We start from the raw sequence: 57,671 nt of genomic DNA on the forward strand, positions 1-57,671 counted from the left end.
AATCAATAAAAATGGGGGTCTATGAGGCAGAACTGCCATGATTTTATGAATGTCCATCAATGGTTCCTGATGTAAATCAAAAACAGGAACATAATTTCGTTGTTCAATTTTTATGATTTTAGCCATTTTCTTCGCAAATTGTGTATTGACAAAATGTCCTGGTTTGTTAGCTATTACCTTACCTTGTATTTTAGTTCCAATTAAAGCTAAATCACCTATTACATCAAGTAGTTTGTGTCTTGCCGCTTCATTCGGATAATGCAAAGTCAGATTGTCTAAAATACCATTTGGTTTAACCGTTATTTGCTCTTTTCCAAAAGCGAGTTTCAAACTTTCCATTGTAGTGGCTGATATTTCTTTATCAACATACACGATAGCATTATTTAAATCACCTCCTTTTATCAAACCGTTCTCTAAAAGAGATTCTAATTCATGCAAGAAACTGAAGGTTCTTGACTCAGATATCTCCGTTTTGAAATCAGAAATATTTTTCATAGTCGCATTTTGAGTTCCTAAAATTTTAGTCCCAAAATCAACCATTGCAGTAACGCAGTAATAATCACTTGGCATCACTAAAATTTCGCTGCCTGTGGCTTCATCAGTAAATGAAATAACTTCTTTTACTATATATACATTCCTTTTTGCACTTTGTTCTTCGATACCCGCTTTTTCAAGAGCTTCAACAAAGAATTTAGAGGAGCCATCCATTATTGGTAGTTCAGAAGCATTCAATTCTATGATGACATTATCTAAGTCACAACCCGTCAATGCCGCTAAAACATGTTCTGGTGTTTGAATTTTTACCCCTAACTTTTCTAAATTGGTTCCTCTTTGTGTATTTACTACATAATTTGCATCAGCTTCCACAATAGGTTGTCCCTCTAGATCTACTCGAACAAAAGTAAAACCATTATTGACTGGAGCAGGTTTAAAAGTCATTTTCACTTCTTTACCTGTGTGTAATCCAACTCCAGTTAGAGAGATTTCTGTTTTGATGGTCTTCTGTTTAACCATTTTTTCCATTTTTTTGGTTTAAAATTTGTTTTTTTAATTCTTCGATTTCTGCAACAATTTTGGGTAAATTCTTGAAATGAACGTACGATTTACTAAAATCATTGTACCCAAATGCGGGACTTCCTTGTAAGATTTCATTATCTTTAATATTCCTTCCTACACCACATTGCGCTTGAATTCGTACATTATTGCCAATGGTTAGGTGTCCAGAAATTCCAACTTGGCCACCAATCATTCCGTTTTTGCCAATTTTAGTTGAACCCGCAACACCGGTTTGCGCCGCTATTACCGTATTCTCCCCAATTTCAACATTGTGCGCAATTTGAATTTGATTGTCCAGCTTCACGCCTTTTCGTATAATAGTTGAACCCATTGTGGCTCTATCTATTGTAGTACAAGACCCAATATCAACATTGTCTTCAATAATAACATTTCCTATTTGTGGGATTTTAGTGTAAGTTCCGTCTGGATTAGGTGCAAAACCAAAACCATCTGAACCTATTATAGCTCCGGAATGTATCGTACAGTTATTCCCTATTATGGTCTCTGAATAAATTTTTGCACCAGCAAATAGAATAACATTATCCCCTACTACTACATTATCACCCAGAAAACAATTGGGATAAATTTTTACGTTTTCTCCTAAAACGACATTTTGACCTACATAACTAAAACTCCCTAAATATAAACTTTCTCCATATTTAACGCTGTCCGAAAGGAAAGAGGGTTGTTCTATCCCACTTTTATTTAATTTTACCTGATTGTAAAATTCTAATAATTTAGAAAATGCGGAATACGCATCAATCACTTTAATCAAAGTTGTAGTAATTGGTGCCTCTGCTATAAAAGTATCATTAACAATTGTTACAGATGCTTTAGTAGAATAAATATAATTCTGATACTTGGGGTTTGACAAGAAAGTTAGTGATCCTTCGATGCCTTCTTCGATTTTTGATAATCTAGAAACTTCTGCCATGGGATTTCCTACAACTTCACCTTCTAAAATCCCTGCTATTTGTTCTGCTGTAAATTTCATCCCGACAAAAATATAAAAAATAGGTTTTAAATACTGAATTTATAACAGTTGTTTTGGAAAACATATGTAATATTTAGTAACGGATTTAGATAATGATTTCAAATTCAATTGATCAGAGGCATCCACAACGTCTTCAATTGTTTTGTCTTTATTCAAAATCCGTATGGGTTCTGCCTGTTTACTGTAAGCCTGATTTTTTATTTTTCCTCTAAAAATAAAATAGTTTGTTTCTTGTAAAGAAATATGATGCTCTGCTGCAAAACGTTCTTTCAACGGCTGTAATTCTTCCAAAGTGACTTTTTCACTCGTCAATTTTATTTTTAATAAATCACGGTTGACAATCATTTTACTCAAAGACGACAGAATAAAATCATCCTCTTTTTGCCAAGCTTTTAAAGCCCCAATAATATCAAAATCATCTAATTGTGCAAATAAATCTAACCTCCGAGCATCAAATGTGTCCATCGTAACTTTATTTTCTATAAAAAAAGACAACGGCTTGCTGCAAGGCAATTGTACTCCTTTTAAGGTCAACTCTTTAGCTCTTTTTAGGACTTTCGTCAAAATTAACTCGGCCACTAAACTGGTTTTGTGTAAATAAACCTGCCAGTACATTAATCGTCTGGACATCAAGAATTTTTCAACAGAATAAATTCCTTTTTCTTCAATAACCAAAACATCATCCGCAACATTCATCATTTGGATCAATCGTTCTGAATTGACATTGCCTTCTGAAACACCCGAATAAAAACTATCGCGTTTCAAATAATCCATACGATCCATATCCAATTGGCTCGAAATAAGTTGCAGCATAAATTTCCGGTCATATTCCCCCTTGAAAACCTGAATGGCTAGACTCAACTGGCCCTTGAATTCCACATTTAACTGATTCATGAACAATAAGGAAATTTCCTCATGATGTACATCCTCAACGATACTTCTTTCCATAGCATGCGAAAAAGGGCCATGTCCTACATCGTGTAACAAAATGGCAATATAGAGTGCATTTTCTTCTTCTGGAGATATTGAAACTCCCTTAAAACGCAATACATCAACCGCTTTTTGCATTAAATGCATACAACCTAAAGCATGATGAAAACGGGTATGATTGGCACCAGGATATACTAAATACGACAAGCCCATCTGGGAAATACGGCGCAAACGCTGAAAATAAGGATGCTGTATTAAATCGTAAATTAAGGCATTGGGTATGGTAATAAACCCATAAATGGGATCATTGAATATTTTTAGCTTATTGATTTGACTCACTATAAGTTTTTTTTAGGTCAACAAATATAAGTAATTTAGATTTCAAAAACAGAACAGTACTAATTGTGTTGTAGCGCTAAAAAAAACGGAGCGTTTTAGCACTCCGTTGGTATTTAATTTTATAGTTTTCTGATCCAAATATTTCGGAATTGATTTTTAGAATCATGATCCTGAAGCGAAATAACATCCTCTCCATGAGCCGAGGGATAATTATGCAAACCGATGTAAAGTGTCAACCCGTTTATTGTAGTATTATTTTGGACTAAAACACCATTTAAAAACACGGTAATTCTTGCCGGAGCATCAATTTTACCATCTGCTTTGAAGCGAGGTGCCGTATATATTACATCATAAGCATTCCATTCTAATGGTGTTTTCACGGCGTTTACTAAAGGTGGATGATCTTTATAAATACTTCCGGCCTGGCCATTACTATAGGTTCTATTATTATAGGAATCTAATATTTGTAATTCATATCTGTTTTGGAAAAATACGCCACTGTTTCCTCTTGCCTGTCCCCCATCTAAAACAACATCCGGCGCGCTCCATTCCAGGTGCAGTTGACAATCCCCAAAAACCATTTTAGTTTGAATGGCTCCGGTACCCGGAACAACTTCCATGTAATCTTGATCAACAATTTTCCATCCTGCCGGTTTATTTATATCTTTCTGGCTCACCCATTGTGCTAAATTTTTACCGTCAAATAAAATAATCGCATCCGAAGGCGCATTTCCAAGGGTTTTAGCCGGGGTAATACCTTTTACTTCTGGTTCCCAAATTTCAGTCATTTCTGGTTTCATTGACATTGGGGAAACCTCTGGCGGAGTGTTCACATAGTTGTGTTGCGCCATAACTGCTGTTGCAGAGAATAAAGAAATCATTAATAAAGAGTTCTTGAAGTTTTTAGATTTCATAGTAAAATTCATTTGGTTTAATAAAATATGGATAAATGTTCACTTTTCAATATTAAGCATTTTTTTTTCACCAACTAACTTTTAATCTAATTATAACTAAATGAGGAATAAACTTTAGATTTTTATTGTAGAAGCAGTAACTTCATTAACTACAATTTGTTAAATAAATTAACATAGATTTAAGTTCGCTTAGTTCGGTAAATGCCGAACTAAATAGTACTTTTGCAAAAAAATTATGAACAATATTCCTAAAGAAAGAGAAGAACTTATAGAAATGTTCGGAATTCATTTTGAGTTACTGTATAATTTATCTCCGCTTGGCTCCAGAATTCTGGGACTATTAATAATTGATGGCTGCAAAAAAGGATTAACCTTTGAAGAAATAGTTGAAAAACTGGGCGCCAGTAAAAGTTCGATTTCTACAAACTTGAATCTGCTGCTAAAAATGGACAAAATAAATTATTATACGTTAACTGGTGATCGAAAAAAATATTTCAAATCCAGTCCATTTAGCGAAAGACTGACTAATTATCTAAAAATACTTGATTTTGAAAAACAAATAATCGAAAAATTGCAAGCGTACCGTGAAAAAAACATTTCATGTCCTGAAGAGCAGTGCAATCTGGAAAATACAAAAGCATACAAAAAACATGTAATAGAAGTCGAAGAATTATTGATTAAAACCATCCATAAATTCAAAGAAATAGAAAATAACAATAGTAAAATAATAATTAATCAATTTTAGTAAATAGTCCCAGATGAAAAAAAAATATTTTATAAGTGTAATTTTATTATCAATAAGCTTGCTCTCCTGCAAAAAAGAAACGGCTAAAACGGCTCCTTCTGTTATGTCCTACAAAGTGGTTGAGATAGCAACCTCTAATACAACTTTATTAGCTGAATATCCTGCGAGTTTAGAAGGCGTTACCGATATAGATATTCGTGCAAAAGTAGATGGATATATTCAAAAAATATATGTACAAGAAGGACAAGAAGTTAAAAAAGGGCAATTGCTTTTTAAATTAGAGACTCAAACAGCAACCCAGGAAGCTGGCGCTGCAAAAGCAAAAGTTGCGGCTGCTCAAGTGGAGGTAAATCGTTTAATCCCTTTGGTAGAGCGTGACATCATCAGTGATGTGCAATTAGAAACGGCTAAAGCAAATTTAGCTAGTGCTAAAAGTACATATCAAAGTATCGTTGCCAGAATTAATTATGCTACTATAAAAAGTCCTGTTAACGGAATTGTAGGAACTTTACCTTTAAGACTTGGAAGTTATGTAAGCAGCCAAACTGTTGAACCTTTAACCCGAATTTCGGATGTGAGCACGATTTATGCCTATTTTTCAGTAAATGAAAAAGAACAATTGGATATCATGATGAATACTCCAGGAAAGTCATTTCAAGAAAAAATAAACAAAATGGAAGCGGTAAATTTAATTTTAAGCAATGGGATGCAATATGAACAAAAGGGTAAAATTGAAACCTTTAGCGGACAAGCCAACACACAAACAGGATCGTTTAATGTACGAGCACGTTTTACAAACGGAAACAAATTGTTGCGTTCTGGAGAAAGTGGAACGATACAAATCCCTACACATTTAGAGGATGTTATTGTCATTCCTCAAAATGCAACATTAGAATTACAAGACAAACGCATTGCACTTGTTGTGGATAAAAACAACAAAGTGCAAGCAATCCCAATTGAAGTTCGCGCAATTCCTGGAGGTCAATTTTTTGTAGTGGATAGCGGATTAAATGTAAACGATAAAATACTTGTTGAAGGAGTGGGGATAGTAACTGAAGGAACCCTCATTAAGGCTGAAATTATTGATTTTAAAACTATCATCAATCCAACAAAAAAGTAATTCAGAAACTAATTATTGAATAAATAACAAAATATGTTTTCAAAATTCATTGACAGACCGGTATTGTCAACGGTGATCTCTATTATCATCGTAATTTTAGGAGTTTTAGGGTTAATCTCACTCCCTGTCTCACAATATCCAGAAATAGCGCCACCTACGGTAACCGTAGCAGCAAACTATCAAGGCGCCAGTGCCGAAGTTGTAATGAGCTCGGTAGTAATTCCATTAGAAGAACAAATCAACGGTGTTGAAGACATGACTTACATGACTTCTACATCAAATAATGACGGTTCAGCAGCTATTAATATTTACTTTAAATTAGGTACAAATCCAGATTTAGCAGCTGTGAATGTGCAAAATCGTGTTTCACGTGCTACACCTTTGTTGCCTCAAGAAGTTACAAGAGCCGGTGTAACAACTTCAAAGAGACAAAGCGACAATATTTTGATTTTATCTTTATACAGCGACAACCCGGATTATGATGATACTTTCCTTCAAAATTATGCTAACATCAATATTTTACCAAAAATAAAACGTGTAGCAGGAGTTGGAGAAGCAATGATTTTTGGACAAAAAGACTACTCGATGCGTATTTGGCTTAAGCCAGATGTAATGGGAGCTTATGGACTTGTTCCTTCGGATATTACAGCTTTATTGGCTGAGCAGAATATTGAAGCCGCTCCCGGTCAGTTAGGTGAAAGTAGTGACCAATCTTTTCAATATACATTAAAATACAAAGGGCGTCTGCAAGATGTAAAAGAGTTCGAAGAAATTATTATCCGTTCAACCCAAAACGGAGAAATCCTTAAATTAGGGGATGTCGCAAAAATTGAATTGGGGGCTGTAAATTACGCCAGTAATGCGTACACAAATGGAAACAAATCTATTGCAATTGCTATTGCACAAACTGCAGGATCTAATGCACAAGCAGTAATTGAAGGTTCTTTAAAAGTGTTAGATGAAGCGGAAGTAAATTTCCCGAAAGGGGTAAAATATGCCACCTTAATTAATGCAAATGACTTCTTAGAAGAATCTATCACTAAAGTGATCTACACTTTGATTGAAGCCTTTTTATTGGTTTTTATTGTGGTTTTTATCTTCTTACAAGACTGGAGATCTACCCTTATACCAGCAATATCTGTGCCTGTTGCAATTGTGGGTACTTTCTTTTTCCTAAGTTTATTTGGCTTTACCATTAATTTATTAACTCTTTTTGCCTTGGTATTGGCTGTGGGAATTGTGGTCGATGATGCCATTGTAGTAGTTGAAGCCGTCCATGCCAAAATGGAAGCTGGGGAACATGATCCCAAAAAAGCAGCTCATAGTGCCATGCAAGATATTAGTAGTGCAATTATTTCTATTACCCTTGTCATGTCGGCGGTATTTATTCCTGTTTCTTTTATTAGTGGTTCAGCGGGCGTTTTCTACAAGCAGTTTGGAATAACTTTGGCTGTTGCAATTGTATTATCAGCTATTAACGCCCTAACACTTTCTCCTGCTTTGTGTGCCATTTTCTTGAAAGAACACGATAAAAACTCAAAGAAAAAAGGTTTTGCAGAACGCTTTTATACGGCATTCAATGTTGGGTTTGAAACAACAACCGCTAAGTATAAAAGATCTGTTGAGTTTTTTATAAAACGTAAATGGTTGGCTTTTTTAGGAATTGCCATTTTTGCAGGGATTTTTATCTTATTATTAAATATTACGCCAAAGGCTTTTGTTCCGGGTGAGGATACAGGAGCAATTCTTTCTGACGTTTCTCTTCCGCCCGGCACTTCATTAGAAAGAACCGAGGAAGTATTATTGCAAATTGAAAATAAAGTAAAAGATATTCCTGAAATAAAAGAAGTACTTCGTATTTCAGGTCGTAGTTTAATAAGTGGTACAGGTAGTAATTACGGAATGGTAATTGTAAAATTAAAAACTTGGGCTGAACGTAAAGATGCGAATCAGGAAATAAATGCAGTAATAGCTGAATTGTTTAAGCGTACGGCTTCTGTTAAAGATGCAAAAGTCCTGTATTTTGCTCGTCCTACACTTGTTGGTTTTGGTTTTACCAATGGTTTTGAATTTCAATTACAAGATCAAAAAGGAGGAACAATTGAGGAGTTGGATGAAGTAAAAAGTAAATTTTTAGGAGCTTTAAATAGCCGTCCCGAAATCAAATATGCAACTACCTCTTTTTCTCCAAATTATCCGCAATACCGAATTGATTTGAATGTTGCTACCATAAAGAAATCAGGGTTAACTGTCACGGATGTTTTAGGCACTATGCAAGGATATTATGGTGGCGTTTATGCTTCTAATTTTAACAAATTTGGAAAACATTTTCGGGTGGTTTACCAATCTGAACCCGAATTTAGAAGTAATCCCGAATCGTTAAATCAAGTATTGGTAAGAAATAATACTGGTCAGATGGCTCCTATTTCACAATTTGTGACTTTAGTAAAAGTATTTGGCCCTCAGGCAATAGAACGTTTCAATTTATTCACTTCTATAAAAGTAACAGGGGCTCCAAATGAAGGTTTCAGCTCAGGTGATGCCATTAAAGCAGTTGAAGAAGTGGCAAGTCAAACCTTACCTATTGGTTATGGTTATGAGTTTTCAGGAATGACTCGTGAGGAAATAAGTGCTGGCGGTCAAACATTGTATATTTTCCTATTGTGTTTGGTTTTTGTATATTTCTTGTTAGCCGCTCAATATGAGAGTTATATGTTGCCTTTTGCGGTATTAATTTCATTACCAATTGGTTTAGCAGGAGCATACTTATTTGCTTATTTTTTCAATGTGAGTGATAATATTTACCTACAAATAACACTTATTATGCTTATTGGATTACTCGCTAAGAACGCCATTTTAATCGTCGAGTTTTCTGTAGATTCCAGAAAAAAAGGAATGAGTATCACCCAAGCGGCTATTCATGGTGCAGTTGCTCGTTTACGTCCTATATTGATGACATCATTTGCATTTATTTTCGGATTATTGCCTTTGATGTTAGCTAAAGGAGCTGGAGCTGTTGGGAATAATGCTATTGGAACTGGAGCAATTGGCGGTATGTTAATAGGAACCATTTTTGGTATTTTTGTAATACCGGTATTGTTTATCGTTTTCCAAACCTTACAAGAAAAAATTTCTACAAAACCACTTCCGATAACAAATCAGGAAACTGATGTCGCACTTTTAAATAAAGAAAATGAAGAATAAGTTAATTAAAATAGCAGTAGTTGTTATAACCGCTACTGTAATGCAGTCGTGCTTTGTTGCTAAAAAATACGATAGGCCAGAATTAAAAACCGAAAATCTTTACAGAACTGAAGTTGTTTCAAATGATACCACTTCACTTGCTAATGTTGCTTGGGATCTCGTTTTTACCGATCCTCTTTTGCAAGGGTATATCAAAAAAGGGTTAAACAATAACCTGGATATCAGAATTGCAATGCAAAATATCCAAGCTGCCGAGGCTACCATGCGACAGGGAAAAGCAGGGTATTTTCCAACACTTTCTGTAGGTGCCGACTGGACGCATCAAGAGCTTTCTAAAAACAGTCAATTAGGTAACTTAATAAGCCGTGGTGGTGGTGCAACTAATGTGGATCAATACCAGTTTACAGGGAATCTTTCTTGGGAAGCAGACATTTGGGGAAAAATACGAAGCAACAAGCGCGCAGCAAATGCGGCCTATCTTCAAACTACAGCAGCGAATCAAGTGGTCAAAACACAATTAATTGCTACCCTTGCCGCAACCTATTATCAATTGCTTTCTGTTGACGCACAAATAAAATTAACAGAACGAACCTTGATTAACAGAAATCAAAGTATTGAAACAATTGTAGCATTAAAGGCGGCAGGAAATGTTACCGAAGTTGGTGTGAAGCAAACCGAAGCGCAAAAATATGCTACCGAAATTATCCTTGCTGATTTAAAGAATAATAGTATCATTCTTGAAAACACGATGAGCATTCTTATGGGTGAAGCTTCTGCCAAAATTGAAAGAAGCACTTTTGAAACACAATCCTTACAACCAACCATTACACTTGGTGTACCTGCTACGTTACTAAGAAACAGACCTGACGTGATTGCAGCAGAATACAACTTTATTTCGAGTTTTGAGCAAACCAATGTAGCTAAAAGTAATTTTTATCCAACGTTAAAACTTACTGCAACAGGAGGACTTCAGAGTATTGATTTGAAAGAATGGTTTAGCGCTAATTCCCTTTTTGCTAATGTAATTACGGGGTTGACACAACCTATTTTTAATCAAAGACAGATTAAAACCAGATTTGAAATTGCAAAAGCAAATCAGGAAAAAGCCTATCTTCAGTTTGAGCAGTCTTTGTTGACCGCCGGAAAAGAAGTTTCGGATGCATTGGCACAATACAACAATGAAACCTACAAACTCACCGTGAGGGGAAAACAAGTAGCTGCATTGAATAAAGCCACTGATTATTCAGATGAATTATTGACGTACGGACTAGCGAATTATTTAGAAGTTTTAACTGTAAAAGACAATGCTTTGAATGCAGAATTAAGCTTGATAGACAATAAATTCCAACAATACAAAGCCATAATTCAATTGTACAGAGCCCTTGGTGGGGGCTGGCAATAAGACTTACTTGATTAATTAGAATTGATTTCTGTTAGTTCCAGAACCACTGTTTATTGTATAAGCAGTGGTTTTGTCTTTTAATTCGGATTCCAATATTTAAGTAGTGGACTTTCTCAGTGAAAGAGTAAAGTATAAAAAAATACAAACCCAAACGTAAGAAGCGTAATTAATACGAATCCAAAGAACATACTTCTTTGGGACTCAATTACTGGTTTGTTGTCTTTATATAAACTCATTACCACTCCGTTAGCACCATATCCCAAAATAAATTTGCACGCTACTTCTTGATCGTTTTCAATTATTTTAAAATGATGTGTTCCTCCTGCTATAGAACGTTTCTCCGAAACTATTTTTCCGTTTAATAGTATAGTTTCTTTTGCCATAAAAGAATTAAAAACTTCTATCTTATTGTCTCCAAGAGTGATTGTTGTAAACTTCATTATTCAATTTGCTTTAGTATTTAATTACGTCCTTTCAAAGTATTATAAATCTCTGTTGTTGGGTAAAAGTATATAATTATCGAAGTAATAACTAGGACTGCACATTTAAATCAGAATTTTAAGGAATAAAACCATAATATAAACCTCAAAAATGTACTTATTATCTCATTGTCAGATGCAACCCCTATTTTTACAATAGTAAAAGTGAGTTGAGAATCATAATACAGTATTTACTTTTCGTTAAATTTAGTGTTAATATTAGAAAACCTTTATTTTTTTTAGTAAGTTTAAACATTAGATATTTTTTTACCTATTTTCAGGAAACTGTCTATTGATCTTTAATCTAATTTCAAGTACTTATGATAACATTAAACGTAAATAATAAAACCTATCAAGTTGATGTAAGTCCGGACATGCCTCTACTATGGGTAGTAAGGGACACACTGGGCCTGACTGGAACAAAATTTGGTTGTGGTGTTGCACAGTGCGGAGCATGCGTGTTGCATCTTGATGGAGAAGCAGTTCGATCCTGCGTAACTAAAGTCAGCAGGGCCGAAGGAAAAAAAATAACCACAATTGAAGGCTTGTCTTTACATAATGACCATCCAGCGCAACTGGCATGGAATGAAATGGATGTACCCCAATGCGGATACTGCCATTCCGGCCAAATCATGTCAGCTGCAGTGTTATTGAGAGAAAATCCAAAACCGACTGATAAGGATATTGATGACGCGATGTCAGGAAATATTTGTCGATGCGGAACCTATCCTCGTGTAAGAAAAGCCATTCATTTAGCCACACAATTACAAGAAAAAGATAAAAGATAAAAGATAAAAGATACTTCAATATACTAAATCAACTTTTTATAGGATATTCCTCTCTTAAAATAATCAATTTACTATGGCTTCATTCCAAAAAAATAAAACGGCTGTTATTCTCTTTTTTTTGCTCGTTAGTGTAGTTGCATTGGGCTGGACACTAAAACCGGAGAATGAAAGTGAATATATAAATATTAATCCTACTGTAATCATCAAGGACAGCATTGCCTCTGTAAAAGCATTCCAAAAGGTTTATAAAGTTTTAATGAGTCCCCGTTGCGTGAACTGCCACCCTATTGGTGACGTTCCTTTACAAGGAGAAGACAGTCATTTACATGTCATGGCTCCTAAACGCGGTATTGACGGAAGAGGATTATATGCCATGAAATGTACAAATTGCCACCAAACTAAAAATACACCTGGATTACATACGCCACCAGGAAATTCAGACTGGCACTTGCCACCTGCTGATATGAAAATGGTTTTTGAAGGCAGAACAGCTCACCAGCTGGCAAAACAATTAATGGATCCATCTAAAAACGGACATATGGATATTAATAAACTCAAAAAACATGCTGATGATGCTTTTGTTCTTGCAGGATGGAATCCGGGCGAAGGGCGCAGCCTACCGCCACTGACCCATGCAGAGTTTAAAAAAGAATGGCTGACATGGCTAAATAACGGTGCATATGCTCCCGCCAAATAATTTCTAAACCAGAGTATTGTAAAATAAATAATTTCTAAAGTATGATGGATTCAAAAAACAATTTAGTAAATACAAGACGAAGCTTTCTCAAACTTACTGGTTTGGGTGGGGCTGCTCTTTGTATGGGGTTTTATTTACCCGGCGATACAGTTCCAACTTTAATAAAACCATCCGATTTAACAGCAGCTGATATTGAAATGTGCGCCTGGATACTCATCAATACCTCCGGAAAAGTAACCATAGTTAGTCACCGTGCCGAAATGGGTCAGGGTGCCTATCATTCCATTCCGCAAATTATAGCCGAAGAACTAGAAGTGAATTTAAAAGATATAGACGTAGTATTTGCCCAAGGAAATGAAAAAAAATACGGAAACCAGATTACTGGTGGTAGCTCAACCATAAGATCCGCGTACAAAAAATTACTAAAATTGAGCGCCACGGCACGTGAAATGCTGATTGCCGCAGCTGCGCTCCAATGGAATGTATCCGTTGACGATTGCTATGCCGAAGCAGGACATGTTATTCACAGGCCTTCTGGCAAAAAGAAACACTATGGTGAACTGGCAACCCAAGCTTCAAAATTAGAAGCTCCTAAAAATCCTAAACTCAAAAAAATATCCGAATATAAGCTTATCCGCCAGCCATTACACCGTTTGGATACGCCCATGAAAACAAATGGGACTGCTATTTTTGGCCTCGATAAAAAGATTCCAGGCATGCTCTATGCAGCCGTAGAACGAAATCCAAGACTTCGTGGAATAGTAAAAAGTTTTGATGATTCCGTGGCAAAAAAAATACCAGGGGTAAAACAGATTTTTGTGGTAAAAATGATGGTCCACAATACCATTCGGGAAGGAGTCGCCGTTGTGGCTGATTCGACTTGGGCAGCGATGCAGGGGAAAAAGGCTTTAATAGTTGAATGGGATGATACTGGATTTGAACATGTAAACAGTCCCGAAATATTCAAACGCCAGGAAGAATTTATAAAAACAAAGGAAGGATTGCCTCTTAAATCTCAAGGTGATCCTACTGCAATCATAGAAAAATCAAATAAGAAACTGGATGTAATCTACCAGACCCCATACCAATCCCATAGCTGTATGGAACCGCTGAATTGTATTGCCAATTTCCAAGGAGATACTGTAGAAATTTGGGGTCCGATTCAAGCACCTGGATGGGTTCAGGATTTTATAAGCACCCAAATGGGAATTGCAAAAGAAAAGGTAATTGTAAATATGACTTTCCTCGGTGGTGGTTTTGGAAGAAAAGCCTTTACCGATTATCCTCATGAAGCGGTATTGATTTCAAAAGAAATTGGAGCTCCGGTTCAGGTAGTTTGGACACGAGAGGATGACCTTAAGCAGGGCCCTTACCGACCAGGAATCTCTTATCGTTGTGAAGGTGTAGTAAAAGGCGGGAAAATTGAAGCGCTTAAATTTAGAATGGCAGGCCAAAATAACGACCACTGGAGTGGAGGAAAAAAAGACGTTCCTAATGATAGTACCAGCGAAGGATTCCTTGAACCCTATTATGCGAGTATCAAAAATTTAAGCATTTCAGATGTTCCCTTTGAAACACCACTACCAACAATGTGGTGGCGTTCAGTGTATGCTTCTACAAACGGATTTGCGTTTGAAAGTTTTATAGATGAAATGGCTGTAGAAGCTGGCGCGGATCCGCTGGATTTTAGAAGAGCTCATCTACAGGATGAAAGATGCCAAAAACTAATTGACAAAATGGAAGAAGTCTCCGGCTGGAAAAAAAGAAGTAAAAATGAAGGCTATGGTGTAGCCATCACTGAATGTTTCAAATCAACGGTAGGACACATTGTAAAAGTTTCAAAAAATGCCTCTGGAGGTGTAAAAATAGATAATGTTTGGGCCGTCATAGATTGTGGCTGGTATGTAAATCCGGATATTATTCGCGCGCAGGTTGAAGGTTCCATCGTCATGGGTCTGGGTGCGGCAACAATACATGAAATAACATTTAAGGATGGTATAGTAGAACAAAATAATTTTTATGATTACCCAATGCCTCGTATTACGGATATTCCACAAATAGAAGTGTATATTATAGACAATGAAGAAGATGCAGGCGGAGTTGGAGAACCCGGTCTTCCTCCTTTTGCACCAGCGTTGACAAATGCCATTTTTGACCTGACAGGCAAAAGAATACGAAAATTACCATTTAGTCTGGCAACGGTATAATGCCCTATTTTTTTAGCCAGAATCGTTAAAACTTCAAAATGATTCTGGCTAAATTTTCTACCTTTGAAGGTGATGGCAATTACAAGCTCTTTTTTAATTCCTATGCTCCGCAAAAGCAGATTCTTAAAAACTCACAAAAGAACTAAATAAGCATAAAACCTACTTTACAACACTAGTTTAAATGTCACTTATCCAAGAAAAAATCTATTTAGATAATAATGCAACAACGCGTATTGACGATCGGGTGCTTGATGCCATGCTTCCCTATTTCACTAATTTTTATGCCAATGCAAACAGTAGCCACCTGGCTGGATTAACGGTGAAAGAAGCAGTCGAACAGGCCAGATGGCAAACAGCGGAACTAATTCAAGCAAAACCAAACGACATTATTTTTACCTCAGGTGCAACAGAAGCAATAAATCTTGCAATCAAAGGACTTGCAAACGAAAAACGCAAACATATTGTTACTGTAATTACAGAGCACGAAGCCGTTTTGGATACTTGCCTTCACCTAGAAACCATCGGATACAAAATCAGCTATTTAGGCGTCAATAAGGATGGTATTTTAGACCTAGACCTTCTTACAGCATCCGTGACCGAAGAAACTGCACTAGTAATTGTCATGATGGCAAATAACGAAACGGGGACACTCCAGGATATTAAAAAAATCGGGGAAATTGCTAAATCTAAAGAAGCCTATTTCCTGTGCGATGCCACTCAGGCTATAGGAAAAATTCCAATTAATGTCGTTGATTTAGGCATTGACCTTCTGTCTCTTTCTGCACATAAATTTTATGGACCAAAAGGCATCGGTGCATTATTTGTTTCCAAAAAAATAAAAGCAAAATTAACGGGTCAAATCACTGGAGGTGGTCAGCAAAACAGCAAACGAAGCGGTACTTTAAATGTTCCGGGAATCATCGGACTTGGCAAAGCCTGCGAAATTGCAAGCTTAGAAATGGAAAAGGACAGAGATAGGATAACAATAATGCGAGACTTACTTGAAAGGGAACTATTGAAAATACCCGCATCTTTTGTCAATGGTTCGCAAACAAATCGTCTTTACAATACGACCAATATTTGCTTTCGAGGCGTGAATTCTGAAAATCTTATTCTTGCTTTGCAAAATATTTCCGTTTCTAATGGTTCGGCCTGTTCGGCTGTTACATCAGAACCTTCACATGTCTTGAAAGCATTGGGTCTTACAAATGAAAATGCCTTATCTTCGATCCGATTTAGCTTAGGAAAATTCACCACTTTAGCAGAAATTGAATTGACAATTGCTACCGTTTCCGAATTAACACGGCTATTAAAGTCATAAAATAGTATGTTCTAAATCGGATTTAATCCAAGTACGAAAATTAAATTCAGCTATTTATTTTCCACTGATGGGATTGGTCATTAAAAATTTCTTTTCCCCAAATCTGAAGTTCTGCTTTTACGCGTTCTACAATTTCATTACAGGCTTCCATGGCAATGTTTCTGTGCTTAGAAGAAGTGAAAACAAACAGGCATATTTCACCCGCATTGACCACTCCAATACTGTGATGCACATGCATACAGCTCAACTCATATTTAGAAAATAGCTCTTCCCTGATTTCCTGCATTTTTTCTAACGCCATCGCTTCATAAGCACTATATTCAATAGCTTTCACTGTTTTGCCATCAACAACATCTTCCCGAATCTGACCCAGGAAAATACTGTGCGCTCCAATATTTTTTTTAGTCGCATGTTTTGCAATGCTATCTGCTATAAATAATGGAGGAATAGCTCCTTCAATGAAAATATTTTTGATTTTTTTGATCATTATTTAAGTTCTTTTAATGCATTGATGCCGTCTTTTAAGTGGCTTATTTTTTTGGTAGTTCCAAATTTTTCTAATAAAAGTGCCCCTGCTATCAAGCTACGTTTTCCACTTTGGCAGAATAATAGAATCGTACGTTCACTAATTTCTGGAATTTTTTCACTCAGCCCGGATAAGGGAAGAGCACAATATTTGAAATCAGCTTTTGGAAGCTCGTCCTTTTCCCGGACATCAATTACAATAGTATCGTTATTGGAAACTTGGTCTAAAAAATCAATAACAGAAAGGGTTTCAATTTCGGTACTTGCGAGTCCGCAGAGCAAGTTATATTCTGTGGCTTCGAATGTTATTTCATCTTTTGGTATCAAATCAGAAACGGAAACTTCCATATTAATTTCAATGACATACAGTTCATAATTAAGCAAACTGAATGTAAGGAGTCTATTAACCAATACCTCCCCTATTCCTGTAAGTAATTTAATCACCTCCCCAGCCTGCATCAACCCGATGATCCCGGGTAAAACGCCTAAAACACCCGCTTCATTGCAATTTTGAACTTCATCCGGTTTTGGAGGTTTAGGAAACAAATGGCGGTAGTTCGTCTTGTTCTTATTTTCATCTTCAATATTAAAAACAGCCACTTGCCCTTCATATTGATAAATAGCACCAAAAACCAAAGGCTTCTCTAACAAGACACAGGCATCGTTTATCAAATAGCGGGATGCAAAATTATCAGTGCAATCCACTATAATATCATAGGCACGGATGAGTTTTATTGCATTTTTAGAACTAAGTGCAATGGCATAGCCCGTAATACTAATTTCAGGATTGAGGCTTAGTAGTCTTTTGCATGCAACTGTGGCTTTGTCTTTACCAATGTCATCCGTCGTGTATAAAACCTGTCGTTGCAGGTTGCTTAAGGATATGATATCATGATCTACAATGCCAATGGTACCAATCCCAGAGGCAACAAGATACTGCAAGACGGGACATCCTAAACCACCCGCTCCTATCACAAGCACCTTGGCTTTCTCCAGTTTTTGCTGTCCTTTAGTTCCAAAATCTTGAAGTGAATAATGGCGGGAATATCGGGCGTTATAATTTTCCATATTATCCTCCTGAATAAGGTGGCATAAGTGCTACCGTATCATTTTGACCAAATAAAACATTTGTTCCTGCTAATTTCATGTTGACTGCTACCGCATATTTACGATCCGACAATTCTGGAAAAAGTTGCTCTAAAGCTTCTTTCATAGACACGATGTCAGTAGCGTGCAGGCAAATTTCTTTTCCCATAATCGCTGCAATCGAACCAAATGCTATAATTTTAATTTTCATATGTAGATAATATTTGCAAAGCCTTATTTTTCATGATTTTTTCAAATACGGGCGTTTGGGGAAATTACAATAAATCTATCTTTATCCAAAACATCTTAATGCAAAATTCCGCTAAACGTTCTGAATATTTTTTTAATTACGCGTTGTGATTCTGAATTATCAAACATTTATGAGCCATAAATCATCATTAATACTAGTGTCTGAATTTAAGCAAAATTAATTTTAAAAATCCTATATCTATACTTAAACCTATTAAGAATATAATTACTCCTAATTTACATATAACTAAGCTTTTGAAAACACTAATTTATAGGAAGCCAACAGCAAAACTACAGCCAGTACATATTTCAGAATAGTAGCATTAAATTTCTTAGAACCTAAATAAGCACCCAAAAATCCTCCGACCAAAGCTACACCAACAAACAGAGCCATATCTCCCGTGAATGTAATACCTCGTGTGAGCATACCACCTAGCCCCGCTAGAGAATTCACAAATATGAATGCCGCACTTATGGCCGCAGTCTGTTTTTGATTGGTCCATTGCAACAGTAATAAAAGGGGTGAAAGCAAAATACCTCCTCCAATACCAATCATTCCCGACAGCAAGCCCACGATTCCTCCACTAATAATTGCTACGGAAACAGTATGGGGCCTCAATTGACAATCTTCTACATTTTTGAAAAAGAAAAAACGAAGAATAGGAAAAAGCAATAACACTCCCAAAATTCGCTTGTAAACCGTTTCTTCAACGGTAATCATTCCGCCAATAAAGGCCATGGGAATCGACATTGCTGCAATTGGAATAAATATTTTCTTTGAGAAAAACCCACCGCGATAATAGTGTGAAAAAGAAGTTATAGAAACGAAAAGATTGAGCACTAAAGCAGTCGGTTTCATTTCTTCAGGAGCAATACCATAAAGTGCCATTAGCGCCAGATAGCCACTGGCACCACCATGACCGACCGAAGCATATAAGAAAGCAACAAAAAAAAGAATTATGTAAAATACTTCTATAGACATTCATTTAATGAGTTAGGGATATATAGTAAAAATATTGTTTTTTTTGAAACAAGTATTATCCAGGCAGGAGATGAACGGCAACTTCTTCTCCGGCTAGGCAACCTTTTGATTCTTCCGGCAAAACAATAAAGCAATTCGCCTGAGCAAAAGAGTGCAAACGGAAAGATTCTTGTGCATGCAAGGGAGTTACTGTTCCATTGCTATACGAGGCCTTTAGAAAATGTGTTAATCCCCAAGCTTTAGGATAATCATGTGTAACCCTAGCGGTAATTTCCGTCAAGCTATTAGTCAAGCCCATACGATTTTCAAGTACTGGTAACACATACTCGTAAAAACAAGTCAGCGAAGACGAAGGATTTCCAGGAAGTCCAAAAATCAATTTGTCTTTTTTTGTTCCAAAAAACAAAGGCTTCCCGGGCTTCTGCTTGATTTTGTGAAATTGTTGCTCGACACCACACCGCTGCGCCACAAGAGGCACAAAATCATAATCGCCCACACTAACGCCACCGTTCAAAAGAACAATATCATGAGTGTCAAGCGCTTTTTGCAAAACGTCCTGTAATACTTTAATCTGATCTTCAGCAGTTTGTACTGTAATATCTCTGACGCCAATTTTATTTAAAACTGCTTTTAACTGAACGGAATTGGCTTCATAAACCTGACCAAATTCTAAGGGACGACCCGGTTCTTGCAATTCATTTCCGGTAAGGATAATAGCCACTTTTGGAGGTGAATATACCCAAACTTCCGCACAGCCTATTCCGGCTAGAAAGCCTACTGCTGCCGGGGAAAGATAAGTTTCAGCCGCCATGGCAATGACTCCGCTTTCAACCTCTGCTCCTTTTAGTCTTACATTTGCTCCTTTCAAAAGTGTCTGGTCTTCAACTAGTAGTTTTCCGTTTTCAAGGCATATCCGTTCTTGCATTACTACGGTATCAGCTCCCTCCGGCAAAGGAGCGCCGGTAAATATTCTCGTAGCCTCACCTTTATTAAGTACCAGTTGTCTACTCGTACCAGCCGCCATTTCTCCTATAATGGTAAGAAGACTGTCCTTATCTTCATATTTCATAGCATAACCATCCATGGAAGATTGATGAAAATTTGGAATGTCTATCATGGCTCGAATGTCTCTTGCGGTCACTTGTCCATGAGCATATTGGAGTGCGACGAGCTCACTTTTTTTTGTCAAAGCTGCTCCCATAATTAGTTGTTTTGCTTCTTTTACAGAAATCATTTGGGATGGATCAGTTGTTCGTAATCTTCTATAGTGTCGATATCAACAGCCCCTTTTTCAAAGGGAATGCTGGCCACATCTTTTTTGTATTTTTCAATCATTTTTCGGGCTCCGGCATTACCAGAAAGCTGCATTAGCTCAGTAAAGTATTTTCTGCTGAACAAAACGGGAGTTCCCATCGTATTGGCATAGCTAGAGGCGATAATACCTTTTCCGGTTTTTTTATGCTTTTCAATTAAGCTGCGGAAAACAACAGCATCAATATGAGGCTGGTCACAAACGGCCAAAATGCAGTGCTCAATGTCTAAATTAACAAGCAGCAACTCCTCCAAGCCTTTGCTTATCGAAGACCCCATGCCTTTTTGCCAATCAGGATTTCGGCAAATTAAAACCGAATTAACTTCTTTTTCAATAGCGGTGTTCTTTGAACCCATTACAACAATCGCTTTAGTGCTTACTTCGAGTATTTGTTCTACAGTATGAAAAAGTAAGGTTTTACCATTAAATTCAAGTAACTGTTTGGGCCGACCCAAGCGCGAGGAACTCCCCGCTGCCAATAGTACTATTCCTGTTTTATTTTCCATCAGCCGCCTATTGTAATCATACTTCTATTTTTAAGTTTACTGGCATCTATATCTTCAAAAACGCCACTAAATTGACCTCCTAAAGCTTTGGCCTTAGCCATAATAGTGTCTTCTATCAAAGGCAAAATTTCTTGACCGGCACGTAAAGCGCCAAGCAAATCGGTTTCCTCTTTAGAGAATAAGCAATTTTTTAATTTTCCATCAGCCGTCAGTCGCATGCGGTTGCAAGTTTCACAAAAAGGAGAACTCATTGTACTAATTACAGCAAAGGAACCCACATGACCCGGAATCATATATTTTTTTGAGGTATCGTTGGGTTCGGGCTGCACCGGAAGGACATCATATTTTGAAGCGACTTTCAACAAAATCTCTTGCAGGGTAAAAACCTGGTTACTCGTCCAGTTATTACCACTGAAAGGCATGAATTCGATAAACCGTACTTCGATTGTATTGTGTTGGGTCAGTGCTATAAAATCCAGAATTTCGTTCTCGTTGAGGCCTTTCATCACAACCACATTTATTTTCACACGAATCCCGTGCTGCAACAGCAATTCGATATTACTTCTGACACGATGATACAAATCTCTTCGGGTAATTTTCAAAAATTTATCGGCTTGCAAAGTATCTAAGCTGATATTTATCGCCTTAATATTTGCCGCTAAAAGCTCGTCTAGCATTTCATTTATCCGCACGCCATTGGTAGTAATAGCGAGTTCAACTCCTAATTTTCCCAAAGATTCTATAATCCGTGGAGCGTCTTTTCGTACCAAAGGTTCGCCTCCGGTCAGGCGAATTTTTTTTACGCCATTGGCCACGAATAATTTGGCGATGGTTTCGATCTCTTCAACCTGCATTAATTTAGAGGCTGGTGCAAAGGCATAATTTTCTTCTGGCATGCAATAAAAACAGCGTAGATTGCAATTATCAGTCAGTGAAATCCTGAGATAGTCGTGAACGCGTCCGAATGTGTCTTTTATCATAATCAAGTATTTTTAATCCCATTCGTAGCAGGATGTATTTTATTTTTTTTGTGTTTGAGCGAGTTCGCCGTTTTTCCTTCCATCACTGCTTTTATTTCTGCTACAACAGAAAGCGCTATTTCTTCTGATGTTTCCGCACCAATATCAAGGCCTATCGGACCATAGATTCGATCCAGCTGTGCTTTAGTTACCACAATTCCTTCGGCGCTCAAATCATCAAACATGCGGTTCAGTTTTGTCTTTGGACCTAATATTCCGATGTACATACAATCAGTTTCCAAAAGCAATTTTAAAACTTCCAGATCATATTTGTAGTTATGCGTCATCAGGACAAAGAAAGTCCGGGAGTCAATGCTGCTGTTTTCTACTAATTGCAGTGGCTTGGTTACAAGTATTTGCTTGGCTTCTGGAAAACGTTTTGCGGTTGAATGCGTTGCTCTTCCGTCACCTACAAGTACTTCCCAACCTAATAAATTAGCCATTTTTACTAATGGTTGCGCATCATTTCCTGCACCGGCAAGTACTAGCGAAACTGGGAGTGGGATGTATTCGATTAAAGCTTCATGTTCATGATCTTCTAGCTGTATTTTTTTTATAATCGATGATTTGCTATAAAGTACTTCCTTGAAAGCTACATGCAATGCCTTTAAATCAGTTCTTTGACTAATCACCAGATCTTCTCGGTACACTAATACAGTCCCTATTTGTACAGTATTCCGCTCCAAGGAAAACAAGGTCAAAACCACGGCTTCTTTGCGTTCTGCTACCGATTGTTCCAACAAGTAAATCGGATTACATACTGCACATTCATCGATGTATTCAAAAAGAATATGGACAATTCCGTTGCATCCTAATTGCACTCCAAAATCAGAATCGCTTTCATCACTGGTATCGTAGGTAATTAGCTTATTTTGTTTTTGGTGTATGGCCAGCAGTGCTTTTCGCAAGGCATCGCCTTCAAGGCATCCGCCGCTAATAGCACCGGTCAAAATACCGTCTTCTGTTACAAGCATGCGTGCGCCCGGCTGACGGTAAGAAGAGCCTTCTACTTTGACCACTGTTGCCAATGCTGTTTTTTTTCCACTCGCTTTGGCTGCTGAATAGGCTTTTAAAATATCTGTAACTTCTTTCATTAGTCTTTTTTTTAACGGCTTAGATTCTGTTTTTAAAATATTTTCTCTTAAAAACAGAGTAAGCGATACACAACATGAATGGAGTATCGTACAACAGAATATCACATTCAATTGTATAACCATCAGTTTCAATTTTTTAGCAATACGAGCCGAATGTACCGCTCCGATTGACTAATCAATTCCGAAATTTAATCAATTTATTATGGATATCAAACCTATTCACAACGAATCTAGGTTAAAAAAACCTGTCACGAAGGAGTTTTTAGATAACACGGTAAGTGGTGTGCTGGTTTTAAATGATAAATTTGCCATTAGATTAGGCGAAAACAATACCAAACACATGTATTATATAGCTCAAATTTCATCTAAAATATAGCGTACAGTCAGACCCGGACGGAGTTTACGAACGATGAGGCACCCCCAAAAATTAACTTAAAACAGAATTAAAGTGAATTGTAATTTTAAAAATTATAACGTAAATATGTTAAAAAATTATAATAACATTAGCAGATAGCAATTCCAAAAAAATGTAATTTGCCACTTTAATTTAGTTCTTTCGAACACCTGTTACTACAACTTATGGATAAAATAAAAATACTTTGGGTAGATGATGAAATCGACCTTTTGAAACCACATATATTATTTCTGGAAAAGAAAAATTACGAGGTTACGACCTGTAACAACGGACTTGATGCCATTGGAATTTTTGAAGAAAACAATTTTGATATTATTTTTCTGGATGAAAATATGCCTGGAATGAGTGGTTTGGAAACGCTGTCAGAAATGAAGGAGAAAAAATCTTCGGTTCCCATGATTATGATTACGAAAAGCGAGGAAGAATACATTATGGAGGAAGCCATAGGGTCAAAAATTGCCGATTATTTGATCAAACCCGTGAATCCAAATCAGATTTTGTTGAGTTTGAAGAAAAATCTGGATCATTCCCGATTGATTTCTCAAAAAACAACGCTGGATTATCAGAAAGAATTTAGAAAAATCACCATGGAAATGGCGATGGTGAATTCCTATGAAGACTGGGTTGAGTTATACAAAAAATTGATTTTTTGGGAACTGGAATTGGAAAATATCGATGATCAGAGTATGATTGAAATTTTGGAATCCCAGAAAACAGAAGCCAATTCCCAGTTTGGAAAATTCATAGAGCGCAATTATGAGGATTGGTTTGCTCCAAAGGCCGATAAACCGGTTCAATCGCACACCTTATTCAAAGAATTAGTGCTTCCTGAACTCCAGAAAAAAGACAAGCCTATTTTGTTTGTCGTAATTGATAACCTGCGCTATGACCAGTGGAAAACCTTTGAAAGTGTAGTAGGAAATTACTATAAACTAGAAAAAGAAGTGCCTTACTATTCTATTCTTCCTACGGCGACACAATATGCGCGAAACGCTATTTTCTCCGGTTTAACCCCGCTGGAAATGGAAAAACAGTTTCCGAAATACTGGAAAAACGACCCGGAAGAAGGCGGAAAGAACCTTTTTGAAGCCGAATTTTTGACGGCGCAACTAAAAAGATTGGGTTTGAATATCAAGGAAGATTATTTTAAAATAACAAGTCTTGCCAGCGGAAAAAAATTATCAGAGGGATTTAAAGCACTAAAAGATAATGATTTAGTAACTGTTGTATATAACTTTGTAGACATGCTTTCCCATGCCAAAACAGAGATGGATGTCGTAAAAGAATTGGCCTCTGATGATAAAGCGTATCGCTCGCTGACCTTGAGTTGGTTTAAGAATTCTCCACTTTTAGAAATCATTCAACAAGCTCAAAAAATGGGTTTCAAATTAATTTTGACCACGGATCACGGAACGATAAACGTAAAAAATCCATCGAAAGTGGTAGGTGACAAAAACACTAGTTTGAACTTGCGGTATAAAACCGGACGCAGTTTGACATACGAACACAAAGATGTTTATGCCGTGAAAGAACCAAAAAATATTGGTTTGCCTACCATAAATATGAGCAGTTCGTATATTTTTGCAAAAAATGATTTATTTTTGGCCTATGTCAACAACTACAATCATTATGTGAGTTATTACAAAAATACGTATCAGCACGGGGGTATTTCATTAGAAGAAATGATTATTCCATTTTTGGTTTTTAACCCAAAATAACTAGTCAGTATCCGATTTAAATGTATTGCATGAACCTTAATTTTTAAACAATTTTACAAGAATGAATATCATTTTTTCTATCGACGAACTCGAGGAAGTGGCGCAAAAAATCATTACAAAAAACCCTAAAAAAGTGATTCTTTTTCATGGGGAAATGGGAGTTGGTAAAACAACTTTGATCAAGAAATTGTGCAAAACGCTTGGCGTAACCGGAGCAACAAGCAGTCCAACCTTTTCTCTGGTTAATGAATATGAAGCATCTAACAATCAGTTAGTTTATCATTTTGATTTTTATAGATTAAATACTGAATTCGAAGCGCTGGATATGGGGATTGATGATTACTTGTATTCTGGTAATTGGTGCTTTATAGAATGGGCTGAAAAGATCCCAAATTTGATTCCGGAAGCACATTCCGTTATAACTATTTCACTGCTTCCTGACGGAAAACGTTCTTTAACCTTAAGTTAAAAATAAATATGAGTGTAGACAATACCGTCGAAATAATACCATTTTGCCCTGCTTTCAAAGACGCGATAAAAACATTAAATCTGGAATGGTTACAAAAATATTTTAGGGTTGAACCCAAAGATGAAAAAATACTTTCAGATCCGCAAGGTCAGATAATTGACAAAGGCGGAATGATTTTTTATGCAAAATACAAGAATACCATAGTAGGAACAGTTTCCTTAATAAAAATCGATAATGCCACTTTTGAACTGAGTAAAATGGCTGTTACTGATAACGCGCAAGGACTGGGAATTGGCAAAAAATTAATGTTGCATTGCTTTGCTGTTGCCGAATCAAAAGGAATAGAGAAACTAATTTTATATTCGAACAGGAAATTACTATCGGCTATTCATTTGTATGAAAAATTCGGTTTCGCCGAAGTACCGTTAGAAGATGGCGTTTATGAGCGAGCCGATATAAAAATGGAAAGAATCATTCACTGAGATTTAGTTGTCTTATAAACGAATTTATCAAGATTGAATTCGTATCGTTTATAAAACTTTTTACGTAAATTGTACCCTTAATTTAACAACATCAATGTCAATAACTATAACACCATTCACAAAACAACAGCTTTTACCTCAGGAGGAAAAACTGGAAATTGCAAGACAAAAAAGTGAACTTTTTATTGGTATTCCCAAGGAAACAAGTTATCAGGAACGCCGGATTTGTCTTACGCCGGATGCTGTTACTTCAATTACGTATCACGGACATCGCGTAATGATTGAAGCGGGTGCGGGATTGAGTTCGAGTTATACCGACAAAGAATATAGTGATGCAGGTGCCGAAATCACAAATGACACCAAAAAAGTATTCAGTTGTCCTATGATTTTGAAGGTGGAACCTGCCACACTTACCGAAATTGAAATGATGAATCCGCAAACCATTCTGTTGTCAGCCATCCAATTAAAAACGCGTAAAAAAAACTATTTTGAGGCTTTAACCAAAAAGAAAATTACCGCATTGGCTTTTGAATACATCAAAGACGAAGACGGAACCTATCCTGCAGTAAAATCCCTGAGCGAGATAGCAGGAACTGCTTCTATCCTAATTGCTGCCGAATTGATGATTACTAATGAATTTGGAAAAGGACTATTATTCGGTAATATTACCGGCGTCCCTCCTACTGATGTGGTCATTCTGGGTGCAGGAACGGTGGGGGAATTTGCTGCCAAAACCGCTATAGGATTAGGAGCCAATGTCAAAGTTTTTGATAATTCTATCACCAAACTACGTCGTTTGCAGAATAATCTGAACCAACGAATCTTTACTTCTACCATACAACCAAAAGCTTTGCTAAAAGCATTGAGAAGGTGTGATGTCGCCATTGGCGCCATGCGAGGTAAAGATCGTTGTCCCGTTATAGTGACAGAAACCATGGTAGAACACATGAAAATTGGAGCCGTAATCGTAGATGTAAGCATTGATACCGGAGGATGTTTTGAAACTTCAGAAGTGACATCCCATGAAAAACCAACGTTTATCAAAAACAATGTATTGCATTATTGCGTACCCAATATTCCGTCCCGCTATTCTAAAACCGCTTCGCTTTCCATAAGTAATATAATATCGCCTTACCTAATGAAAATTGCTGAGGATGGTGGTATTGAGAGTGCTATACGTTGTGATAAAGGGTTAAAAAATGGCGTCTATATGTACCACGGAATCCTCACAAACAATGCTATTAGTGACTGGTTTGACTTACCCAATAACGACATTAATTTAATTGTTTTTTAAGAAAACTTTCTGCTACCTTTGCCAAAAATATAATTCATGAAGTTTATACATCGTTTTGCCTATTATCTTGTAGGTTTAGTTATAGGACTGTTTTTTGTAGCGTTAGTTTTCAGCGGCAAAGACACCCGCTGCAATTATTTTCCAAACGCAAGAGTACTAAATGATTTAAGAAACAAACCCTTTTATTATTCCGATAAAGCTTCTCTTATTTTAGCTGAAAAATGGATTGATACTGCCGATATAAAAAATACATTGCAATTTGGAGATGTTGATTTTGACCAAAGTAATATTGATCTTAAGAAAGGAAAACTCTACCTTATAGAAGGTAAAACAATCAAAAACCAAGAAGTTACTTTGAAAGTAATTAATTATGCTGACAGAGCCGTTCTGGAAGATATAATAAAAAAATAATTACTCTTTTATACAAACAAAAACAAATTCTAAAACCAGTACTATTAAAATCTTTTAAACCATTAAAAAATTTAGAAAATTAAGTTTTAAATCCTTAATTTCTTACTGGTTCAGAAAAATATAATTTAAGAATAGTTTAAAAGACTACTACCATTCTATTGGCTCTAAACCATTTCTTTTCAAATAAGAATTTGTTTTACTAAAATGTTTATTCCCGAACCATTTTCCCTGATTTGCACTCATAGGCGAAGGATGTCCGGATTCAAAAACCAAATGTTTATTTCGGTCGATTTTAAGTCCTTTTTTATGGGCGAAATTTCCCCAAAGTAAGAAAACAACATGCTCTTTTTCTTCCGAAATTTTTTGGATAACTGCATCCGTAAAAACATTCCATTTCAAGTGTTTATGGCTATTTGGGCTGTCTTCTCTCACGGTCAGCGAGGCATTCAACAATAAAACACCTTGCTTTGCCCAAGCTTCTAAATTACCGGCAGCAGGCATAAAAATAGTCCCTAAATCATCACTCATTTCGCGAAAAATATTGCGTAACGACGGCGGAATTCGGATGCCGTCATTCACAGAGAAACACAAACCATTCGCTTCGCCTTTACCATGATACGGATCTTGACCAATGATAACAATCTTTACATCTTTGAAACTGCAATAATTAAACGCTGCAAAAATCAATTCTTTGGGAGGATAACAAGTATGATTTTTATATTCCTCATCAACAGTTCCCATTAATTCCTGAAAATAGGGTTTCTTGATTTCGTCTGATAAAATGGTTTTCCAAGAGGGATTGAGGTTAATTTGCATGTAATTTATTTTGCCGTAAAGTTCGCAAAGTTTTTCGCAAAGTACGCTAAAAAAATTAATGCATTTCACTTTGAATCTTTGTAACTTTGAACCTTTACAACTTAGATTATAAAATGATATCCATCACCGAAAAAACATTACAAGATTTACAATTTCCAACTGTTCTCGAAACCATTTCGACCATTTGTAATACTGACATTGGAAAACAAAAAGCATTAGAAATCACTCCATTTAAAGACAAGGAAACGTTGGTACAGGCATTAATGCAAACATCGGAATATGTTTCGTCTTTCCAAAATAACAATGCCATTCCAAATCATGGTTTTGATGCCATCACGTATGAGATAAAATTTCTGGCCATTGAAGACAGTTTCTTGGAAGTGGGCAGTTTTAGAAAAATCGCTACCATTTCATCAACGGTAAATTTCCTATTGAGTTTTTTGAGAAAATTCGAAGATTATTATCCAAATTTAAACGCAAGAGCAAACCAAGTTGAACTGACTAAAGAAATTATCACGATGGTCGATGAAGTAGTTGACAAATATGGTGAAATAAAAGACAATGCATCCCCGGATTTATTGAATATCCGTAGGAACATGAATGCGGTTCGCGGGAAAGTGAATCAAAGTTTTGGCACAGCACTGACACAATACAACTCATTAGGATATTTAGACGATATAAAAGAAAGTTTTGTACAAAACAGACGTGTTTTGGCCGTTTTAGCCATGTACCGTCGCAAAGTAAAAGGATCCATTCTGGGCAGTTCCAAGACTGGAAGTATTGCTTATATTGAACCGGAAGCTACCTTACAATATTCTCGTGAATTGAGTAATTTAGAATATGAAGAAAAAGAAGAAATCACCCGAATTTTAAAACAGTTATCTAATTATATTCGTCCTTTTTTACAGTTATTGATTGAATATCAGGATTTCTTGAGTGATATTGATGTAATTGCCGCAAAGGCAAATTATGCTAATAAAATCAACGGAATTTTGCCAACAATTACTGAGGAACGTCGTGTTTATTTTAGAGATGCGTACCATCCTATTTTATATTTGAATAATAAACAGAAAAACGAAATTACACACCCGCAAACTATTGAACTCAGTCAGGAAAGTAGAATTATTGTAATTTCCGGACCCAACGCAGGAGGAAAAACTATCTCCTTGAAAACCGTTGGATTATTGCAACTGATGCTACAATCCGGTATGTTAATTCCCGTTCATGAACGCAGTGAAACATTTTTATTTGATAGAATTTTAACAGATATCGGAGACAATCAATCTATTGAAAATCACTTAAGTACATACAGTTACCGATTAAAGAACATGAACTATTTCCTGAAGAAGTGTAATAGAAAAACTATGTTTCTTATTGATGAATTTGGTACGGGTTCAGATCCTGAATTGGGAGGTGCTTTAGCCGAAATTTTCTTAGAAGAGTTCTACCATCGGGAAGCTTTTGGGATTATTACCACTCATTATTCAAATCTAAAAATTCTGGCTAACGAATTGCCTTTTGCTACCAATGCCAACATGCTTTTTGATGAAAAATCATTAGAGCCTATGTATAAATTGGCATTAGGTCAAGCCGGAAGTTCATTTACCTTTGAAGTCGCTCTGAAAAACGGAATTCCTTTCAGCTTAATCAATCGGGCCAAAAAGAAAATTGAAGTTGGAAAAGTACGCTTTGATAAAACGATTGCCACACTTCAAAAAGAGCGTTCAAAGATGGAAAAAACATCGCAAACCCTCAAAGAAGAAGAAACAAAAGCGCGTGAAGAAGGCAAGAAAATGGAGACTATCAATGTAAAAATCAAACAAAAACTAGAAAGCTATCAGGAATTATACGACAGCAATCAGAAAACGATTTACATTGGACAAAAAATTGAAGACATTTCAGAGAAATATTTCAATAATAAAAATAAGAAAGAATTGCTTGGTGAATTTCTTAAAATTATTGAAATAGAAAATTCAAAACGCAAAAAAGTAACTGTTAAAGAAACTAAAGCACTGATAGAAAAGAAAAAAGAAGTCATTCAAGAAGTTACGGTTCAAGTGGAGGAAATAAGAAAAGAAAAGAAAGAAAAGAAATTAAAAATCGTGGTTGAAAAACCAAAACCAATCTTAAAAGTAGGCGATCGCGTGCGAATGCTTGATGGAAAAGCAGTAGGAACCATCGATTCTATTGAAAAAAACAAAGTAACAGTGAACTACGGCGTATTTACTTCAAAAGTAAGTTTGGAAGCGCTGGAGTTTGTTGAAGCGGGGAAGAAGTAACCAGTATTCAGTTTGCAGTCTCATCACGTATTTCATCATTTTGATTAAGCAGAAATTTCAATCTAGTTGAATTATAAAATTTAAATTATGCTCAATATTCCTAAAGACAAAAAAATAATTCTCTTTGACGGCGTTTGTAATCTGTGTGATTCGGCGGTGCAAGTGATTATTAAGCATGATACTAAAGATATTTTCCGATTTGTCGCCTTACAATCTGATTTGGGTCAAAAAATCATCAAACATTTGGGAGTTAATACACAAAAAACAGATAGTATTATTCTGTATCAGCCTGGTTTTTCTTATTATTATAAATCAGAAGCTGCTTTAGCAATAGCTAAAAACTTAGGTGGGCTATTTTATTTAACCACTATATTTTCGATATTCCCCACATCGTTCAACAATTTCTTTTATGATTATATCGCTGTAAATCGATACAAATGGTTTGGAAAAAAGGAAAGTTGTATGATTCCCACAAAAGAGTTAGAGGCTAAGTTTTTAGACTAAAAGACCAATTATAATAATTATCATGCCTTTTATTTTATGAGAAGCCTGAATTTGAACCAACTTAAAATAAATGGATCAAGAAAGACACTACACTTTTTTCTTGGGATAACGGAACTTTTATAATGGTTGTCAAATTTGGTTTAGTCAACGTAGAAATTTTTTAGCAGTTTTCATTATGATGAGTTCCGACAGAACAAAAATTACAGAATAAAAAAAGAGGATGTCTATTAGTCATCCTCTTGCTGTTATTAACAAATTTCAGAAAGACTAACTTCTAATTAACTTTCTGTATTTCAATCGTTTTGGTGTTAAATCACCACCCAAACGTTTCTTTTTATTTTCTTCATATTCAGAGAAGCCACCTTCAAAACAATACACTTCAGAGTTTCCTTCAAAAGCTAGAATGTGTGTACAAATCCTATCTAAGAACCATCTGTCGTGAGAAATAACAACCGCACAACCGGCAAAACTCTCCAAACCTTCTTCTAATGCACGAAGTGTATTGATGTCCAAATCATTCGTAGGCTCATCCAGCAAAAGTACGTTTCCTTCTTCTTTCAAAGTCATTGCTAGATGCAAACGGTTACGTTCTCCACCGGAAAGCATAGAAACTTTCTTATTTTGTTCTCCACCACCAAAATTAAATCGTGACAAATATGCTCTTGAATTTACTTGTTTTCCGCCCATCATTATCAATTCCTGACCGTCAGCAAAGTTTTCCCAAATCGATTTATTAGGATCTATATTGGAGTGCGCTTGATCTACGTAAGCAATTTTTACGGTATCCCCAATTAAAAATTCCCCTGCATCTGGCTTCTCTTCGCCCATTATCATTTTGAAGATAGTTGATTTACCAGCCCCATTGGGTCCGATAATCCCAACAATTCCTGCTTGTGGCAACGTAAAATTTAAATTATCATACAATAATTTATCTCCATAAGCTTTAGCAACATTTTTGGCTTCAATTACATTCGTCCCTAAACGTGGTCCATTTGGAATATAAATTTCCAGATTTTCATCTAATTGTTTTTGGTCTTCATTCAGTAATTTATCGTAGTTCTGCAAACGCGCTTTTTGTTTTGTTTGACGCCCTTTGGCACCTTGACGAACCCAATCCAACTCGCGTTCTAAGTTTTTTCTGCGTTTTGAAGCTACTTTTTCTTCTAATGCCATACGGCTTGATTTTTGGTCTAACCAAGAAGAATAGTTCCCTTTCCAAGGAATTCCTTCCCCTCTGTCCAATTCCAGAATCCAACCGGCCACATTATCCAAGAAGTATCTATCGTGCGTTACTGCAATTACAGTTCCGGCATATTGTGCTAAATGTTGTTCTAACCAAAGTACACTTTCGGCATCCAAGTGATTCGTAGGCTCATCCAAAAGCAATACATCAGGTTGTTGCAACAACAAGCGACATAAAGCTACACGACGACGCTCACCACCAGATAAATTCTTAATTGGCGTATCGCCTTCCGGAGTACGCAAAGCATCCATGGCAATTTCCAGTTTAGTATCGATTTCCCACGCTCCCAATGCATCAATTTTGTCTTGTAAAAGTGCTTGACGATCCATCAATTGCTCCATTTTATCGGCATTTTCATAGACTTCTGGCAAACCAAAACTATCATTGATTTTATTGAATTCTTCTAAAACTGCCATTGTTTCAGCAACTCCTTCTCTTACAATTTCAATAACCGTTTTAGTATCATCTAAAATAGGTTCTTGTTCTAAATACCCTACCGTATAACCCGGTGCAAACACTACATCTCCTTGGTAGTTTTTATCAACACCGGCAATAATTTTTAATAAAGAAGATTTTCCGGAACCATTTAAACCCAAAATACCAATCTTAGCTCCATAAAAGAAACTCAAATAGATGTTTTTAAGTACTGGTTTATCTGCTCCTTGATAGGTTTTACTCAATTTTGACATTGAGAATATCACTTTTTTATCGTCTGCCATCTCTATTTTTTTAATTTAAAATTATATTATCTATTTGCTCTTAAGTCTCATATCTACATTAAGAATAACTACTAAAGTCTGCCTTTAAGTGAACTAAACACCCAAGCATTAGCCAAAAAGCCAACACCTACAGCTGCAAATCCCCAGCCTGCTACGTCATCATATTTAAAAGCGCCTAATGCGATAAGCAATAAACCCATTACAATCATTATCAAAGTAGCCCAACCTAAAATAGTATTTTTATTCATTCCCATAATTGTGGTATTTATTTTTAATAACCCGAAGTTTCGGGAGTGCAAATATCGGAAATTTTTGTCCTTTAATTAAATATTTTATAAAGCATTTCTCGTAACAAATCAGAATGCGACATTGCATTGGCGCCAACACCCTTGCTTTTGACATCAATATCTCTTAAAGCACCAACAATCTGACTCACTTTTTTCATGGGATAGTTTTTCAAAGCCACATCATATTCTTTCAAAAAAAACGGATTCACGCTTAATACGGCAGCTACATTTTTAGGATTTCTGTCTTTCAAACCATGGTATTTTAGTAATTGGATAAAAAATCCAAAAACCAAACTGGTAGTCACCACCATTGGATTATCTTTTGGATTCTGGGCAAAATTTTCAGCAATCGTATACGCCTTTAATTGGTTGCGTTCGCCAATTGCTTTTCGCAATTCAAACACATTAAAATCTTTGCTAAACCCTATATTTTCCTCAATATGTTTAGGAGTTATGGTACTTCCAGCTGGTAAAATAATTTGTAATTTTTCGAGTTCATTGTTTATTTTACTTAGATCCGTTCCTAGAAATTCCACTAGCATGGCACTGGCTTTAGGCTCTATAGCATACTTTTTACCTGCTAAAACACGTTTAATCCAGTCCCCAACTTGGTTTTCATACAGTTTTTTACTTTCATAAACCACTCCGTTTTTAGTCAATAACTTGGTTAGTTTTTTACGTTTGTCTAGCGTTTTGTATTTGTAACAAAAAACTAAAACGGTTGTTGCCATTGGATTCTCAGCGTAGCTCTCCAGTTTGTCTATCGTGCGAATCAAATCCTGTGCTTCTTTGACAATTACCACCTGTCGTTCCGCCATCATTGGATAGCGTTTTGCGGTCGAGATAATATCTTCTATCGTAACATCCCTTCCGTATAAAACGGTCTGATTGAATCCTTTTTCTTCTTCTGTTAATATTTTATCCTCAATATAAGTCGCTAATTTATCAATATAATATGGCTCTTCTCCCATCAAAAAATAGAGGGGCCTGATGGTTCCGTTTTTTATATCATTTACAATTTTTAATACTTCATCCATTTTCTTTTTTGTTTGAAGTTTAAAGTTTAAAGTTTGTTGAATCGTATGAAACTTTACACCTTAAATTTTAAACAAAATAACTATTTTTGCTTCATGCAGCAATTAAATTTTTCTTCCTATACTTTTCGGTTCAAAAATAGCGAAAATAAAGTTTCTATTTTTGATGCAATCAGGAAAAAATTCATCATTCTTACTCCCGAAGAATGGGTTCGCCAGCATGTAGTTCAATTTTTATTGGAAGAAAAAAAATACCCAAAATCATTGATTAATGTCGAAAAAGTACTTAAAGTCAATGGCTTGCGCAAAAGATACGATGTTGTGGTTTTTAATCCGGATGGTTCTATTTTTATTTTAATCGAATGCAAAGCGCCTGAAGTAAAAATTACCCAAGCGACTTTCGACCAAATTGCAAGATATAATATGACACTAAAGTCTGAATTTTTAATGGTGACCAATGGATTGAATCATTACTTTTGCCAAATGGATTTTGAAAACGAGAGATATGCTTTTCTAGAGAATCTACCAAATTATAATAGTTAGAATATTAAACTTCTTAGATTGTAATGGTCTAAAATGTCGAAAAATCTGAAAATCTAAAAATCTGAATGAAAGTAGCTGTTGTCATCCTGAATTGGAATGGAATTTTATTATTAGAAAAATTTTTGCCGTCTGTGGTTAAATATTCACCGGAAGCTACCATTTATGTGGCTGACAATGCCTCTACAGATGATTCGATTTCTTATATAAAAGCTTTTTTTCCTTTGGTTAAAATTGTTAAAAACGAAAGCAATCTGGGTTTTGCCAGTGGCTACAATGAAGCCTTAAAACACATAGATGCTACACTATTTGCCTTGGTGAATTCTGACATTGAAGTGACTGAAAATTGGTTGCAACCGATACTTAAAACTTTTAGAAAAGAACCTGAAACTGCCATTATTCAGCCTAAAATATTAGATTTCAAACGCAAAGAATATTTTGAATACGCTGGTGCTGCCGGTGGATTCATTGATAAATTTGGATATCCGTATTGTCGAGGACGAATTTTTGACACCGTAGAAAAAGACTGTGGTCAGTATGATGACAACCGAGAAATATTTTGGGCTTCCGGAGCTTGTTTTTTTATCCGAAGTTCTGTTTATAAGGAATTAAATGGCTTTGACGGCGATTTTTTCGCACATCAAGAAGAGATTGATTTATGTTGGCGTGCTTTCAACAAAGGGTATAAAATAAAATACAATTATGAGTCCGTTGTTTACCATGTTGGCGGGGCTACTTTGCAACAAGGGAATTCCAAAAAAACTTTTTTGAACTTTAGAAATTCATTGTTAATGCTAACCAAAAATATCCCAAAAAATCAATTATTTTGGATACTTTTAATCCGAATGGTGTTAGACGGAATTGCAGGTTTACAATTTATTTTCAAAGGAAAGTTCAAACATTTTTTCGCAATACTAAAAGCCCACGGGTCCTTTTACAGCCTATTTTCATCACAATGCAAAAAAAGAGCAAAATTTCAAAAACAAAAATACTATACTACAAAAAGTATCGTTTACATTTATTTTATCAGGAATATCGTTGTTTTTAACGATTTATTTGGAATAAAATAAATATAAAAAAGTTAAATTTGTAATTAACATTAAAACTAAAACTAAACAATTTATGAAAAAAATAGTAATTGCCTTATCTGTTTTAGCTGTACTATCCTCATGTGTATCAAAAAAGAAATACACTGATTTAGAAGCTAGAAACAAAGAAACTCAGGATTTATTAAATACAGCAACTGTAAAATTAAATTCTTGCTTAGAAGAAAAAGCGGGTCTTATTGCTACCGTGAGTGGTTTGAAAGACCAAAATCAAGGTTTAATCAGTACTTCTAGAGACATGACTATTCTGTCTACTAAAGGAGCTGAAAATATTGAAAAAGCGTTAGAATCTATCAAAGAGAAAGATTTGAAAATTAGTAGAATGCAAGATGCTTTAACTAAAAAAGACAGTGTAACACTTGCGTTAGTTACTAGTTTAAAAAGTTCAGTAGGAATCTCTGATCCGGATATCGAAATAAATGTAGAAAAAGGAGTTGTATTTATCTCTATAGCTGACAAACTATTGTTTAAAAGCGGAAGTTATGAAGTGACTGATAGAGCCAAAATGGTTTTGGCTAAAGTTGCCAAAGTGGTCAATGATAAACCCGATTTTGAATGTATGGTTGAAGGACATACTGATAATGTTCCTTACAATGGTTCCGGTGTGATACTTGACAACTGGGATTTAAGTGTGAAACGTTCTACTTCTATTATTCGTGTTTTAACGAATCAATTGGGTGTTAAACCAGAGCAATTAATAGCGGCAGGAAGAAGTTCATATATTCCTTTAGTTGCAAATGATTCGGCTGAAAACAGATCTCGTAACAGAAGAACTCGTATTGTTGTTTTACCAAAAATTGATCAATTCTACGAAATGATTGAAAAAGAAATGAAAAAACAAAGACCATAATTTCATATTTAAATTGAAATTATAGAGGCTGTCTCAAAAAGACAGCCTCTTTTTTTATATAAAAAAATGACAAATGGACTTTTTTTATTTAATTGATTTACCTATTTTTAGGTTGTATTAATATAATTGCATGGCGGTTCAAAAAAACCACTTTTAAGGCATCTCATCAAACTACTATCAAACCATAGAATACGAAGAACAAAATTTATTCCGGGAGAAATAAACTCCTATTCCATACCCAATTACCTATGCTGATTTTATGCATAAGAAGGAAAATCACATGCTAAATGACCAACTCAAAGCGACTTATAATGCATGCTTTTCTTATTTCCAATCAAATACTTTATTCACGACACCATCCCCTTCCAACACGACAGACACAACCATTATATCCATACATTTTGTCCTGTATGCAAGCCGTTTTGGTTGTTTATGCAAAAAAGCAACTCCATGAGCTGCTTTTTACTTTTTTTACAACTTCATCTTCTCGAGAGTGAAATCGATTTTAGGAACTAGTAGGTTTTCTCTTTTAGAAATACAATCAAAAGAGACTGGCTCATTTTTATATTGAGACAGTCTATTTGTTATTGGAAAATAATCCAACTTATTTCTTATAATATTTCTTGTATTTTGGATAGGAAACAGCACCAAATAATGTTATTACTGCCAGTGAATACCAAATCCAGTTTAAGGAATGGGCTTCTCCACTCGCATAGGAATGCAATCCTACCAGATGAAAATTCACACCGTAATAGGTGAATAATATAGATATAAAAGCAAACATACTCATTAAATTGAATACCCATTTCCCGCGTAGTGATGGAACAAATCGGGCATGAATTACAAAAGCATAGACCATAATACTGATTAATGCCCAAGTTTCTTTTGGATCCCAGCCCCAGTATCGTCCCCAGCTTTCATTGGCCCATTGTCCTCCAAGGAAGTTTCCAATAGTCAACATTATCAAACCTATCGTTAAGGCTAATTCATTAATGTAAGTGATCTCTTGAATATTCAAATCCATTTTGGCTTTGTTTTTTTCATTGGTAAACAAAATCAGCAATAATGAAACCGTCCCCAAAATCATTCCTAACGCAAACGGTCCATAACTGGCCACAATTACCGCCACATGAATCATTAACCAATAGGAGTTCAGCACCGGTTGTAAATTTGCAATTTCCGGGTCAATCCAGTTCATGTAAGCTGCCGCTAAAATCATAGCGGTTACAAAGGCAGATGATGCCACAGTAAGCTTTGATTTTCTATCGAAAGCCAAACCAAAAAACATAGTTGCCCAGGCTACATAAATAATAGATTCATACGCATTACTCCATGGTGCATGACCAGAAATATACCATCTGGCGATTAAACCAAAGGTGTGTAATGCAAATAATCCAATCACGACAATGTGCATGAAATTGACTAAATAATTTAATGCTTTTCTTTCTTTGAAGATTTGTAAAATCGTGAAGAACAACATCAAAACAGAGGAGAAAATATACAAATACGGCAGTTTTTTGAATACATCATATTTGTTATACAATACTTCCGAAGTTATTTTTTCTTCGCTTGGCATCACTTTGCTGCCAAAACGTTTTTGGAAACCATTGATACTCCCCAGTAATTCATCGGATGCTGCATAATTATTGGATGCTGCAGCGCTTGCCAAAGAACCAAAATACAAAGGCAATACATTTTTAGTATACGTCGCTTCCATTCCTTTGAAACCGGCTTCATTGAGCTCTAAATAAGAAACCCATTTGTTGTTTTTATCCTCCGGTATTGGGAAAATTTTTAAAATTCGTCCGCTCAAAGCTGATTCCATCAGATTTACTTTCTTATCCGTTTCGATAAAATCTTTTTCGAACTGGTTAGGATTTGCAACTTTAAAAGCTTCTTCTAAATATTTTGAAAGCTTGTAATTTCCTTTTGCATCAAAGAAAGATACGAAAGGAGCAAATTTAGCTTCCTTATCAATTCCTATAATTTTACGAATACTATCATTCCCACTTTTGATATAAATAATAGGAATTTCAATCCAGTAACTCGCATATTGTGTCATAGACAAAAATACCTGATCTGAATTCATTCCTTTATAAGTATCATCATGACTTACTTTTCGCAACAATTCTGAAGAAAAAGTATTGATAGGTTTCATTCGTCCACCAGCATCCTGAATGACCAATCGTCCAAATTTTGAGGCATGTTCAGCAGGAACTTTAAATTTTGTAATTAGCTCCTGTAATTCATTCTGACTGAACACCTTTTTAGTATGATTGGAATGGGTCTCTGGTGCGGTTTGGGTTTGTTCATGGTCATGTCCCTCGTGATCCGCATGGTCGTGTTCTTGTGCAAAACTGTTGAAACTAAATAGCAGGATTAAAATAGTCAGCAATTTGGCTTTCTTAATTTTTACCACTTCTAATTTTCTCTTAATCTCTGCAAAACGAGAATACTTAGTAAACATAATGGACATCATGGCAAAATATAGCATGAAATAACCACCATAAGTGATTGCTGTTCCCCAAAAATCGTGATTTACAGACAATATGGTTCCTTTTTCATCAGGATCAAACCCGGATTGAAAAAAGCGATATCCTTTATAATCCAAAACATTGTTCATATATATTCTGGCATCAAAAGGTTCTTTATCCTCAACAGTAACCTGACTTTCAAATGAAGAATAACTTTTCTCTGTTCCTGGATATTTTTGTGCAATAAAGTCATTCAATTTAATTTTAAAAGGCAAAACATACGCCTTACTTCCATAAAAAACCGAGTACTCTATATTCCCAATTTTCACTGAATTTACATCTCCTAATTTACCTTTGGAGCCTAAAACGGTTACTGTTTTTTCTTGTCCCTCAGCCGTTATTTTTACTGTTAGTGCATCTTCATGATTTTTAGCTTTAAAATCATTATTAGATTCATAATCGATAACCCCTTTTACAGCAGGATCCGGAAGCACAAATCGCATTTCACCTATTGTGTATAACGAACGCATCATCAATGTTTGCGCGCTATCCTTAGTCACTTTTCCTTTTAGTTTATCTGCCATTCGCATAAAATCTCCTTCAAAAGGTGTTTGAATTGTATACGCGTTTCCTGTAGTATTGATATTTATGGCACCATCCGTAAATTTATTTAGCGAAAATAAAACATTATGAATATTTTGTACTTCGCCCTCTTTCAAGAAATGTTCATGACGACTACCATCTCCTGCTTCGACTAATTTCAAATACAAAATTCCTTTTGGATCAGGTTTGACATATTCTTTAGCTCCCATTATAAAATTTTCATATTCCACTTCAAATGGGGTATCAGCAAAAGTACCGGAAATGCTAAAATTATTACTAGTGGCAGGAGAAAGCAGTACCTGTTTTTCAAAAACCCGGCGTTTCATTTCCCCTTTAAATTCGCCGTCTACAAAAAGTGTCAGGTAGGTTTTGTCAGAAAAAATCTGATTTTCAGCGGCCCCTTCACGAATTGGCATCATTCCTTCATAACTGATGTATCGCGTTACAAAAGCACCAAGAATGATAAGAATAAAAGACAAATGCAACAATAAAGTAGCCCATTTTTCTTTCTTCAAGAGTTGATACCGCTTAATATTCCCGATGAAATTAATCACAAAAAATACGTGAATAGCCTCAAACCACCACGCATTATAAATTAAAATTTTTGCCGTATCCGTATTGTACTTACTTTCGATAAAAGTTCCTGTGGCCATGGCAACGGCATATGAAATAAACAGAAAGGCCATTAATCGTGTAGAAAACAAAAAAGAAAATATTTTTTTATCCATTTTTATGGGATTATGTTTTATAAAAGTGGTACAAAAGTACTTAAAAATGTTGACTTCTATATTCCTACATTTGTTAATTTAAACTAAAATTAAGTCTTTTTCAAGAAGGCTAAAGAACTTTTTTTTAGGCTGGTTTTTATTTGTAACCTTCCTGAAAATTGAATAATACACTTCATATTTTTTTTGCTAATTTTACCCCATGATCAAAGTAGTTATTATTGGCTCCGGAAATGTGGCACAGCATTTAATTGCGGCATTTCAAAATCCTCATAGACCAGGGACAGAAATAGAATTGGTTCAGGTATATTCGAGACAAATAAAAAGTGTTTCCCACCTAATAGACTTGGAAAAAGTCACTAATAATTTCAATACTTTAGTTGAAGCCGACATGTATATCATTTCAGTTTCTGATGATGCTATTGCTGAAGTTTCCTCTAATCTAGCTTTCAAGAATCGCTTAGTGGTGCATACTTCCGGGAGTGTTTCTTTGCATGCATTAGACGAAAATAATCGAAGAGGCGTTTTTTATCCTTTGCAAACGTTTACCAAAAACAAAGCGGTCGATTTCAATATCATTCCTATTTGTTTAGAAAGCGAAAATGGGATTGATTATGAATTATTGGATAAAGTGGCCAAATCAATTTCAGGAACCGTTTATGCAATCAACTCTGAGCAACGAAAAGCCTTGCATGTGGTGGCCGTATTTGTGAACAATTTTACCAATCATTTGTACCAAATAGGTCAGGAAATCTGCCAGGAACATCAGGTTCCATTTGAAATCTTAAGACCTTTAATTGCAGAAACAGTTCGAAAAATAATGGTACTTTCGCCGCAAGAGGCACAAACGGGTCCTGCAAAACGCAATGACACTTCAACGATTGAAGCCCACGAAGCTTTTTTATCAAATGAAAATCATCTGACTATTTATAAAATACTAACACAATCAATACAAGAGAATGGCAAAAAGTTATAAAGAAATAATGAACGAGATCACTACTTTTATTTTTGATGTCGATGGGGTACTAACTGACAGCTCTGTTTTTGTAACTAATGAAGGAGAAATATTGCGCACCATGAATATTAGAGATGGATACGCTATGAAAGCAGCTATAGAAAGCGGGTTTAATGTATGTGTTATTTCCGGCGGAAGCAATGAAGGGGTTCGAGTCAGACTACGAAATCTGGGGGTTACAGACATCTATTTAGGTACGCCGGACAAAGTAGAAACTTTTAAAGAATATGTGGAACTTTACAACATTAAACCTGAAAACGTGTTATACATGGGCGATGACATTCCTGATTATCATGTGATGCAGTTAGTCACATTACCCACTTGTCCCCAAGATGCTAGCCCGGAAATCAAAGCTATTTCCCGTTATATTTCGCATAAAAACGGAGGAAAAGGAGCGGCCAGAGATGTCATCGAACAAGTCATGAAAGCACAAGGGAAATGGATGGCACATTTTGACGGGAAGCATGATTAGTATTATTTTAAATGTTAAATTATAAATTTCAAATAACATCTGTGGTTCCTTTTTTAAAACTAATTCGATACCAGAACTTGCTAATGCTTGCTTTTATGCAATTTGTTTTCAGGTATGGTTTTTTACACGTTCAGAATATTTCTTTGGCGTTATCGGATTGGCAGTATGGATTATTAATTTTATCAACTGCTTTGATCGCTGCAGGCGGCTATGTGATCAATGATATCTTTGACCAAAAAACAGATACCATCAATAAACCAAATGCTGTGATTGTGGGCAAAACCATTTCAGAAATTCAAGCCTATAATCTGTATATTTGGCTTACGTCAAGTGGGGTAATGATTGGTTTTTATTTGTCGAATGTCATACGAAAACCAGGTTTTGCCTCTATTTTTATTTTGGTTGCCGCAACACTTTATTTGTATGCAACCAGTCTGAAACAAATGATGCTTATTGGTAATATCATTGTGGCTTTACTACTTTCTTTTAGTGTGATTATCATTGGAGTTTTCGATTTATTTCCTGCAACAACAATAAATAATCAGCAACAAATGGGCTTGTTTTTTTCTATCTTGATAGATTATGCTATTTTTGCTTTTGTTATTAATCTGCTTCGGGAAATTGTCAAAGATATAGAAGATACAGATGGCGATTATAATCAAGGAATGAGTACCTTACCTATTGTAATTGGAAAATCCAGAACGGCAAAAATAGTTTCCGGCTTAAGTTTGATTCCGCTATTTTTTATCGTATGTTATATTCATCGGTACCTGTTAGAATTGGTGTTTGCAACATTATATATGTTGTTATTTGTTGTAGGTCCGTTGTTTTATTTCACTTTAAAAATTTGGTCTGCAAAATCAAAAAGAGAGTGCCACATCTTGAGTGTATTGTTAAAATGCATCCTTCTTTTAGGAATTTTATCCGTTATTGTTATTCGTTTAAATATAAAATATAATGCTTAAAAATAAATTAAAAAAATACACCCTTATTCTGGCTTCAGGATCGCCAAGACGGCAGCAATTTTTCAAAGATTTGGACTTAGATTTTGAAATTCGATTGAAAGAAATCGAAGAAATTTATCCTCCTGAGTTAAAAGCGTACGAAATCACGAACTATTTGGCTGAATTAAAAGCCAGTGCTTTTGACGGTGAATTACAGTCCAATGAAATCCTAATCACCAGTGACACCATTGTTTGGTACAACAACAAAGCGCTAGGCAAACCAAAAGACGAACAGGATGCTTTTGAAATCTTGAAATCATTATCGAATGCTACTCACCAAGTAATTACTTCTGTTTGCTTTAAGACAAATGAAAAAGTAGTCCTGCTTCATGAAATAACAAAAGTCACTTTTAACACGTTGAGTGAGGAATCCATTCGCTACTATATAGAAAATTACAAGCCCTATGACAAAGCGGGTGCTTATGGTATTCAGGAATGGATCGGTTTTATTGGCGTTTCAAAAATTGAAGGTTCCTATGCTAATGTGATGGGAATGCCTACGGATAAAGTATATGACTACTTAACTAAATTAGACTGATTGCATTATGGATACATTTATATTTCACGAGTATTCCAGAGAACTGGTGGCCACAGGAATCCTGGGATTGCTGTTGATTTTTTTGAGAATTATTGCTGCAAAATTAGTACGCAGCTATGCTAAATCAAACCAAAAACTGGAGCATCGAACTAATTTAGTCATCAAATACATTCATTTATTTATAAATATTCTTGCAATTATAGCTGTCATACTAATTTGGGGCGTTCAGACAAAGGATATTATTATTGCACTTTCCTCTATTACCACCGTTGTAGGTGTCGCTATGTTTGCTCAATGGTCTATTTTGAGCAACATCACCTCTGGAGTTATTTTGTTTTTTTCTTTTCCGTTTAAAATTGGAGATACAATAAAAATTCATGACAAAGATTTTCCTATTGAAGCTCAAATTGAAGATATAGGGGCTTTTCATGTGTATTTGAAAACTATAGATGGAGAAAAAATCATCTATCCGAACAGCTTGCTTTTGCAAAAAGGAATTTCGATACTAAACAATTATGCCGATCAAAAAGAATTTACGGATTAGTTTACTTCTGCTGAACGAATGGTAAATCATCATCTTGCAAAAGATCCTATTGAAGTGGAAATTATATAACTATTGCTGAAAAATATATAATGTTTTACTTTTTTAAATGCTGGATATTTGTCAATTAGAAATAAATAATTTACTATTGAATTGTTTTTGTCTTTAAAAAAAAATAAAAAGATATGAATGACCTTTTAAAATTTCCATTTTACGCAAAACTTACGCTCGTTTTATTGAGCTTAATTGCTATTATTTTTATATTTTATATTGGTCAGGATATATTAGTTCCCATAATGATGTCCTTTTTATTTGCGATATTGTTATATCCCATCGTTCAGTTTTTAAAATCTAAACTCTACTTTCCCCATGTGTTAGCCGTTATGCTGGCGGTACTGCTTTTTGTATTGCTTTTTTTAGGCCTTTTTGTATTTCTATCCTTTCAAATCAGTGATTTTGCAGATGATTTTGATAAAATTGAAAGAAACATAACTATTCATATTAGTAACATTCAACAGTTTCTCAGTGAACATTTCAATTTAAGTTCTTGGGAACAAAAACAATATCTGGATACAGCTACTGAAGATTCTATGGAAAAAGGGAAAGAAATCATTGGTACCACGCTATTGTCATTTACGGATACGCTACTAAATTTGACCTTAATCCCTATTTATACTTTTTTGATTCTTTTATACAGGACTCATTTTTTATTGTTTTTGTCTAAACTATTCAAAAAAGAGAATCATGAACAATTAAAAAATATTTTAACAAATATTAGAGTTGCTATAAACAGTTATATTGTAGGTTTAATTATCGAGACCATTTTAGTATCGGTAATGACTACTGTAGGATTTATTATTATTGGCGTGAAATATGCTGTTTTGCTGGGTGTTGTAACTGGAATTCTAAATCTAATTCCTTATATAGGAATCCTTTTTGCCGGAATTTTAAGCATTATTGCCTCATTGACTGGTACTCCGGATTTATCCATAATTATTGGTATAATTGTGGTTACCATCTTTGTTCAATTAATAGATAATAATATCCTTGTCCCAATAATAGTAAGTTCAAAAGTAGAAATAAATGCTTTTATATCCATTATAGGAATCATTATTGGAGGAGCCATTGCAGGAATCGCCGGAATGTTTTTAGCATTACCCATAATTGCGGTTCTTAAGGTAATTTTTGACCGAATTGAGTCATTAGAACCTTGGGGGTATTTAATGGGAGATCATTTGCCCAAAACCTATACTTGGCATAGTATCAAATTACCGCTATTCGATTCAGATGCATCCTCTAAAAAAACCATAATTAAAACGGATCTTATAGTTCCTGTTTTTACTGAGACAACAACGGAAAACAATACAGAGAATAAAGCAGAAACTGACCTTAATAAAACAAGTGAGTCTATTTAAACCAATTATTTATCAATGTTTTGCTGGTTTTTTCTTTCTCAATTTTTAAATTAATTTTGTATAATGACTAAAAAGCAAAAGCTGATTTTATTCTTTTTGATCGTCTGTTGCCACCAGATTTCTTTTTCACAAGTAAACCAGAAAGAAAAAGATTCCGCTGGCGTTTACAAAAAAATTCAATCCTATTCTAAAAAAAATAAGTTTACAACACTTGTTCATAAATTAGTTTTCAGGCCCGTAACTATAAAAAAAACAAAGAAAAAAGTAATTCCCAAAAAATACGAAACTTTTGAAGGAAAAACGATCAGAAATATTACTATTATCACTTTAGACCCTTTTGGGTATTCTGATATTGATACCGCCAGAGCCCCTAAAAACTGGGCCGAACGAACTGGAAACCGAATTCATATCAAAACAAAAAAACTCGCTATTAAGAATGTACTGTTAATAACAAAAAACACACCTTTCGATTCTTTATTAGTAAAAGAATCAGAACGATTGATTAGAGCTCAAAGATACATCAGTCGCGTTGACGTAACCCCACAATTAATTCAGAACAGCCCGGATTCAGTAGATGTCACCTTTCGGGTTTTAGATACATGGAGTATTATTCCCAAGGGATCCATTTCCAGTTCAAGAACTAATTTTGAACTCAATGATCGTAATTTTCTAGGCACTGGCCATGAATTCAAAAATGAATTCAAAAACAGATTCAGCGACGGAAAAAGCGCGTATGGATTGTCCTATAGCGTTCCTAACGTCCAGAATACCTTCATTCAGACAACTCTGAATTACCGGATAGATTTAGACAATTACTACAGCAAAAGCCTCAATGTAGACCGTCCCTTTTACTCTGCTTTTACAAAATGGGCAGGGGGAATATACATAGACCAGCAATTTAGAAAAGACACCCTTGCTGATGTCAATTCAGTATTTACCTATCAAAATTTCAAATACAATTCGCAGGATTTATGGCTTGGACGTGCCTTTTCTATTTTTAAAGGAAGAACAGAAAACCAGCGCACCACAAATCTGATTCTGGCAGGACGTTTTTTAAATATAAAATATCTGGAAAGCCCAACTATCCTCTATGATGCCACTGATTTCTACTCTAGTGAAAAACTTGCTCTTTTCGGGATTGGTATTAGTTCACGTAAATTCGTGCAAGACAACTATGTTTTCAAAAATGGAATTATAGAAGATGTTCCCATTGGCAAAATTTACAGCATCACTTCTGGCTATCAATATAAAAACAATTTGGGGCGTTTGTATCTTGCTGCCCGAGCGGCTTTTGGAAATTATTATAAATGGGGCTTTTTAAGTGCTAATGTAGAGATAGGTACCTTTTTTGAAAAATCAATTACGCAGCAAACCGCTTTTTCTTTTCAGGCAAATTATTTCACAAACTTGATGAGTCTGGGAAAATGGAAATGGAGACAGTTCATCAAGCCCCAGGTAATTATTGGTACAAACCGTGTCAATATTATTGGCGATCAGCTAAATATCAATGAAAATTATGGACTTCGGGGCTTTAATAGTGCTCAATATGGAACCCAAAAAGCACTCTTAACCATACAAACCCAAGCCTATGCGCCATGGGATCTTTGGGGATTTAGAATCAATCCCTATTGTAATTATTCCATTGCCGTACTAGGAAATCCTAATAAGGGATTGACTCAAAGTAAAGCCTATTCAAAAATTGGAATTGGATGTATTATAAACAATGATTTTCTGGTATTTAGTGCTTTTCAAATTTCGCTGTCCTACTATCCGTCCATTCCTGGAAATGGCGAAAATATTTTCAAAACAAATGCAATTGAAACAACTGATTTTGGTTTTCAAGATTTCGAACTGACAAAACCCCGTACCGTGCTTTACAAATAATACGCTTTATAAATATAAATTATTCCAAAAAAATATTCGCATAATACTAATATCCTTCGAAAACAGTTCAATTTGTATGGGATTATATTGAACACACTATCTACAGGACACTTTTTTTAGAAAATTACGATACAGTACACAATGAAGGGTGTGAATTATATAATTTAATACCTTAATTTTATAAGAAAAAATTATGTTTTATTGTTTACTTTTATTGTGTTAAAATTTTAACTAAAAACCAAACAAAATGAAAAAATTCACCTTTTATTTGATGATGATGGTATTATCAATTAGTGTTCTTCCAACACAAATGTTAGCCGCTGAAAAAAATCCAACTGTAATTTTAAATACTCCTAAAGAAGTGCCTGCAGAAGTAAAAGTTTTGCTTAATAGACTTGATGAAATAAAAGCGATGGATAAATCGTCTTTGACTTCAGTTGAAAAAAAAGAATTACGTAAAGAAGTACGTGCTATCAAAGCAGAATTAAAATCTACAGGAAATGGTATATACTTATCTGTAGGTGCAATTATAATCGTTATCCTTTTATTGATACTTTTATTGTAAATAAATTTATACCTGTAGAAAAAGGAAACGAATAATCGTTTCCTTTTTTTATGAAGTAAAATAACAAAGTAAATGTTAATTATTTGATATTGGCATAATTGTTGGTTTTACTTCAAAACGAGATAAAATAGTAACTAAAATTACTATCTAATAATTACTAATTAAAATTTCGAAAAATGAAAACATTAAAATTAATCATCGCAGGAATTATACTATTTGCATCCGCAAATACGATGCAAGCACAGGTTTCAGTAAATGTAAATATAGGTAGTCCACCAGCATGGGGGCCAGTTGGTTATTCAGCTGTAGATTATTATTATTTACCGGATGTTCAAGCTTATTATGATATACGAGCCACACAATTCATTTATTTTGGTGGAGGAAATTGGATTCGTTCAAGAAATCTACCTAATCAATACAGAAATTATAATCTATACAATGGTTATAAAGTAGTATTGAACGATTACCATGGTTCAAGACCATACAGTAACTTTAAAACACACAAAGTAAAATACTACAAAGGATACAAAGGTAAACCACAAAAATCAATAGGTTCTAACCGCAGTAATAACAATAAAGTGTACAAAAGTAATGGGAATAACGGACATGGAAATAAAGGACATGGCAATAAAGGTGGAAAAGGAAATAATGGAAATGGAAAACATTAATACTGATTTCATAATAATTTATAAAAAGAGTCTCAGCAATGAGGCTCTTTTTTTTAGAACATTAATCCTTAATTAAATGTTAATTTTTTTGTTTTGGCACAGTTGTTGGAAATTCACAAAAGTATAGCAATAACAAGTTATTATAAAAAATTATTACAAATTAAATATTTGAAAAAATGAGAACATTAAAATTAATCATCGTAGGAATTATACTCTTTGCATCAAGCACAATACATGCACAAGTCTCAGTAAATTTAAACATAGGTACTGCTCCATCATGGGGACCTATAGGATACGCAGAAGCTGAATATTATTATTTACCGGATGTTGAAGCTTATTATGATGTAAGAGCCACACAGTTCATTTATTTTGGTGGAGGAAGATGGATACGTTCCAGATATTTACCAAATCAATATAGAAACTATGATTTATATGATGGATATAAAGTAGTATTAAACGATTATCACGGTTCAAGACCTTATAGTAATTTTAAGAATCACAAAGTAAAATATCATAGAGGTTATCATGGAAGAGAACAAAGAAATATTGGGCACAACAATAATCGTCGCGTTTATGTAAACCAAAGGGGGAATGATAATCATAGAAGATATGATAATGATGACCGAAGAGAATATAAAAAACATGACAACCGAAATAACGGCAATGGTCATGGACATGGAAAGGGAAAAGGACATGATCGAGATTAGTCACACCTTAATTTAAAAAGAGAGAGAACCAAAATTGGTTCTCTCTCTTTTTAATTATTAAAGAAAACCAAAAATATTTCAGAAGAAATTATTTAATTCCTACATTTGAAGTTACTGCAATTAAATTTTAAAAAATGCAAAAAAAACACGCATCAGCTATTCTAATATTTCTCTTATGTTGCCAAATAACAATTGCACAAGAACCTCAAAAACCAAATTCTGTTGAAATTTATAATCAAATTCAAAAGCTTAATTTTCTAGGTTCCGTACTTTATATAGCCGCACATCCTGATGATGAAAACACCCAGTTGATCTCTTATTTATCCAATGAACAAAAGGCCAGAACCGGCTATTTGTCTTTGACACGCGGGGATGGTGGACAAAACTTAATCGGCACGCAATTGCGGGAATTATTAGGAGTAATAAGAACCCAAGAACTTATTGAAGCCCGAAAAATTGATGGAGGAGAACAGTTTTTTTCCCGTGCCAATGATTTTGGTTTTTCTAAAAATCCAACAGAAACATTAGAAATTTGGGATAAAAAACAAGTACTAGCTGACGTTATTTGGGCCATCAGGAAATTTCAACCCGATGTGATTATTAATCGATTTGATCATCGTTCGCCCGGAACCACTCACGGACACCACACGGCATCAGCAATGTTAAGCGTAGAAAGTTTTGACTTAGCGAATAACCCATCAATTTTTCCCGAGCAATTGCAATTTGTAACACCTTGGCAAACCAAACGACAGTTTTTTAATACGTCTTGGTGGTTTTATGGAAGTATCGAAAAATTTAATGCTGCCTATAAAACGAATTTAATTGCGCTGCAAACAGGAGTTTATTACGCTGGATTAGGAAAATCAAATCAGGAAATAGCCGCATTAAGTCGGAGCCGCCATCAATCCCAAGGGTTTGGTAGCACTGGAGCCCGTGGGGAGGAAACAGAATATTTAGAGTTTATAAATGGAGATGCTTTAAAAGATAAGAAATCACTTTTTGAAGGAATCGATACTTCTTGGAACCGAATAAAAGAGGGAAAATCAATCGGAGAATTATTGACAACTATTGCCGCTGAATTCGACCATAATAATCCTTCGGCAAGCATTCCAGATTTGGCGAAAGCCTATGCTATGATGAAAGCTTTGGACGAAAATCAGTGGTCGCCACTGAAATCAGAAGCCATAAAAGAAATTATATCGGCCTGTTCTGGTTTGTATCTTGAAGCCGTTGCCCAAAATCAGGAAGCGACTCCCGGAAGCACTATTAAATTGAAACTCGAAGCCATTAATAGAAGCTCCGTACCCATACAATTAATGAGTGTGACCGCTATACCTAATCAAAATATTACACCTCAAAATCGGGATTTAAAAAACAACATACTAAACACCATTAATTTAGATTTAAAATTACCCGAATCAATTAACTACACACAACCATATTGGTTAAAAGAAAAAGGAACAGTTGGGATGTACGCAGTAAAGCAACAACAAAACATAGGGATTCCAGATATTATTCGGGAAGTTAAAGTGATTTTTAATATTAAAATCAATGAGATTGAAATTCCATTTGAACGAACCGTAGTGTATAAATACAACGATGATGTAAAAGGGGAAGTATATAATTATCTGGACATTGTTCCCGAAGTTACTACTTCAATTATAGACAAAGTATTGCTTTTTAAAGACACAAAAAAGAAAGCTGTAGCCGTAAAAATCAAAACTGGAAAAGACTCCGTAAAAGGAATTTTACAACTTGAATTACCTGAAAACTGGGGTGTTTTTCCTAAATCGATTCCTTTTAACATTGAAAAAAAGGGAACGGAACAAATTGTTTATTTTGAGGTAACTGCACCAAATAAATCCGAAGAAGCTGTAGCCAAAAGCGTGGCGATAATTGACAATAAACAATTTGACAAAGAACAAATTATCATTAAGTATGACCACATCACAAAACAGCAAGTTTTAACATTGGCTGAAGCTAAATGCATCAAAACAGATTTAAAAACGAATGGTGAAAAAATAGGATATATTATGGGTGCCGGAGATGAAGTTCCCAGTTGCCTGACGCAATTAGGATATGCCGTAACACTACTTAAACCTGAAGAAATTACTCCTGAAAAATTAGAATTGTACGACGTAGTCATCACAGGTGTTCGTGCCTATAATATCTTGCCTGCACTGGCAAACAAACAAAATATACTTTTTGATTTTGTAAAATCCGGAAAAACAATGATCGTTCAGTACAATACTGCAGGAGATCTTGTTACCAATACTATTGCACCTTATCCCTTGAAACTCTCCCGAGACCGAGTGACCGAAGAAGATGCCGAAGTCCGATTCTTATCGCCACATCATCCTGTTTTGAATTTTCCAAACCAAATTACAGCTACAGACTTTGAAGGCTGGAAACAAGAACAAGGATTGTATTACCCCAATGAGTACGACAAAGCCTTTACTCCTATCCTATCTTCAAATGACAAAGGGGAAAGCCCTAAAAATGGTGCATTACTTATTGCTCCTTACGGAAAAGGACACTATATTTATACCGGCTTAAGTTTTTTTAGAGAATTACCTGAAGGCGTTACTGGTGCCTATAAATTAATTTCTAATATTATTTCGCTACAATCATCTGAAAAAATTCCTGTTCAAAAAATCAAGAACTAACCCACTTTAAAATGGAAACAAAAAAAATAAAAACCTGGAAGAAAAATTATACTTGGGTACTTGTAGCCAATGCAATATACATCCTGATCTTTTGTCTCATCATGAAATTATACGCTTAAATTATGCAATTATTTGATTGGATTATACTGATAGTAACTTTATTGTTTATTGTAATTTATGGGGCTTGGAAAACCAAGGGCAGTAAAAATGTAGAAGACTTTATTTTAGGGAGTAATGAAACACCTTGGCATGTTGTAGGACTTTCTGTTATGGCCACACAAGCCAGTGCAATTACGTTTCTTTCTACTCCGGGGCAAGCCTATCATGACGGTATGGGTTTTGTGCAATTCTATTTTGGACTGCCAATTGCTATGGTGGTAATCTGTGTCACCTTTATCCCTTTATACCACAAATACAAAGTGTATACAGCTTATGAATACCTTGAAAAAAGATTTGATTTGAAGACCCGTTCCCTAGCTGCCATCCTTTTCTTGTTCCAAAGAGGTTTAGGAACCGGATTGACCATATACGCTCCGGCAATTATTTTGTCCGCTTTATTGGGTTGGAATCTTACCTACATGAATATTATTATTGGTGTATTAGTTATCATTTATACTTTTTCGGGTGGAACCAAAGCAGTGAATGTAACTCAAAAACAGCAAATGTTTGTGATTATGTCCGGAATGCTAATCACTTTTTTTCTGATTTTGCATTATTTACCTAATGATATGACTTTCTCCAGTGCGTTGCATATTGCTGGGGCAAATGATAAAATGGATATTGTTAATTTCTCTTTAGATCCAGAGGAAAAATATACCTTTTGGAGCGGAATAACAGGAGGTTTTTTCTTGGCATTAGCTTATTTTGGTACCGATCAATCGCAGGTAGGACGTTATTTATCCGGACGATCCGTTCGAGAAAGCCAGATGGGACTAATCATGAACGGACTTTTAAAAGTACCTATGCAGTTCTTTATTTTACTGACCGGAGTTATGGTTTTTGTCTTTTTCCAATTCAATCCTGTTCCGTTAAATTTTAATCCAAATAATAAAGCCATGATTGAAAAATCAGCTTACAAAAGCGAATACAATGCTTTGGAGAAAAAATTAGACGATTTATCCGAAGACAAAAAAGTAATTAATCTTTTGTACATCGACCAGCTCAATCAGGATTATGACAATCCAACGCTTAGGAAAGAATTAGTGACTTTATCCAATAAAGAAAAAGATTTAAGAGATCGTGCCAAAGAAATAATTCTGAAAGCTGATAGTAATAGCGAGACCAATGATAAAGATTATGTGTTTTTTCACTTTATTCTCAACTATTTACCCAAAGGGCTTATTGGTTTGTTACTGGCCGTAATTATTTCGGCCGCTATGTCCTCTACCGCTTCGGGATTGAATGCACTGGCCTCTACCACCGCAATTGATATTTACAAACGCAATCTAAAAGAAGAAAAATCAGAACGACACTACCTGTATGCTACAAAATTCTTTACCTTATTGTGGGGGGTTATAGCCATACTATTTGCTTGTATTGGAACGCTTTTTGAAAATTTAATTCAACTGGTAAACATCATTGGATCCATATTTTATGGAACAGTCCTTGGAATTTTCTTAGTTGGTTTTTACATCCATAAAGTACAATCTAAAGCCATTTTTTATAGCGCTGTAGTAAGTCAGATTACTATTTTTATCATCTACTATTACGCCATTTATATTTTCCCGAGCGGAGAAGAAAAACTGGGTTATTTGTGGCTGAATTTCATTGGTGCAATGCTTACAATTGTAATTTCTTTATTGTTGCAATGGACCATTTTTAGAAAACAGAGAGAGATAACAGCCTAAATAAAAAAATAACCGCAGATTCACAGATTTTTATATTGATAATCCGTGAATCTGCGGTTATTTTTTTTACTTCAGAAGTTCTTATATAAAAATCTCTTCTTCCGCAGAAACGAGCAAGAGCGAACTGGTGAGTAATGATAATCCCATGGATACTATATACGCAAACATCTAATAAATTACACAGTCCAAAATTTCAAAAAAAAATCCCGTCTCTAAATGGAGACTAGATCTTCTTATATAAAAACGTTAGAGTAATTAGTTTTTACTCCACTCTGTAATACTGTCTTTATTCATTTTCACGTAATCTTGGTTTTTAGCAATTTCAGCTGCTGCAAGTGATGCCTTAGCCGTTTCGATTGCTCCTTTTTTGTCCTCAAGTTTAGCTTGAATTAATGACTTCAATCTGTTGTACCAAAACGGTTTGTCTTTAGACATATCTAACGCTTTGTTTACATAAACCAATGCTTTTGCATTGTCGCCATTCGATTGGAATAAAAATTGAGCAGCAGAAAAATAATCTGCACTAGCTGGTCCAGCTAATGCTTTCTCGATGTTAGCCGTTGTTTTTTGTTGTGTTGGCACTTCAAATTTTAAAGCAGCATAGGAGTTCTCCCAATAGATTTCTAAAAAGGCAAAATTATTGTCTAAACCACTAATTCCAATAGTAAATGTTTCCACACTTTTATTCACTGTTTCAGGCTTAACAGTAGCTCTAAGCGCTACATTTTCTTCTTTCCACTCTTCTGGATTACCCCAGTTATCAGTAGTTTTATAAAATAGTATCTCCCAGCTTTCTATTTTCGGAATAGTATACAATGAATATTTTCCTTTTTTCAATGTTTTACCATCAATAATCACATCATCGCTAAAGGAAACAGTTGTATTTTCATTAGCTCCAGTTCTCCATACTTTTCCAAAAGGAATTAAATTTCCAAAAACGGATCTTCCTCTGGCACTTGGTCTTGAATAGTTAACTTCTACATCAGTCAAACCAACTGTTTGCATAAGCGTCATTTTCGGACTTGATTGAGGTGTTTTTAACTGAGCCTCAGCGCTGAAACCGACCATAAATAAAGCCAGTGCAATGATTATTTTTTTCATATTATAATTTTTAAATGTTTTCCAAATTTACAAATTCAATGCCTTTGTACTGTTAATTATTCCTTAATTTAGATTGAATATTCCTAACTGCCTCAAAATCCAATTCGTTAAAATGATTAATCACTACATCTGCTTCCGATAAATCTTGTGCTTCAGAATGAATACTGTTGTAGCCCACACAAAAAATCCCAGCAGCTTTGGCCGCTTTTATTCCATTTGTACTGTCTTCAATAACGATACAATTTTCTTTTGGGGCAATCGATAATGAAGCAGCATGTTCAAAAATAGCAGGATGTGGTTTTGATTTAGGGAAATCTTCGCCGCTTACCACATGCGTAAAATAGTCATGCAATTTAAACCTATTAAACACACGCTCTATGGTAACTTTTGAAGCCGAAGAAGCCAAAATTAATTGCATGCCGTTTTGATGCAATTCTATGATTAGACTTTCAACACCTTCCAGTAATTCCAAATTATCTTTACTATCAAAAGCATCATTAAAAATAGACCTTTTTCGCTGAATCAAATCCTCTACTTCATGTTCAATTTCAAAAACCTTTTTCAATTTCTGAAATATATTCCGAGTAGAATTTCCTGTAAATGAGGTGTACATTTCCTCCGAAACAGGAATATTCAATTCCTCGAATTGTTTGAAATAAGCATAACGGTGTACGGGTTCAGTATCGACAATTACACCATCCATGTCAAAAATTACGGTTTGTATCATTTTTGTTAAATTATTAGACTTTATAGATTTTAAGACTTCTTAACTTTTTAGAACGGAACATTAAAAAACTGAATTCTCACCACTATTTCTTAAGTAAATAGCGAATCACGGTTTCTGCAGCATACAAACCAAATAATCCAGGCATGTAACTATTGGTTCCATAAAATGATTTTTTGAAATTGGATCCATCCGTCATTTTTAAACTCGTTTCATCTTGAATTTCCGAAGAAAAAACCACTTTCAGTTTATCAATTTTAAATTCTTTCAATCGTCTTCGAATGGTTTTGGCAAAATAACAATTCACGGTATTGGTAATATCAGTCACTTTCACTTTTGAAGCTTCCATTTTCCCACCTGCGCCCATACTACTGATGATTTTTACTCTTTTTCGTTTGGCTCCAATAATCAAATTCAGCTTTGGAGTCACACTGTCAATGCAATCCAAAACATAATCAAATTCCTCCGATACAATTTCGAAAGCACGCTCTGGCGAAAGAAATTCCTGTACACGCGTCAATTTTAATTCTGGATTAATGTCCATTAATCGATCCCCGACAACAGTAATTTTTGGTTGTCCTACAGTTGAATGTAAAGCAGGCAATTGTCGGTTTATATTGGTAATATCAACTACGTCACCATCAACAATAGTCATCGTTCCCACTCCTGCTCTTACCAAAAATTCGGCCGCAAAAGAACCAACACCACCCAATCCTACAACCAATATATTTGCCTTTTTTAAATTATCTAAACCTTCTTTTTTGAATAAAAGTTCGGCTCTCTCTGTCCATTCTGCCATTGTTTTTTGTTTAAAGTTTAATGTTTTTGAAAAATTCTGAAATCAAAAACTTCATTATAATTACTATTCACAAGTTCCTGTATTTCTTCCAGCGAAATTCCTCTGTATTTTGCTGCCAATTCATAAACTGCTTCAATCCCTTCATCCACCGTATCTGTTTCTAAAAAAAATCGATTATCAGGAACGCTTTTAAAAACAGCTTCTAGGTCCTGATTTAGCAATAAATATTTCCCAAACGAAATATAAAATCCATTGTTCACTAATTGTTTAGCGACTTGGGCATTTTTGGAAAACCCATGAATCAGCATTGGAACTGAAATATTCAATTTTTTCGTAATTGCAATCACTTCCTGAAAAGCACCGACACAGTGTATTACCACTGGTTTTTGATAGTGCTGCGCCAAAAGCAATTGCTTTTCGAAAACCAACTGTTGCAATTCCATTGAAACTTCGATGCGTTTGTCCAGTCCACATTCACCTACAGCGAGACAATTCCCCTCTTGTAATTTACTTTCGATTATCGCCAAATCAGCTTCTATTCGTTCTTCAACGATAAACCACGGATGAATCCCGATGGAATAATACGGAATTGTTGCATCAAATTCCTGTGGATATTGATTCACTAATTCCAACACATTGGGTTGATTCGTATCTTTATGTGTATGTAGATTAAAGAAATCCATTAGTCGTGAAATTTTTTAACTCCCGCTTTTATCTCGATATTCAAATCATTTTCCAATGGTACTATTGGACAGGAATATGTAAAATTATACGCGCAATACGGATT

54 protein-coding genes (2 of these 54 running past the window's edge) are annotated in these 57,671 nt (G+C 35.2%); 31 read left to right on the forward strand and 23 right to left on the reverse strand.

Annotated features, from left to right (window positions below):
- The 4 genes from EKM05_RS02735 to EKM05_RS02750 form a co-directional block, all read right to left on the reverse strand.
- Nucleotides 1–1,014, reverse strand: the 5' portion of a protein-coding gene (locus tag EKM05_RS02735) for a bifunctional UDP-3-O-[3-hydroxymyristoyl] N-acetylglucosamine deacetylase/3-hydroxyacyl-ACP dehydratase (protein ID WP_126460118.1). 375 nt of this gene lie to the left of the window's left edge; the window shows 1,014 of its 1,389 coding nt (coding positions 1–1,014); its start codon is at nt 1,012–1,014; its stop codon lies off the left edge, out of view.
- Nucleotides 1,007–2,050: a UDP-3-O-(3-hydroxymyristoyl)glucosamine N-acyltransferase gene (gene lpxD, locus EKM05_RS02740; RefSeq protein WP_126451547.1), complete on the reverse strand. Its 1,044-nt coding sequence runs from the start codon at nt 2,048–2,050 to the stop codon at nt 1,007–1,009. Before lpxD ends, EKM05_RS02735 begins: the two co-directional genes overlap by 8 nt.
- A gap of 39 nt (nt 2,051–2,089) precedes the next feature.
- Nucleotides 2,090–3,319, reverse strand: a complete 1,230-nt coding sequence (locus EKM05_RS02745) for an HD domain-containing protein (protein ID WP_126553338.1) — start codon at nt 3,317–3,319, stop codon at nt 2,090–2,092.
- A 119-nt stretch (nt 3,320–3,438) separates the two neighbouring features.
- Nucleotides 3,439–4,233, reverse strand: a complete 795-nt coding sequence (locus tag EKM05_RS02750) for a DUF1080 domain-containing protein (protein ID WP_126767341.1) — start codon at nt 4,231–4,233, stop codon at nt 3,439–3,441.
- 235 nt (nt 4,234–4,468) lie between these two features.
- On the opposite strand from EKM05_RS02750, the gene EKM05_RS02755 reads away from it, so the two are divergent.
- Genes EKM05_RS02755 through EKM05_RS02770 form a run of 4 tightly spaced genes read left to right on the forward strand, consistent with a single transcriptional unit; the run spans nt 4,469 to nt 10,704 of the window.
- A complete protein-coding gene (locus EKM05_RS02755) occupies nt 4,469–4,978 on the forward strand; it encodes a GbsR/MarR family transcriptional regulator (RefSeq protein ID WP_126553340.1) in 510 nt (169 codons plus the stop codon).
- A 13-nt stretch (nt 4,979–4,991) separates the two neighbouring features.
- A complete protein-coding gene (locus EKM05_RS02760) occupies nt 4,992–6,098 on the forward strand; it encodes an efflux RND transporter periplasmic adaptor subunit (protein ID WP_126553342.1) in 1,107 nt (368 codons plus the stop codon).
- Between the two features lie 33 nt (nt 6,099–6,131).
- Nucleotides 6,132–9,302, forward strand: a complete 3,171-nt coding sequence (locus EKM05_RS02765; protein WP_126553344.1) for an efflux RND transporter permease subunit — start codon at nt 6,132–6,134, stop codon at nt 9,300–9,302.
- Nucleotides 9,292–10,704: an efflux transporter outer membrane subunit gene (locus tag EKM05_RS02770; RefSeq protein WP_126553346.1), complete on the forward strand. Its 1,413-nt coding sequence runs from the start codon at nt 9,292–9,294 to the stop codon at nt 10,702–10,704. The genes EKM05_RS02765 and EKM05_RS02770 overlap by 11 nt, the downstream gene beginning before the upstream one ends.
- 113 nt (nt 10,705–10,817) lie before the next feature.
- Here the strand turns inward: EKM05_RS02770 and EKM05_RS02775 are convergent, their stop codons facing one another.
- A complete protein-coding gene (locus tag EKM05_RS02775) occupies nt 10,818–11,144 on the reverse strand; it encodes a hypothetical protein (RefSeq protein WP_126553348.1) in 327 nt (108 codons plus the stop codon).
- Between the two features lie 359 nt (nt 11,145–11,503).
- Between EKM05_RS02775 and EKM05_RS02780 the strand changes: the two genes are divergently transcribed.
- The 4 genes from EKM05_RS02780 to EKM05_RS02795 all read left to right on the forward strand — a co-directional run bounded on the left by EKM05_RS02780 (nt 11,504) and on the right by EKM05_RS02795 (nt 16,196).
- Entirely contained in the window at nt 11,504–11,971 is a 468-nt protein-coding gene (locus EKM05_RS02780) for a (2Fe-2S)-binding protein (RefSeq protein WP_126553350.1), read from the forward strand.
- Between the two features lie 118 nt (nt 11,972–12,089).
- The gene (locus EKM05_RS02785; protein ID WP_199741559.1) at nt 12,090–12,668 is read left to right on the forward strand and encodes a hypothetical protein; all 579 of its coding nucleotides are present in this window, start codon (nt 12,090–12,092) and stop codon (nt 12,666–12,668) included.
- A 41-nt stretch (nt 12,669–12,709) separates the two neighbouring features.
- Nucleotides 12,710–14,875, forward strand: coding sequence for a xanthine dehydrogenase family protein molybdopterin-binding subunit (locus tag EKM05_RS02790; protein WP_199749574.1), 2,166 nt, complete (start codon nt 12,710–12,712; stop codon nt 14,873–14,875).
- Nucleotides 14,876–15,056: 181 nt separating this feature from the next.
- Nucleotides 15,057–16,196 carry a cysteine desulfurase family protein gene (locus EKM05_RS02795; RefSeq protein ID WP_126553354.1) on the forward strand — a complete coding sequence of 380 codons (1,140 nt, stop codon included), beginning with the start codon at nt 15,057–15,059 and terminating at the stop codon, nt 16,194–16,196.
- A gap of 46 nt (nt 16,197–16,242) precedes the next feature.
- Here the strand turns inward: EKM05_RS02795 and EKM05_RS02800 are convergent, their stop codons facing one another.
- From EKM05_RS02800 to EKM05_RS02835, 8 genes are all read right to left on the reverse strand, one after another.
- A complete protein-coding gene (locus EKM05_RS02800; protein ID WP_126459452.1) occupies nt 16,243–16,683 on the reverse strand; it encodes a molybdenum cofactor biosynthesis protein MoaE in 441 nt (146 codons plus the stop codon).
- Complete coding sequence (locus EKM05_RS02805) at nt 16,683–17,789, reverse strand: HesA/MoeB/ThiF family protein (protein ID WP_126553356.1); 1,107 nt, start codon at nt 17,787–17,789, stop codon at nt 16,683–16,685. The genes EKM05_RS02800 and EKM05_RS02805 overlap by 1 nt, the downstream gene beginning before the upstream one ends.
- 1 nt (nt 17,790) lies before the next feature.
- Nucleotides 17,791–18,018 (reverse strand): MoaD/ThiS family protein, encoded by a 228-nt coding sequence (locus EKM05_RS02810; RefSeq protein ID WP_126553358.1) that lies wholly within the window; start codon nt 18,016–18,018, stop codon nt 17,791–17,793.
- Nucleotides 18,019–18,303: 285 nt separating this feature from the next.
- Nucleotides 18,304–19,038: a sulfite exporter TauE/SafE family protein gene (locus tag EKM05_RS02815; RefSeq protein ID WP_126451535.1), complete on the reverse strand. Its 735-nt coding sequence runs from the start codon at nt 19,036–19,038 to the stop codon at nt 18,304–18,306.
- Nucleotides 19,039–19,093: 55 nt separating this feature from the next.
- Entirely contained in the window at nt 19,094–20,272 is a 1,179-nt protein-coding gene (gene glp, locus EKM05_RS02820; protein ID WP_126553360.1) for a gephyrin-like molybdotransferase Glp, read from the reverse strand.
- Nucleotides 20,269–20,856 carry an NTP transferase domain-containing protein gene (locus EKM05_RS02825; protein ID WP_126553362.1) on the reverse strand — a complete coding sequence of 196 codons (588 nt, stop codon included), beginning with the start codon at nt 20,854–20,856 and terminating at the stop codon, nt 20,269–20,271. Before EKM05_RS02825 ends, glp begins: the two co-directional genes overlap by 4 nt.
- Nucleotides 20,856–21,836 carry a GTP 3',8-cyclase MoaA gene (gene moaA / locus EKM05_RS02830; RefSeq protein WP_126459434.1) on the reverse strand — a complete coding sequence of 327 codons (981 nt, stop codon included), beginning with the start codon at nt 21,834–21,836 and terminating at the stop codon, nt 20,856–20,858. The genes EKM05_RS02825 and moaA overlap by 1 nt, the downstream gene beginning before the upstream one ends.
- Before the next feature lie 2 nt (nt 21,837–21,838).
- The gene (locus EKM05_RS02835) at nt 21,839–22,969 is read right to left on the reverse strand and encodes an XdhC family protein (protein ID WP_126451531.1); all 1,131 of its coding nucleotides are present in this window, start codon (nt 22,967–22,969) and stop codon (nt 21,839–21,841) included.
- A 202-nt stretch (nt 22,970–23,171) separates the two neighbouring features.
- Between EKM05_RS02835 and EKM05_RS14350 the strand changes: the two genes are divergently transcribed.
- The 6 genes from EKM05_RS14350 (at nt 23,172) to EKM05_RS02860 (ending at nt 27,758) form a co-directional block, all read left to right on the forward strand.
- The gene (locus EKM05_RS14350; RefSeq protein ID WP_156063247.1) at nt 23,172–23,345 is read left to right on the forward strand and encodes a hypothetical protein; all 174 of its coding nucleotides are present in this window, start codon (nt 23,172–23,174) and stop codon (nt 23,343–23,345) included.
- A gap of 203 nt (nt 23,346–23,548) precedes the next feature.
- Nucleotides 23,549–25,102, forward strand: a complete 1,554-nt coding sequence (locus EKM05_RS02840) for a PglZ domain-containing protein (protein ID WP_126553364.1) — start codon at nt 23,549–23,551, stop codon at nt 25,100–25,102.
- Nucleotides 25,103–25,163: 61 nt separating this feature from the next.
- Nucleotides 25,164–25,571, forward strand: a complete 408-nt coding sequence (tsaE, locus tag EKM05_RS02845; RefSeq protein ID WP_126514868.1) for a tRNA (adenosine(37)-N6)-threonylcarbamoyltransferase complex ATPase subunit type 1 TsaE — start codon at nt 25,164–25,166, stop codon at nt 25,569–25,571.
- An 8-nt stretch (nt 25,572–25,579) separates the two neighbouring features.
- Nucleotides 25,580–26,053: a GNAT family N-acetyltransferase gene (locus EKM05_RS02850; RefSeq protein ID WP_126514867.1), complete on the forward strand. Its 474-nt coding sequence runs from the start codon at nt 25,580–25,582 to the stop codon at nt 26,051–26,053.
- A 94-nt stretch (nt 26,054–26,147) separates the two neighbouring features.
- A complete protein-coding gene (locus tag EKM05_RS02855) occupies nt 26,148–27,347 on the forward strand; it encodes an alanine dehydrogenase (RefSeq protein ID WP_197037185.1) in 1,200 nt (399 codons plus the stop codon).
- 36 nt (nt 27,348–27,383) lie between these two features.
- The gene (locus EKM05_RS02860; RefSeq protein WP_126451527.1) at nt 27,384–27,758 is read left to right on the forward strand and encodes a DUF4258 domain-containing protein; all 375 of its coding nucleotides are present in this window, start codon (nt 27,384–27,386) and stop codon (nt 27,756–27,758) included.
- Between the two features lie 147 nt (nt 27,759–27,905).
- Here the strand turns inward: EKM05_RS02860 and ung are convergent, their stop codons facing one another.
- Nucleotides 27,906–28,574, reverse strand: coding sequence for a uracil-DNA glycosylase (ung, locus tag EKM05_RS02865; protein WP_126553366.1), 669 nt, complete (start codon nt 28,572–28,574; stop codon nt 27,906–27,908).
- Between the two features lie 113 nt (nt 28,575–28,687).
- Here ung and EKM05_RS02870 point away from each other — a divergent pair, with 113 nt between their 5' ends.
- On the forward strand, nt 28,688–30,853 hold the full coding sequence (locus EKM05_RS02870; protein ID WP_126553368.1) for a DNA mismatch repair protein MutS: 2,166 nt from the start codon (nt 28,688–28,690) through the stop codon (nt 30,851–30,853).
- Between the two features lie 87 nt (nt 30,854–30,940).
- Nucleotides 30,941–31,357, forward strand: coding sequence for a thiol-disulfide oxidoreductase DCC family protein (locus EKM05_RS02875; RefSeq protein WP_126553370.1), 417 nt, complete (start codon nt 30,941–30,943; stop codon nt 31,355–31,357).
- Nucleotides 31,358–31,624: 267 nt separating this feature from the next.
- Here the strand turns inward: EKM05_RS02875 and ettA are convergent, their stop codons facing one another.
- From ettA to holA, 3 genes are all read right to left on the reverse strand, one after another.
- A complete protein-coding gene (ettA, locus tag EKM05_RS02880) occupies nt 31,625–33,319 on the reverse strand; it encodes an energy-dependent translational throttle protein EttA (RefSeq protein ID WP_126459410.1) in 1,695 nt (564 codons plus the stop codon).
- Nucleotides 33,320–33,390: 71 nt separating this feature from the next.
- Nucleotides 33,391–33,573 (reverse strand): CAL67264 family membrane protein, encoded by a 183-nt coding sequence (locus tag EKM05_RS02885; protein WP_126459407.1) that lies wholly within the window; start codon nt 33,571–33,573, stop codon nt 33,391–33,393.
- Nucleotides 33,574–33,638: 65 nt separating this feature from the next.
- Nucleotides 33,639–34,643, reverse strand: a complete 1,005-nt coding sequence (holA, locus tag EKM05_RS02890; protein WP_126459404.1) for a DNA polymerase III subunit delta — start codon at nt 34,641–34,643, stop codon at nt 33,639–33,641.
- Between the two features lie 93 nt (nt 34,644–34,736).
- Between holA and EKM05_RS02895 the strand changes: the two genes are divergently transcribed.
- From EKM05_RS02895 to EKM05_RS02905, 3 genes are all read left to right on the forward strand, one after another.
- Nucleotides 34,737–35,183, forward strand: a complete 447-nt coding sequence (locus EKM05_RS02895) for a type I restriction enzyme HsdR N-terminal domain-containing protein (RefSeq protein WP_126459401.1) — start codon at nt 34,737–34,739, stop codon at nt 35,181–35,183.
- A 65-nt stretch (nt 35,184–35,248) separates the two neighbouring features.
- Nucleotides 35,249–36,250 (forward strand): glycosyltransferase family 2 protein, encoded by a 1,002-nt coding sequence (locus tag EKM05_RS02900; RefSeq protein ID WP_126451519.1) that lies wholly within the window; start codon nt 35,249–35,251, stop codon nt 36,248–36,250.
- Between the two features lie 52 nt (nt 36,251–36,302).
- A complete protein-coding gene (locus tag EKM05_RS02905) occupies nt 36,303–37,136 on the forward strand; it encodes an OmpA family protein (RefSeq protein WP_126459398.1) in 834 nt (277 codons plus the stop codon).
- A gap of 604 nt (nt 37,137–37,740) precedes the next feature.
- On the opposite strand, the gene ccsA is transcribed toward EKM05_RS02905, so the two are convergent.
- Nucleotides 37,741–40,941 (reverse strand): cytochrome c biogenesis protein CcsA, encoded by a 3,201-nt coding sequence (ccsA, locus tag EKM05_RS02910; RefSeq protein ID WP_126553372.1) that lies wholly within the window; start codon nt 40,939–40,941, stop codon nt 37,741–37,743.
- Nucleotides 40,942–41,140: 199 nt separating this feature from the next.
- Between ccsA and EKM05_RS02915 the strand changes: the two genes are divergently transcribed.
- From EKM05_RS02915 to EKM05_RS02970, 12 genes are all read left to right on the forward strand, one after another.
- On the forward strand, nt 41,141–41,914 hold the full coding sequence (locus EKM05_RS02915) for a Rossmann-like and DUF2520 domain-containing protein (RefSeq protein WP_126459392.1): 774 nt from the start codon (nt 41,141–41,143) through the stop codon (nt 41,912–41,914).
- A complete protein-coding gene (locus tag EKM05_RS02920) occupies nt 41,898–42,425 on the forward strand; it encodes an HAD family hydrolase (protein ID WP_126459389.1) in 528 nt (175 codons plus the stop codon). Before EKM05_RS02915 ends, EKM05_RS02920 begins: the two co-directional genes overlap by 17 nt.
- 95 nt (nt 42,426–42,520) lie before the next feature.
- Nucleotides 42,521–43,390 carry a geranylgeranylglycerol-phosphate geranylgeranyltransferase gene (locus EKM05_RS02925; protein ID WP_233590865.1) on the forward strand — a complete coding sequence of 290 codons (870 nt, stop codon included), beginning with the start codon at nt 42,521–42,523 and terminating at the stop codon, nt 43,388–43,390.
- Nucleotides 43,383–43,967, forward strand: coding sequence for a Maf-like protein (locus tag EKM05_RS02930; RefSeq protein WP_126553376.1), 585 nt, complete (start codon nt 43,383–43,385; stop codon nt 43,965–43,967). The genes EKM05_RS02925 and EKM05_RS02930 overlap by 8 nt, the downstream gene beginning before the upstream one ends.
- 7 nt (nt 43,968–43,974) lie before the next feature.
- Complete coding sequence (locus EKM05_RS02935; RefSeq protein WP_126459381.1) at nt 43,975–44,511, forward strand: mechanosensitive ion channel domain-containing protein; 537 nt, start codon at nt 43,975–43,977, stop codon at nt 44,509–44,511.
- A gap of 182 nt (nt 44,512–44,693) precedes the next feature.
- On the forward strand, nt 44,694–45,923 hold the full coding sequence (locus EKM05_RS02940; protein ID WP_126553378.1) for an AI-2E family transporter: 1,230 nt from the start codon (nt 44,694–44,696) through the stop codon (nt 45,921–45,923).
- A 63-nt stretch (nt 45,924–45,986) separates the two neighbouring features.
- Nucleotides 45,987–47,807 carry a hypothetical protein gene (locus EKM05_RS02945; protein WP_126553380.1) on the forward strand — a complete coding sequence of 607 codons (1,821 nt, stop codon included), beginning with the start codon at nt 45,987–45,989 and terminating at the stop codon, nt 47,805–47,807.
- A gap of 247 nt (nt 47,808–48,054) precedes the next feature.
- Entirely contained in the window at nt 48,055–48,372 is a 318-nt protein-coding gene (locus tag EKM05_RS02950) for a hypothetical protein (RefSeq protein WP_126459372.1), read from the forward strand.
- Nucleotides 48,373–48,548: 176 nt separating this feature from the next.
- The gene (locus EKM05_RS02955) at nt 48,549–49,040 is read left to right on the forward strand and encodes a hypothetical protein (protein WP_126553381.1); all 492 of its coding nucleotides are present in this window, start codon (nt 48,549–48,551) and stop codon (nt 49,038–49,040) included.
- Nucleotides 49,041–49,216: 176 nt separating this feature from the next.
- Entirely contained in the window at nt 49,217–49,747 is a 531-nt protein-coding gene (locus EKM05_RS02960) for a hypothetical protein (RefSeq protein WP_126459366.1), read from the forward strand.
- A 134-nt stretch (nt 49,748–49,881) separates the two neighbouring features.
- Nucleotides 49,882–52,413, forward strand: coding sequence for a PIG-L family deacetylase (locus tag EKM05_RS02965; RefSeq protein ID WP_126553383.1), 2,532 nt, complete (start codon nt 49,882–49,884; stop codon nt 52,411–52,413).
- A gap of 122 nt (nt 52,414–52,535) precedes the next feature.
- Nucleotides 52,536–54,260: a sodium:solute symporter gene (locus EKM05_RS02970; RefSeq protein WP_126459360.1), complete on the forward strand. Its 1,725-nt coding sequence runs from the start codon at nt 52,536–52,538 to the stop codon at nt 54,258–54,260.
- A gap of 255 nt (nt 54,261–54,515) precedes the next feature.
- On the opposite strand, the gene EKM05_RS02975 is transcribed toward EKM05_RS02970, so the two are convergent.
- From EKM05_RS02975 to EKM05_RS02995, 5 genes are all read right to left on the reverse strand, one after another.
- Nucleotides 54,516–55,361, reverse strand: coding sequence for a DUF2911 domain-containing protein (locus EKM05_RS02975; protein WP_126459357.1), 846 nt, complete (start codon nt 55,359–55,361; stop codon nt 54,516–54,518).
- A 52-nt stretch (nt 55,362–55,413) separates the two neighbouring features.
- Nucleotides 55,414–56,088: an HAD family phosphatase gene (locus tag EKM05_RS02980; RefSeq protein WP_126459355.1), complete on the reverse strand. Its 675-nt coding sequence runs from the start codon at nt 56,086–56,088 to the stop codon at nt 55,414–55,416.
- An 82-nt stretch (nt 56,089–56,170) separates the two neighbouring features.
- Nucleotides 56,171–56,884, reverse strand: coding sequence for a ThiF family adenylyltransferase (locus EKM05_RS02985; RefSeq protein WP_126451503.1), 714 nt, complete (start codon nt 56,882–56,884; stop codon nt 56,171–56,173).
- 17 nt (nt 56,885–56,901) lie between these two features.
- The gene (locus EKM05_RS02990) at nt 56,902–57,567 is read right to left on the reverse strand and encodes a TatD family hydrolase (RefSeq protein ID WP_126553385.1); all 666 of its coding nucleotides are present in this window, start codon (nt 57,565–57,567) and stop codon (nt 56,902–56,904) included.
- Nucleotides 57,567–57,671: the final stretch of a DUF1684 domain-containing protein gene (locus EKM05_RS02995; protein ID WP_126553387.1), read on the reverse strand. The gene runs 498 nt beyond the window's last position; 105 of the gene's 603 nt are visible here — the last part of the coding sequence; its start codon lies off the right edge, out of view; it ends in the stop codon at nt 57,567–57,569. The genes EKM05_RS02990 and EKM05_RS02995 overlap by 1 nt, the downstream gene beginning before the upstream one ends.

This window comes from Flavobacterium sp. GSP27 (assembly GCF_003970395.1).
GTDB lineage: Bacteria > Bacteroidota > Bacteroidia > Flavobacteriales > Flavobacteriaceae > Flavobacterium.

Excerpts from the sequence above, each read along its gene's own strand:
- EKM05_RS02970 (WP_126459360.1), top strand. The coding sequence starts at position 52,536 with ATGCAATTATTTGATTGGATTATACTGATAGTAACTTTATTGTTTATT.
- EKM05_RS02810 (WP_126553358.1), bottom strand. The coding sequence starts at position 18,018 with ATGAAAATTAAAATTATAGCATTTGGTTCGATTGCAGCGATTATGGGA.
- EKM05_RS02795 (WP_126553354.1), top strand. The coding sequence starts at position 15,057 with ATGTCACTTATCCAAGAAAAAATCTATTTAGATAATAATGCAACAACG.
- EKM05_RS02920 (WP_126459389.1), top strand. The coding sequence starts at position 41,898 with ATGGCAAAAAGTTATAAAGAAATAATGAACGAGATCACTACTTTTATT.
- EKM05_RS02885 (WP_126459407.1), bottom strand. The coding sequence starts at position 33,573 with ATGGGAATGAATAAAAATACTATTTTAGGTTGGGCTACTTTGATAATG.
- EKM05_RS02760 (WP_126553342.1), top strand. The coding sequence starts at position 4,992 with ATGAAAAAAAAATATTTTATAAGTGTAATTTTATTATCAATAAGCTTG.
- EKM05_RS02790 (WP_199749574.1), top strand. The coding sequence starts at position 12,710 with ATGATGGATTCAAAAAACAATTTAGTAAATACAAGACGAAGCTTTCTC.
- EKM05_RS02935 (WP_126459381.1), top strand. The coding sequence starts at position 43,975 with ATGGATACATTTATATTTCACGAGTATTCCAGAGAACTGGTGGCCACA.
- EKM05_RS02835 (WP_126451531.1), bottom strand. The coding sequence starts at position 22,969 with ATGAAAGAAGTTACAGATATTTTAAAAGCCTATTCAGCAGCCAAAGCG.
- moaA (WP_126459434.1), bottom strand. The coding sequence starts at position 21,836 with ATGATAAAAGACACATTCGGACGCGTTCACGACTATCTCAGGATTTCA.
- EKM05_RS02755 (WP_126553340.1), top strand. The coding sequence starts at position 4,469 with ATGAACAATATTCCTAAAGAAAGAGAAGAACTTATAGAAATGTTCGGA.
- EKM05_RS02980 (WP_126459355.1), bottom strand. The coding sequence starts at position 56,088 with ATGATACAAACCGTAATTTTTGACATGGATGGTGTAATTGTCGATACT.
- EKM05_RS02930 (WP_126553376.1), top strand. The coding sequence starts at position 43,383 with ATGCTTAAAAATAAATTAAAAAAATACACCCTTATTCTGGCTTCAGGA.
- EKM05_RS02955 (WP_126553381.1), top strand. The coding sequence starts at position 48,549 with ATGAAAACATTAAAATTAATCATCGCAGGAATTATACTATTTGCATCC.
- lpxD (WP_126451547.1), bottom strand. The coding sequence starts at position 2,050 with ATGAAATTTACAGCAGAACAAATAGCAGGGATTTTAGAAGGTGAAGTT.
- EKM05_RS02815 (WP_126451535.1), bottom strand. The coding sequence starts at position 19,038 with ATGTCTATAGAAGTATTTTACATAATTCTTTTTTTTGTTGCTTTCTTA.
- EKM05_RS02870 (WP_126553368.1), top strand. The coding sequence starts at position 28,688 with ATGATATCCATCACCGAAAAAACATTACAAGATTTACAATTTCCAACT.
- EKM05_RS02945 (WP_126553380.1), top strand. The coding sequence starts at position 45,987 with ATGACTAAAAAGCAAAAGCTGATTTTATTCTTTTTGATCGTCTGTTGC.
- EKM05_RS02975 (WP_126459357.1), bottom strand. The coding sequence starts at position 55,361 with ATGAAAAAAATAATCATTGCACTGGCTTTATTTATGGTCGGTTTCAGC.
- tsaE (WP_126514868.1), top strand. The coding sequence starts at position 25,164 with ATGAATATCATTTTTTCTATCGACGAACTCGAGGAAGTGGCGCAAAAA.
- EKM05_RS02950 (WP_126459372.1), top strand. The coding sequence starts at position 48,055 with ATGAAAAAATTCACCTTTTATTTGATGATGATGGTATTATCAATTAGT.
- EKM05_RS02895 (WP_126459401.1), top strand. The coding sequence starts at position 34,737 with ATGCAGCAATTAAATTTTTCTTCCTATACTTTTCGGTTCAAAAATAGC.
- EKM05_RS02960 (WP_126459366.1), top strand. The coding sequence starts at position 49,217 with ATGAGAACATTAAAATTAATCATCGTAGGAATTATACTCTTTGCATCA.
- EKM05_RS02925 (WP_233590865.1), top strand. The coding sequence starts at position 42,521 with ATGCAATTTGTTTTCAGGTATGGTTTTTTACACGTTCAGAATATTTCT.
- EKM05_RS02915 (WP_126459392.1), top strand. The coding sequence starts at position 41,141 with ATGATCAAAGTAGTTATTATTGGCTCCGGAAATGTGGCACAGCATTTA.
- EKM05_RS02750 (WP_126767341.1), bottom strand. The coding sequence starts at position 4,233 with ATGAAATCTAAAAACTTCAAGAACTCTTTATTAATGATTTCTTTATTC.
- ccsA (WP_126553372.1), bottom strand. The coding sequence starts at position 40,941 with ATGGATAAAAAAATATTTTCTTTTTTGTTTTCTACACGATTAATGGCC.
- EKM05_RS02875 (WP_126553370.1), top strand. The coding sequence starts at position 30,941 with ATGCTCAATATTCCTAAAGACAAAAAAATAATTCTCTTTGACGGCGTT.
- ettA (WP_126459410.1), bottom strand. The coding sequence starts at position 33,319 with ATGGCAGACGATAAAAAAGTGATATTCTCAATGTCAAAATTGAGTAAA.
- EKM05_RS02900 (WP_126451519.1), top strand. The coding sequence starts at position 35,249 with ATGAAAGTAGCTGTTGTCATCCTGAATTGGAATGGAATTTTATTATTA.
- EKM05_RS02825 (WP_126553362.1), bottom strand. The coding sequence starts at position 20,856 with ATGGAAAATAAAACAGGAATAGTACTATTGGCAGCGGGGAGTTCCTCG.
- EKM05_RS02770 (WP_126553346.1), top strand. The coding sequence starts at position 9,292 with ATGAAGAATAAGTTAATTAAAATAGCAGTAGTTGTTATAACCGCTACT.
- EKM05_RS02805 (WP_126553356.1), bottom strand. The coding sequence starts at position 17,789 with ATGGAAAATTATAACGCCCGATATTCCCGCCATTATTCACTTCAAGAT.
- EKM05_RS02840 (WP_126553364.1), top strand. The coding sequence starts at position 23,549 with ATGGATAAAATAAAAATACTTTGGGTAGATGATGAAATCGACCTTTTG.
- EKM05_RS02765 (WP_126553344.1), top strand. The coding sequence starts at position 6,132 with ATGTTTTCAAAATTCATTGACAGACCGGTATTGTCAACGGTGATCTCT.
- EKM05_RS02775 (WP_126553348.1), bottom strand. The coding sequence starts at position 11,144 with ATGAAGTTTACAACAATCACTCTTGGAGACAATAAGATAGAAGTTTTT.
- EKM05_RS02850 (WP_126514867.1), top strand. The coding sequence starts at position 25,580 with ATGAGTGTAGACAATACCGTCGAAATAATACCATTTTGCCCTGCTTTC.
- EKM05_RS14350 (WP_156063247.1), top strand. The coding sequence starts at position 23,172 with ATGGATATCAAACCTATTCACAACGAATCTAGGTTAAAAAAACCTGTC.
- EKM05_RS02800 (WP_126459452.1), bottom strand. The coding sequence starts at position 16,683 with ATGATCAAAAAAATCAAAAATATTTTCATTGAAGGAGCTATTCCTCCA.
- holA (WP_126459404.1), bottom strand. The coding sequence starts at position 34,643 with ATGGATGAAGTATTAAAAATTGTAAATGATATAAAAAACGGAACCATC.
- ung (WP_126553366.1), bottom strand. The coding sequence starts at position 28,574 with ATGCAAATTAACCTCAATCCCTCTTGGAAAACCATTTTATCAGACGAA.
- EKM05_RS02780 (WP_126553350.1), top strand. The coding sequence starts at position 11,504 with ATGATAACATTAAACGTAAATAATAAAACCTATCAAGTTGATGTAAGT.
- EKM05_RS02855 (WP_197037185.1), top strand. The coding sequence starts at position 26,148 with ATGTCAATAACTATAACACCATTCACAAAACAACAGCTTTTACCTCAG.
- EKM05_RS02990 (WP_126553385.1), bottom strand. The coding sequence starts at position 57,567 with ATGGATTTCTTTAATCTACATACACATAAAGATACGAATCAACCCAAT.
- EKM05_RS02860 (WP_126451527.1), top strand. The coding sequence starts at position 27,384 with ATGAAGTTTATACATCGTTTTGCCTATTATCTTGTAGGTTTAGTTATA.
- glp (WP_126553360.1), bottom strand. The coding sequence starts at position 20,272 with ATGATTTCTGTAAAAGAAGCAAAACAACTAATTATGGGAGCAGCTTTG.
- EKM05_RS02985 (WP_126451503.1), bottom strand. The coding sequence starts at position 56,884 with ATGGCAGAATGGACAGAGAGAGCCGAACTTTTATTCAAAAAAGAAGGT.
- EKM05_RS02940 (WP_126553378.1), top strand. The coding sequence starts at position 44,694 with ATGAATGACCTTTTAAAATTTCCATTTTACGCAAAACTTACGCTCGTT.
- EKM05_RS02965 (WP_126553383.1), top strand. The coding sequence starts at position 49,882 with ATGCAAAAAAAACACGCATCAGCTATTCTAATATTTCTCTTATGTTGC.
- EKM05_RS02905 (WP_126459398.1), top strand. The coding sequence starts at position 36,303 with ATGAAAAAAATAGTAATTGCCTTATCTGTTTTAGCTGTACTATCCTCA.